At 40.8% G+C, this 57671-nt stretch carries 57 protein-coding genes and 2 pseudogenes (2 of these 59 cut by a window edge); 22 read left to right on the top strand and 37 right to left on the bottom strand.

The annotated features are described in order from the left end of the window. Positions 1–609, bottom strand: partial view of a phosphoribosylglycinamide formyltransferase gene (gene purN, locus FTT76_RS01730; protein ID WP_180008955.1) — the 5' portion only. It extends 21 nt beyond the left edge of the window; only the first 609 of its 630 coding nucleotides appear in the window; the start codon lies at positions 607–609; its stop codon lies beyond the left edge, outside the window. Between the two features lie 9 nt (positions 610–618). Next, on the bottom strand, positions 619–1689 hold the full coding sequence (purM, locus tag FTT76_RS01735) for a phosphoribosylformylglycinamidine cyclo-ligase (protein WP_078190382.1): 1071 nt from the start codon (positions 1687–1689) through the stop codon (positions 619–621). Between the two features lie 134 nt (positions 1690–1823). On the opposite strand from purM, the gene cxpE reads away from it, so the two are divergent. The 4 genes from cxpE (at position 1824) to FTT76_RS01755 (ending at position 8133) form a co-directional block, all read left to right on the top strand. Beyond that, positions 1824–3041, top strand: coding sequence for a chloramphenicol efflux transporter CxpE (gene cxpE / locus FTT76_RS01740; RefSeq protein WP_180008957.1), 1218 nt, complete (start codon positions 1824–1826; stop codon positions 3039–3041). Positions 3042–3059: 18 nt separating this feature from the next. Beyond that, the gene (gene hda, locus FTT76_RS01745; protein ID WP_078190380.1) at positions 3060–3764 is read left to right on the top strand and encodes a DnaA regulatory inactivator Hda; all 705 of its coding nucleotides are present in this window, start codon (positions 3060–3062) and stop codon (positions 3762–3764) included. A gap of 118 nt (positions 3765–3882) precedes the next feature. Further along, positions 3883–5694 carry a rhombotarget A gene (rbtA, locus tag FTT76_RS01750; RefSeq protein WP_180008959.1) on the top strand — a complete coding sequence of 604 codons (1812 nt, stop codon included), beginning with the start codon at positions 3883–3885 and terminating at the stop codon, positions 5692–5694. Positions 5695–5718: 24 nt separating this feature from the next. Then, positions 5719–8133 carry a CSLREA domain-containing protein gene (locus FTT76_RS01755; RefSeq protein WP_180008965.1) on the top strand — a complete coding sequence of 805 codons (2415 nt, stop codon included), beginning with the start codon at positions 5719–5721 and terminating at the stop codon, positions 8131–8133. Positions 8134–8221: 88 nt separating this feature from the next. Here the strand turns inward: FTT76_RS01755 and FTT76_RS01760 are convergent, their stop codons facing one another. From FTT76_RS01760 to FTT76_RS01780, 5 genes are all read right to left on the bottom strand, one after another. Beyond that, on the bottom strand, positions 8222–8626 hold the full coding sequence (locus FTT76_RS01760) for a DUF3106 domain-containing protein (protein WP_078190378.1): 405 nt from the start codon (positions 8624–8626) through the stop codon (positions 8222–8224). Further along, on the bottom strand, positions 8616–8936 hold the full coding sequence (locus FTT76_RS01765) for a hypothetical protein (protein WP_078190377.1): 321 nt from the start codon (positions 8934–8936) through the stop codon (positions 8616–8618). The genes FTT76_RS01760 and FTT76_RS01765 overlap by 11 nt, the downstream gene beginning before the upstream one ends. Then, positions 8933–9547, bottom strand: a complete 615-nt coding sequence (locus FTT76_RS01770) for an RNA polymerase sigma factor (protein ID WP_111883945.1) — start codon at positions 9545–9547, stop codon at positions 8933–8935. The genes FTT76_RS01765 and FTT76_RS01770 overlap by 4 nt, the downstream gene beginning before the upstream one ends. Before the next feature lie 160 nt (positions 9548–9707). Continuing rightward, on the bottom strand, positions 9708–10484 hold the full coding sequence (locus FTT76_RS01775; RefSeq protein ID WP_078190375.1) for an RNA methyltransferase: 777 nt from the start codon (positions 10482–10484) through the stop codon (positions 9708–9710). A gap of 52 nt (positions 10485–10536) precedes the next feature. Next, the gene (locus tag FTT76_RS01780; protein ID WP_078192041.1) at positions 10537–11511 is read right to left on the bottom strand and encodes a class 1 fructose-bisphosphatase; all 975 of its coding nucleotides are present in this window, start codon (positions 11509–11511) and stop codon (positions 10537–10539) included. 184 nt (positions 11512–11695) lie between these two features. On the opposite strand from FTT76_RS01780, the gene FTT76_RS01785 reads away from it, so the two are divergent. After that, positions 11696–11893, top strand: a complete 198-nt coding sequence (locus tag FTT76_RS01785) for an NF038105 family protein (RefSeq protein WP_078190373.1) — start codon at positions 11696–11698, stop codon at positions 11891–11893. 264 nt (positions 11894–12157) lie between these two features. On the opposite strand, the gene pal is transcribed toward FTT76_RS01785, so the two are convergent. The 12 genes and pseudogenes from pal to FTT76_RS01845 all read right to left on the bottom strand — a co-directional run bounded on the left by pal (position 12158) and on the right by FTT76_RS01845 (position 22704). Beyond that, positions 12158–12727, bottom strand: a complete 570-nt coding sequence (gene pal, locus FTT76_RS01790; protein ID WP_078190372.1) for a peptidoglycan-associated lipoprotein Pal — start codon at positions 12725–12727, stop codon at positions 12158–12160. Between the two features lie 68 nt (positions 12728–12795). Beyond that, positions 12796–14079 carry a Tol-Pal system beta propeller repeat protein TolB gene (gene tolB / locus FTT76_RS01795; RefSeq protein WP_171319182.1) on the bottom strand — a complete coding sequence of 428 codons (1284 nt, stop codon included), beginning with the start codon at positions 14077–14079 and terminating at the stop codon, positions 12796–12798. A 192-nt stretch (positions 14080–14271) separates the two neighbouring features. Beyond that, a complete protein-coding gene (locus tag FTT76_RS01800; protein WP_257224210.1) occupies positions 14272–14793 on the bottom strand; it encodes a TonB C-terminal domain-containing protein in 522 nt (173 codons plus the stop codon). 79 nt (positions 14794–14872) lie between these two features. Continuing rightward, positions 14873–15178 (bottom strand): annotated as a pseudogene (locus tag FTT76_RS01805) (cell envelope integrity protein TolA); the annotation flags it as partial. A gap of 278 nt (positions 15179–15456) precedes the next feature. Beyond that, positions 15457–16851, bottom strand: a complete 1395-nt coding sequence (gene tolA / locus FTT76_RS01810; RefSeq protein WP_180189963.1) for a cell envelope integrity protein TolA — start codon at positions 16849–16851, stop codon at positions 15457–15459. Between the two features lie 3 nt (positions 16852–16854). Then, positions 16855–17304: a protein TolR gene (gene tolR, locus FTT76_RS01815; protein ID WP_180007609.1), complete on the bottom strand. Its 450-nt coding sequence runs from the start codon at positions 17302–17304 to the stop codon at positions 16855–16857. Next, positions 17304–18002: a protein TolQ gene (tolQ, locus tag FTT76_RS01820; RefSeq protein ID WP_180007610.1), complete on the bottom strand. Its 699-nt coding sequence runs from the start codon at positions 18000–18002 to the stop codon at positions 17304–17306. Before tolQ ends, tolR begins: the two co-directional genes overlap by 1 nt. A 27-nt stretch (positions 18003–18029) precedes the next feature. Continuing rightward, positions 18030–18437 (bottom strand): tol-pal system-associated acyl-CoA thioesterase, encoded by a 408-nt coding sequence (gene ybgC / locus FTT76_RS01825; RefSeq protein ID WP_067765246.1) that lies wholly within the window; start codon positions 18435–18437, stop codon positions 18030–18032. Positions 18438–18653: 216 nt separating this feature from the next. After that, entirely contained in the window at positions 18654–19301 is a 648-nt protein-coding gene (locus FTT76_RS01830) for a hypothetical protein (RefSeq protein WP_180007611.1), read from the bottom strand. Positions 19302–19398: 97 nt separating this feature from the next. Further along, positions 19399–20406 (bottom strand): Holliday junction branch migration DNA helicase RuvB, encoded by a 1008-nt coding sequence (ruvB, locus tag FTT76_RS01835; RefSeq protein ID WP_168378058.1) that lies wholly within the window; start codon positions 20404–20406, stop codon positions 19399–19401. Positions 20407–20650: 244 nt separating this feature from the next. Next, positions 20651–21253 (bottom strand): Holliday junction branch migration protein RuvA, encoded by a 603-nt coding sequence (gene ruvA, locus FTT76_RS01840; protein ID WP_180007612.1) that lies wholly within the window; start codon positions 21251–21253, stop codon positions 20651–20653. 110 nt (positions 21254–21363) lie between these two features. Further along, positions 21364–22704, bottom strand: a complete 1341-nt coding sequence (locus FTT76_RS01845; protein ID WP_180007613.1) for a deoxyguanosinetriphosphate triphosphohydrolase — start codon at positions 22702–22704, stop codon at positions 21364–21366. A 355-nt stretch (positions 22705–23059) separates the two neighbouring features. Between FTT76_RS01845 and FTT76_RS01850 the strand changes: the two genes are divergently transcribed. The 4 genes from FTT76_RS01850 (at position 23060) to FTT76_RS01860 (ending at position 29167) form a co-directional block, all read left to right on the top strand. Further along, positions 23060–23950, top strand: a complete 891-nt coding sequence (locus FTT76_RS01850; protein WP_180007614.1) for a M20/M25/M40 family metallo-hydrolase — start codon at positions 23060–23062, stop codon at positions 23948–23950. A gap of 388 nt (positions 23951–24338) precedes the next feature. Then, a complete protein-coding gene (gene purL, locus FTT76_RS01855; RefSeq protein WP_180007615.1) occupies positions 24339–28175 on the top strand; it encodes a phosphoribosylformylglycinamidine synthase in 3837 nt (1278 codons plus the stop codon). Between the two features lie 329 nt (positions 28176–28504). After that, positions 28505–28633 carry a KGW motif small protein gene (locus tag FTT76_RS17575; RefSeq protein ID WP_257220672.1) on the top strand — a complete coding sequence of 43 codons (129 nt, stop codon included), beginning with the start codon at positions 28505–28507 and terminating at the stop codon, positions 28631–28633. 78 nt (positions 28634–28711) lie between these two features. Next, complete coding sequence (locus FTT76_RS01860; RefSeq protein WP_180007616.1) at positions 28712–29167, top strand: hypothetical protein; 456 nt, start codon at positions 28712–28714, stop codon at positions 29165–29167. Between the two features lie 39 nt (positions 29168–29206). Here the strand turns inward: FTT76_RS01860 and FTT76_RS01865 are convergent. After that, positions 29207–30806: pseudogene (locus FTT76_RS01865) on the bottom strand (FAD-dependent monooxygenase). Between the two features lie 156 nt (positions 30807–30962). Between FTT76_RS01865 and FTT76_RS01870 the strand changes: the two are divergent. Together FTT76_RS01870 and FTT76_RS01875 are read left to right on the top strand one after the other, a co-directional pair. Further along, positions 30963–31844, top strand: a complete 882-nt coding sequence (locus FTT76_RS01870) for a LysR family transcriptional regulator (RefSeq protein WP_180007617.1) — start codon at positions 30963–30965, stop codon at positions 31842–31844. A gap of 15 nt (positions 31845–31859) precedes the next feature. Then, the gene (locus tag FTT76_RS01875; RefSeq protein WP_180007618.1) at positions 31860–32177 is read left to right on the top strand and encodes a YqfO family protein; all 318 of its coding nucleotides are present in this window, start codon (positions 31860–31862) and stop codon (positions 32175–32177) included. 175 nt (positions 32178–32352) lie between these two features. On the opposite strand, the gene FTT76_RS01880 is transcribed toward FTT76_RS01875, so the two are convergent. Both FTT76_RS01880 and FTT76_RS01885 read right to left on the bottom strand, forming a co-directional pair. Further along, positions 32353–33057, bottom strand: coding sequence for a nitroreductase family protein (locus FTT76_RS01880; protein ID WP_257235013.1), 705 nt, complete (start codon positions 33055–33057; stop codon positions 32353–32355). A gap of 164 nt (positions 33058–33221) precedes the next feature. Further along, positions 33222–34022: an enoyl-CoA hydratase-related protein gene (locus FTT76_RS01885; protein ID WP_078190356.1), complete on the bottom strand. Its 801-nt coding sequence runs from the start codon at positions 34020–34022 to the stop codon at positions 33222–33224. Positions 34023–34128: 106 nt separating this feature from the next. On the opposite strand from FTT76_RS01885, the gene FTT76_RS01890 reads away from it, so the two are divergent. Both FTT76_RS01890 and FTT76_RS01895 read left to right on the top strand, forming a co-directional pair. Next, entirely contained in the window at positions 34129–34698 is a 570-nt protein-coding gene (locus FTT76_RS01890) for a nicotinate-nicotinamide nucleotide adenylyltransferase (protein ID WP_180007619.1), read from the top strand. A gap of 87 nt (positions 34699–34785) precedes the next feature. Beyond that, positions 34786–35352, top strand: coding sequence for a YceI family protein (locus FTT76_RS01895; protein ID WP_180007620.1), 567 nt, complete (start codon positions 34786–34788; stop codon positions 35350–35352). Between the two features lie 17 nt (positions 35353–35369). Here the strand turns inward: FTT76_RS01895 and FTT76_RS01900 are convergent, their stop codons facing one another. After that, a complete protein-coding gene (locus FTT76_RS01900) occupies positions 35370–36257 on the bottom strand; it encodes a LysR family transcriptional regulator ArgP (RefSeq protein ID WP_180007621.1) in 888 nt (295 codons plus the stop codon). Positions 36258–36395: 138 nt separating this feature from the next. Between FTT76_RS01900 and FTT76_RS01905 the strand changes: the two genes are divergently transcribed. Next, positions 36396–36995 (top strand): LysE/ArgO family amino acid transporter, encoded by a 600-nt coding sequence (locus FTT76_RS01905; RefSeq protein ID WP_180007622.1) that lies wholly within the window; start codon positions 36396–36398, stop codon positions 36993–36995. A 60-nt stretch (positions 36996–37055) separates the two neighbouring features. On the opposite strand, the gene FTT76_RS01910 is transcribed toward FTT76_RS01905, so the two are convergent. From FTT76_RS01910 to dapD, 5 genes are all read right to left on the bottom strand, one after another. After that, positions 37056–37514: a peroxiredoxin gene (locus FTT76_RS01910; protein WP_180007697.1), complete on the bottom strand. Its 459-nt coding sequence runs from the start codon at positions 37512–37514 to the stop codon at positions 37056–37058. A gap of 135 nt (positions 37515–37649) precedes the next feature. Further along, positions 37650–38057: a hypothetical protein gene (locus FTT76_RS01915; protein WP_078190350.1), complete on the bottom strand. Its 408-nt coding sequence runs from the start codon at positions 38055–38057 to the stop codon at positions 37650–37652. 13 nt (positions 38058–38070) lie between these two features. Beyond that, entirely contained in the window at positions 38071–38742 is a 672-nt protein-coding gene (gene queC / locus FTT76_RS01920) for a 7-cyano-7-deazaguanine synthase QueC (RefSeq protein WP_078190349.1), read from the bottom strand. A 29-nt stretch (positions 38743–38771) separates the two neighbouring features. Beyond that, the gene (gene queE / locus FTT76_RS01925) at positions 38772–39482 is read right to left on the bottom strand and encodes a 7-carboxy-7-deazaguanine synthase QueE (RefSeq protein WP_180007623.1); all 711 of its coding nucleotides are present in this window, start codon (positions 39480–39482) and stop codon (positions 38772–38774) included. A 113-nt stretch (positions 39483–39595) separates the two neighbouring features. Next, positions 39596–40417 (bottom strand): 2,3,4,5-tetrahydropyridine-2,6-dicarboxylate N-succinyltransferase, encoded by an 822-nt coding sequence (gene dapD / locus FTT76_RS01930; protein WP_168378043.1) that lies wholly within the window; start codon positions 40415–40417, stop codon positions 39596–39598. Between the two features lie 376 nt (positions 40418–40793). On the opposite strand from dapD, the gene carO reads away from it, so the two are divergent. Beyond that, complete coding sequence (gene carO, locus FTT76_RS01935) at positions 40794–41504, top strand: ornithine uptake porin CarO (protein WP_180007624.1); 711 nt, start codon at positions 40794–40796, stop codon at positions 41502–41504. Between the two features lie 57 nt (positions 41505–41561). On the opposite strand, the gene FTT76_RS01940 is transcribed toward carO, so the two are convergent. From FTT76_RS01940 to FTT76_RS01975, 8 genes are all read right to left on the bottom strand, one after another. Further along, positions 41562–42776 carry an OmpP1/FadL family transporter gene (locus FTT76_RS01940; protein ID WP_180007625.1) on the bottom strand — a complete coding sequence of 405 codons (1215 nt, stop codon included), beginning with the start codon at positions 42774–42776 and terminating at the stop codon, positions 41562–41564. A gap of 162 nt (positions 42777–42938) precedes the next feature. Then, positions 42939–43862, bottom strand: coding sequence for a CysB family HTH-type transcriptional regulator (locus FTT76_RS01945; protein ID WP_078190345.1), 924 nt, complete (start codon positions 43860–43862; stop codon positions 42939–42941). A gap of 55 nt (positions 43863–43917) precedes the next feature. Then, positions 43918–44979 carry a sulfate/molybdate ABC transporter ATP-binding protein gene (locus FTT76_RS01950; RefSeq protein WP_180007626.1) on the bottom strand — a complete coding sequence of 354 codons (1062 nt, stop codon included), beginning with the start codon at positions 44977–44979 and terminating at the stop codon, positions 43918–43920. A gap of 11 nt (positions 44980–44990) precedes the next feature. Next, positions 44991–45878 (bottom strand): sulfate ABC transporter permease subunit CysW, encoded by an 888-nt coding sequence (gene cysW / locus FTT76_RS01955; protein WP_078192018.1) that lies wholly within the window; start codon positions 45876–45878, stop codon positions 44991–44993. Next, a complete protein-coding gene (gene cysT / locus FTT76_RS01960) occupies positions 45875–46708 on the bottom strand; it encodes a sulfate ABC transporter permease subunit CysT (RefSeq protein ID WP_180007627.1) in 834 nt (277 codons plus the stop codon). The genes cysW and cysT overlap by 4 nt, the downstream gene beginning before the upstream one ends. An 85-nt stretch (positions 46709–46793) precedes the next feature. Beyond that, complete coding sequence (locus FTT76_RS01965; RefSeq protein WP_180007628.1) at positions 46794–47399, bottom strand: alpha/beta hydrolase; 606 nt, start codon at positions 47397–47399, stop codon at positions 46794–46796. Positions 47400–47432: 33 nt separating this feature from the next. Then, positions 47433–48446, bottom strand: a complete 1014-nt coding sequence (locus tag FTT76_RS01970) for a sulfate ABC transporter substrate-binding protein (protein WP_180007629.1) — start codon at positions 48444–48446, stop codon at positions 47433–47435. Between the two features lie 176 nt (positions 48447–48622). Then, positions 48623–49630 (bottom strand): sulfate ABC transporter substrate-binding protein, encoded by a 1008-nt coding sequence (locus tag FTT76_RS01975; RefSeq protein WP_180007630.1) that lies wholly within the window; start codon positions 49628–49630, stop codon positions 48623–48625. 161 nt (positions 49631–49791) lie between these two features. Here FTT76_RS01975 and pabC point away from each other — a divergent pair, with 161 nt between their 5' ends. The 4 genes from pabC to FTT76_RS01995 all read left to right on the top strand — a co-directional run bounded on the left by pabC (position 49792) and on the right by FTT76_RS01995 (position 52759). After that, entirely contained in the window at positions 49792–50601 is an 810-nt protein-coding gene (pabC, locus tag FTT76_RS01980) for an aminodeoxychorismate lyase (protein WP_180007631.1), read from the top strand. Position 50602: 1 nt separating this feature from the next. After that, a complete protein-coding gene (gene mltG, locus FTT76_RS01985; RefSeq protein WP_180007632.1) occupies positions 50603–51655 on the top strand; it encodes an endolytic transglycosylase MltG in 1053 nt (350 codons plus the stop codon). Positions 51656–51664: 9 nt separating this feature from the next. Further along, on the top strand, positions 51665–52270 hold the full coding sequence (gene tmk / locus FTT76_RS01990; RefSeq protein ID WP_180007633.1) for a dTMP kinase: 606 nt from the start codon (positions 51665–51667) through the stop codon (positions 52268–52270). 69 nt (positions 52271–52339) lie between these two features. Then, positions 52340–52759, top strand: coding sequence for a PaaI family thioesterase (locus FTT76_RS01995; RefSeq protein ID WP_180007634.1), 420 nt, complete (start codon positions 52340–52342; stop codon positions 52757–52759). 80 nt (positions 52760–52839) lie between these two features. Here the strand turns inward: FTT76_RS01995 and nadB are convergent, their stop codons facing one another. Next, entirely contained in the window at positions 52840–54486 is a 1647-nt protein-coding gene (gene nadB, locus FTT76_RS02000) for an L-aspartate oxidase (RefSeq protein ID WP_180007635.1), read from the bottom strand. A gap of 228 nt (positions 54487–54714) precedes the next feature. Between nadB and FTT76_RS02005 the strand changes: the two genes are divergently transcribed. The 3 genes from FTT76_RS02005 to lepA all read left to right on the top strand — a co-directional run. Next, positions 54715–56097, top strand: coding sequence for a Do family serine endopeptidase (locus FTT76_RS02005; protein WP_168378034.1), 1383 nt, complete (start codon positions 54715–54717; stop codon positions 56095–56097). 120 nt (positions 56098–56217) lie between these two features. Beyond that, positions 56218–56667: a thioesterase family protein gene (locus FTT76_RS02010; protein WP_078190331.1), complete on the top strand. Its 450-nt coding sequence runs from the start codon at positions 56218–56220 to the stop codon at positions 56665–56667. Between the two features lie 195 nt (positions 56668–56862). After that, a protein-coding gene (gene lepA, locus FTT76_RS02015) for a translation elongation factor 4 (RefSeq protein WP_168378033.1) crosses the window boundary here: on the top strand, positions 56863–57671 show its start. Its footprint extends 1009 nt past the window's final position; 809 of the gene's 1818 nt are visible here — the first part of the coding sequence; the start codon lies at positions 56863–56865; its stop codon lies off the right edge, out of view.

A 57671-nucleotide genomic window follows, 5' to 3' on the forward strand; every position in this document is an offset into this window, starting at 1 on the left:
AGGTTGTTGCAAAGGCTCGCCACGATATAAAACACCGTTTTCAGTGTGTTGAATGGTGCCATTACAAATCCATTCTGCCACTTGAGGGTAAATCACATGCTCAAGCACGTGAACCCGATCTGCCAGACTTTCAGCATGATCATGCACATTGACTTTAAGTACGCCTTGAGCAAGCGCTTGACCAGCATCCAGCTCTGCAGTCACATAGTGAACTGTACAGCCATGGAAGACATCACCGGTGTTTAAAACACGTTGATGAGTATGCATGCCTTTATAATTTGGCAGCAGAGAAGGGTGGATGTTAATCATTTTTCCTTCCCATGCTTTGACAAATTTTGCGCTTAAAATGCGCATAAAGCCTGCTAAAATGACCAAATCAACATCCCAGTCGAGCAGTTGTTGATGCATCACATCATCAAAAGCTTCACGACTTGGATATTGTTTATGTTCAATGACTGCAGTTGCAATCTTTGCTTTTTCTGCACGTTGCAGTGCAAAAGCGTCAGGTCTATTGGAAATCACCCCAACGATTTGACCTGATAGATTGGCATCGATCAGGGCTTGCAGGTTAGATCCGCTGCCTGAAACAAGTACAGCAATTTTAATCATGAACGTTGCTTATGCGAAAACTACACGGATTTTTTCGTCAGCGCCTTCAACAGATTCAGCATTATCTGCAATGTGACCCATTGTGAATGCTTTTTCGCCAAGGCTATTGAGTAATTCAACAGTTTTGTCAGCATCGGCTGCATCAACCACGAGAACCATACCTACGCCACAGTTAAATGTGCGGTACATTTCAAATTGTTCAACACCACCTTCTTTTTGAAGTAGTTTGAATAATTCTGGCCATTCCCAAGATGCTTCATTGACTACCGCTTGAGCACCATTTGGCAGTACGCGAGGTAAGTTACCCGGTAAACCGCCGCCTGTGATGTGCGCCATAGCGTGTACATCCACTTCTTTCAATAACTGAAGAATTGGTTTTACATAAATACGTGTTGGTTCCATTGCTGTATCTGCAAGTGGACGACCATCAACGATTTGAGTAAGGTCAACGTTTTTCACATCTAAAATTTTACGAAGAAGTGAGTAACCGTTTGAGTGTGCGCCAGAAGATGCAACACCAACTAAAACGTCACCCGCTTTAACTTTAGAGCCATCAATAATTTTGCTTTGCTCAACTACACCTACGCAGAAACCTGCAAGGTCATAGTCTTCGCCTTCATACATACCTGGCATTTCAGCAGTTTCACCGCCAACCAATGCACAGCCTGCAAGTTCACAACCCGCACCGATACCAGTTACAACATTTGCTGCAACGTCAACGTTGAGGTGGCCAGTTGCATAGTAGTCAAGGAAGAACAGTGGTTCAGCACCACATACAAGAAGATCGTTTACGCACATTGCAACCAAGTCTTGACCAATTGTGTCATGACGGTTCAAATTCAATGCTAAACGTAATTTTGTACCAACACCATCTGTGCCAGATACGAGAACAGGTTCTTCATAACCTTTAGGAATTTTACAAAGAGCGCCGAAGCCGCCTAGGCCGCCCATTACTTCAGGACGTGCAGTACGTTTCGCGACAGATTTGATACGATCGACTAACGCGTCGCCCGCTTCAATGTCGACACCTGCATCTTTGTAGCTTAAACCAGTGTTTGGGGTAGAAGTTGAGTTGCTCATAATGAAGTCTCCGCATTCGCGCGGGGATTATAACCTGAATATGCAAAACTCTTATGCTATTTCGCACTAAAATGTTATCTTTATTAAAATATTTTCCTTTCTATAACGATTACATTGAAAAAAGGTGACTTTATATGGGTGATCGCACCTTGCGCCGAATATTTATTCTTGCTGGGATAGCATTGATCATATGGGTTTTATACTTATTAAAGCCTGTAGTTGTTCCTTTTATCGGCGCATTTCTAATTGCATATTTATTTAGCCCTTTAGTCGATAAATTACATAATATTGGCTTGCCGCGCTGGTTATCTATCAGTTTGGTCTTTATTGGAATTGGTGTCGCTATATTCCTTTCAATGTGGTTCCTCGTACCACTGGTATGGGAACAGTTGATGTATGCGAAAAACAATATTCCAAGCAATATTCATTGGGTCAACTATACATTCCTGCCGTGGTTATCAGAGACATTTAATCTTGTACCGATGGAAATTGATACAGAGCAAATGTCAGCAGCGATCATGGAGTATATTCAAACCAACTATAGTGCAGACAGTATCCAAGCCATGTTGTTAAAAGTGGCTCAATCAGGTCTGAACTTCATACAAATTGGTGGCACGATTGTCTTAATTCCAATCATTGCCTTCTATTTCTTATTAGATTGGGAGCGTATGTTAGAAAACATGCGTCGCCTTATTCCACGCAAATACGAAAAAAGCACATTAACCATCGTAGGCGAATGTCATGAAGTTCTAGGCGCATTTGTAAAAGGCCAGTTCTTGGTGATGTTCTTGTTGGGCGTTGTATATGCGGTTGGACTTCAATTGGTGGGTATTGAGGTCGGCATCATCATCGGGATGATTGCAGGTTTAGCCAGCATTATTCCGTACTTGGGTTTTGCAGTCGGTATTATTTCGGCAGTTGTGGCATGTCTATTCCAATTCGGTTTGGATTGGGTACATTTGGCCTTAGTGCTGGTTGTCTTCATGGTGGGACAGGCGATAGAAGGCTATATCCTACAGCCGTTCTTACTGGGCGACAAAATTGGTTTGTCTCCAGTAGCCGTAGTTTTTGCGGTGCTTGCAGGCGCACAATTGGCAGGACTGCTCGGAATGCTCATTGCATTACCTGTCGCAGCGATTATTGTGGTGTTATTACGTCATGCGCGTGAAAATTATGAGAAAAGTAATTTATACCGAAATGATGTACTCGTGGTGAATGATGCTGAAATTGGCACATTAAGCGTAGAAACCAATCAAATTGCTGTCGATATTGAGCTCAAAAATCAGTCTGCAAATTCGCTGCAAGATCCTGAAATTTCGAGTAACATTGAACGATCAGAACATAAAGATTGATAAGGCCAAAATATAGATATGCGTCAATTGCAGTTAGATATAGAACCCCAGCTCGATGCCCGAATTAGTGATTTTTCTGGGCCGAGTTGGGGACATGTAATCGATGGTGTACGTCAATTACATGCAGGATTAATGAATCGTTTCTATATCTATGGTGGAGCTGGCACAGGAAAAAGCCATTTACTGTCTGCAATATGTGACTCCTATTTAGAAATTGGCAAATCAGCAATTCAAGTTTCATTGCTTGAATTGCTAGATGCTCCCACTGAAGCGATTACTTCGCTCGATCGCTATGACTTGGTGGCTTTAGACGATATTGAAGCGATTAGCGGAGTTCCACATTGGCAAAAAGCTGTTTTTCACCTGATTAATTATAATAACGAAGAAGGTGGTCAATTGGTCTTTTCATCTCGGCTGGCGCCCATTGAACTCAAACTTGAACTGCCAGATTTACAGTCTCGATTAACTCAGGCTGTCAGTGTAAAAGTACCAAATGGTAGTTTATACGCAGACCGACAAGCACTCGTAAACTCTGTTTTGGCGCGACGTGGCATCCATATGGATCAACAAATTGTAGATTATTTGTTGGCACATGGGCCGCATCAGGCATCCATTTTACTTAGATCTTTAGAACAACTGATTCAGATGTTAAAAGGTGAAAAAGTCAAATTGAGTCATGCCAATTTAAGACAGATTTTTGCCCTAATTGATGAATATCGGTAAGCAATAAAAATTCTTGAGTAATTACTCAAGCTGTGACAAAGTACATAAAAATATTTTAATGTTGCAAGGATTGTGCAACTTAAGAATAAAAAGATAAAAAATATTTAAGGAGATGGATATGCTCAAACAGAGCATAGGCATTGGCATGCTTCTCATGGCAGGTCATGCATTTAGCGCAGAAATTACCGTTACAACCACTGAAGATGTTGTAAAGGATGACAAGGAATGTTCACTTCGTGAAGCCATAGAATATATCAATAATGGTATGCCAGAAGCCGGATATAATGGTTGCGGGGGGAAAGACGCCTATGCCTCAATTTCTCTGAAAAAAAATGAAGTTTATAAACTCACTAAAAAAATTGATATTAAAGCAGAACTGAATCTGAAAACGGCGTATGACAGTAACGTCAATGAAGATGTCGTACTCGGTCTTAATAATGCCGTCATTGAAATGACCGGTAAGGATCAAATTTTTAATATTAATGACGGCGAAAAAGAACTAATTGCGATCAATTTTAAAGAAATTTCATTTAAAGGATGTAAGCAAGATCAGTGCGCTGATAAAGGCGGCATCCTTTTTAATAATGAAAAACTCACACTTGAAAATGTAAAGTTTGAAGATGGTAATGCACGACTTGGTGGTGCAATCTACAATGTTGGATTCTCAGAAGATGGCGCAGCTGTAGCAAGCCGTCTGTATATGCGAACCACGATTTTTCAAAACAACAAAGCGGTAGATGGTGGTGCAATTTACTCAGAAGCGCCGGCTTATGAAATCTATACATCTTTGTTCAAAAATAATGAAAGCACTTCTGGTCGAGCGATTGTTTACAATCAAAATGGGCTCGCAGACATCAGCAAGTTAGTGTTCAGTAACCCTCAAAATATCATTGCCAATAGTACCTTTTTCAAAAACAAAGGTTTTGCTATCAACTTACGTGATGGCTTAGCACTCAATAATATTACAGTACTGAAGAACAGTGGTGGTATTGAACTAAATAGTACCTCTGAACATGCTTATTTAGCCAATAGTGTGGTGATTGGTAATGCACTCAGCGGTACAGCTCAAGATTGTAAAGTCGTGAACTCAGGTACAGACCAATCTGTTTTTTATAACAACTTAGTGGCTGCGAGTTGTCCTGTTGGGCCTGCTGCAAATTTAAATGATGTGTGGTCTGGGACAAGTTTAATCGCGGGTGAAGATGAAGGTAGCTGTAAAACCTTAACAGAAGATCGTAATGCACTTTTCTGTCCATTTACCACAGCAAACAACGCATTTATTGGTTATTTACGTCCTCGTATTTTATTAGATTACGAAACGATTTTCTCAAGCCCGATATTAAATAAGGGGAAGACCACAGCAGATGGCAATGAGCATCATGTGTATTGTGAGTCTTCTGATCAGCGTGGAAAAAATCGTAATTTGGATGATGTTTGGTGTGATCGTGGGGCTATCGAAATTGTGGTTCCTGTGAGCATGCCTCGCTTAGGTAAAGACATACGTACAGGTGAAGTGGCGAAGTTTAATATCTTAGATGCTTTAGGTGACAGTGATTTAATTCCAAAAGAAGAATGTACAAAAGTGATGGGTATGGCAAATCCAACAGGTGAGCCATGGCAAGATGGTTGTCCAATAGTTGTACAAAGCACCGAATCAAAAGGTAAATTTACACTGAATTTGAATGGTGATTTTGAATACACGCCAAATGGAAATTGGCATGGCGCAGATATTTTTGAATTGCGTGTGGTGACGTCTTCAACCCGTTTTAATACTTCGGCAAAAAATTATTTAGCTGCAGAAGTGCGTATTTTCCAAGAACCAAACAATGAAATGGAAAGTAAAACCGTTAAAACTTCGGGTGGTGCTCTAGGCTGGGCGAGTATTTTTGCGCTGCTTGGCTTAGTTGGATTTCGTCGCTTTAAAAAATAGTCTGGATAGAATTAAGGACAGCACATGAAAAATTATAAAAAAGGATTGCTGGCGGTCATGGTCCTTGCGGCTATGTCATCTATGGCAGCAACAAGTAACATCATCAAAGTTACGACCTTTGATGATGAAAATGGTGAAAATCTCAATCAATGTTCTTTACGTGAAGCGATTGAAACTGCACGTAAAAACAAATCTTTTGGTGGATGTAATGTCGGTAATCCAAATAATGGGCAGACCGATTATATTCAACTTGAAGCAGGTGAATATCTTCTGACTAAAGGTGAGTTAGTTCCGGTCAATCAGATCGTGATTGAAGGGAAAAGTCGCTTTAACTATGATTCAAAAAATTTACTGACGCAGAAATTTCCTGCCTATGAAGATATTAGAACGACGATTAATGCCCAAGGCAAATCTCGTATTTTTAATACTTCACGTTCAGAAGCCAACTTTATCGTCAATAATGTTCGCCTTACTGGCGGGATGGCAGAAGATCGAGGTGGTGCCTTGTATTTAGGGGGAGCATTTACCTTAAATAATGGTGCAATTGAAAACTCTCAAGCCAAAGTTGCTGGCGGTGCAATCTACTCCGTTGCGCATAATATGTCGAAAAAAACATTATTGGTGAGCAGTTTAGTTCAGGGCAACATCGCACCTAAAGGTAGTGTTGTTGCTATGGACTGTATCGGGAACTTGGGGGATACCCAGCCTGAAATTGTGTTCCAGCAAAGCAGTATTATTCAAAATGGTTCATCGACGAGCAATAGTGTGATGGACTTCTGTGGAAATGCCAAGGTTGAACTGACAGCAAATACGATTGCAAAAAACCAAGCAAATCCAAGTACGGGTAGTATTATCCGTGCCATTTCTCAGGGAACGGATCGTTTAAGTGCTTTTTCTAGCTTCGTTTTAACCAGTAATACAATAGTCGAGAACAATGCGGCTAGTACCTATTATTATGATAACAATGGTACAAAGGCTTGGTATTTCAATGTATTGGCCTACAATACTGGTGGAAAATCTTGTCGTTATCTGAATAATGCAGTACCTGATAATGGTCAAAAATTTGTGGCAAGTAATAATGCATTTGAACTGGCAGCCGCACAGTGTGATTTACCAGAAAGTGTGCTGAATAGTACGGAAAGCTTTCTGCAAAACCATGATGTAAGTAGTTATGCTATGGGGACTTTATTAAGCGCCCTACAAACAAAATCTGCTTATAATTTGTATTTACCTTTGTATTACCCGAAAGCAATCGGCAGTGGTTTTGACTTGATCAATCTGGGCTTAGACGGCTGTAGTGATGCGGATCAACGGGGCATTTTGCGGATCACAGATGGTACTTTACAGTTATCACCTACGCAAAGAAACACATGTGATATTGGCTCGGTTGAGTTAATGAATTTAACCGCAGCAGATATGGCAGATATTACCAATGAGTCTTTAACAGCTCTGCAAGATAAGTATCAAAATACAATTGATGCTTTGAAAAAGGATATCGATGATCCTGATTATGCAGAATACAAAGTTGCCAATCAGGATGATTTAACAAAGTACGAAGCGGTATTAAGTGCATTAAAAAATAACCTCAAATATCGTGCAGTTTATTTTGATCCGTTCCCGGCATCATTACCTCAAGAAGAGTCTGTGAATGGTAGTGCTGAAACACGACAAATTGCCTTAAATGCTGACAACTATACCGTGACGACTTCACCAATCGGCATCGGTAGTGAAATTACGGTGTCTAGTACAGGCGAAGCAAGTATCGTAGGTAATCCACCGCATGACCTGCACTGTGATTGGGATGCGGAAATAAAACAAATCGTTATTTATCGCACCAGTGGGGCAACAACAGCACCTACCGAATACGGTTTTTGTAAATATACGCTAAAACAAAAGACAGGGAGTCAGGCGGAATCCTCTGGTGTAGTACGTGTGGCCTTTAAAAATATGACCCCAGTGGCCAAAGCTGCCCAATATACGATTAGTCCGTCAAATAATTTGTCTGTTACAGTCAATAATTTATTAGAAAACGCTAATGATGATGGTGATGGTCCAGTTGCATCTATGCCAGCGGGTAAATCGGTATGGCATAAAAATGAAGAAGGCCAAATTATTCCAATTCGTTTTACGAAAATCCCAGCAGGTTTAAACTTTGAAGCTGAGTATAGTGGTAGCTGTCCAGCAAGTTATTTAAAGGAAACCTGCTACGGTGGCAAAATCACCTTCTCTGTAAAAAATGGCTTTAGTCAGTTTGACTATCCTGTTGAATATAGCGTTATCGATAGTGACGGCATTGCATCAAGTAATGCAATTCTGACTCTTAAGAATACCGCGAAAAATACCAACTCTTCTTCTAGCGGCGGTGGCTCAATGGGAGTATTTGGACTGTTGGCATTGATTGGTTTGGGTGTGTATCGTCAGCGTAGGTTGAGCAAGTAAGACAATAAAAAAAGCCTCGATAAGAGGCTTATTTTATGGCTTAACCAATGTAATTGATTTGATTTTTACAACATGCTGTTATTTTTGATTAGTGAACGACAGCGATAGGCTGTAAATATTTATTGATATACTCATCGCGAATAGCAGGTCTTTCATCAGGACTAGCTTTTTGCATACGTGTCGCGAGTTCTTTACGTTCTAAAGTACTCATTTTTTGCCAAGTTTCGCGCATACGTTGCTTTTCACTATCTGGAAGTTGAGTGAACCAATCCATGCGCTGTTGCAAGCTGACACGTTGATCTGCAGGAATCTCTTTGAGTGCCTGATACTTTTTAATTAAAGCCTGTTGTTCTGCTTCAGATAGCGAATCCCAAGTTTCATTGACTTGAGTATCTGCATCTTTTGAAAATATCCAAAAGCGATCAAAGCCAGCAAAACTGGTTTGCAAAAAACTAAAAGCACAGAATGCAATTGCTAATTTTTTAGCTGCCATGTGGAACTTTGTCCTCACCCAGAACCATCAACATTTCAAGATCTTCTACCATTTGAGGGGAGAGCTTAGGGGTTGAAATCACCTGATTTTGTGGTTTGTCATCCAGTACAGTCGCATTCGGTAAAATGACGAAACCTGCAATTGCTGCTGCAAGTGCAAAGCCAGACATTTTCCAGAAACCATAACGAGAAGTTTCGCGCTGATGAATATCTTCAAGCACGTTATTCATGACAGTTGCTTTGTCTTTATGGTGCTGTGCGAGTCCATCAAGTTTGGAAGTTACTTGCTTTAAGAAATCATCTTGTTTCATTCGGATGATCCTCCCATATGTGGATTCAAATGTGCCAAAGCGGTACGTAAACCTTGAATGGCACGGTGGTAATGTGTTTTCACACTGCCTTCGGAACAATTCATAATTTCTGCAGTTGTATGCGTATCAAAGCCTTCCCAAGCTCGCAACATAAATGCTTGTTGCTGGCGGACTGGAAGTTCTGCGATAGCATCTTGTATTTCCTCTGCAGTGACAGCCTGATCCAGAAAGTCGAAAGGGTTTGGTGTAGATTCATCTACCACATCCTGTATCTCGACATCGTCGTCATCTAGGCTGACTTTTCTAAATAAGGAAAACGGCTGCGAACGACGTGCTTCTTTTCGACGCCAGTCTTGCAGCTTGTTATTTAAAATGGTGTAAAACAGGGGATACCATTCCTCTGTGGATTTTTCAGCATAAGCTTTATGTAAGGAAATAAAGGCTTCTTGCACCAAGTCCATGGCAATGCCATGTTGACCGTGCGTTGCACTTTCCATCATTACTAAAGCACGCCCCGTCACTTCATTCATGAAGTTTTTCAGGCGAGACTCAGCCGTGCTTTTTAAAACACTGCTGTCTTGCGTCTCGGACTTTTTGGGTGCTAAATCCATAGAGATGGAAAATCCTGTCATCGGATACCCACCATTATTTCCATATTCATATACAAATAACGATGGAAATAACGGTAAGGTTGACAAAAAGAATTATTATTTTTTCTAGTGTAGTCTATTTTTTTCAGGCTTAAGCGCTAAATACAATAAAATAACGATTTTACTGACGCTGACGTACCATTTCAAAAAAACAGATCGAGCCAGCAATGGCTACGTTTAATGATTCTTGACCACCCGGTTGAGGAATCGCAACGGCTTCTGCATGTTGTAATGCATATTCAGAAACACCTTGACCTTCATTGCCTAAAATCCACACACATTGTTGGCGCAAATTTTTGCTATACAGGTTTTCAGACTGATGAGAGCTTGTTGCATACACTGGAATTTTGAATTTCGTCAAAATATCTTCAAGGGCAATATTTTCAAAGGTATTTAATGAAAAATGTGCGCCCATGCCTGCGCGTAATACACGCGGTGACCAGAGTGATGCAGAGCCTTTGGTACAAACGACTTGCTCAATACCCGCCGCGGCAGCAGAACGGAGTAGGGTACCTACATTACCAGGGTCTTGAATGTTGTCTAAAATTAAGGTGTCTTCACTGAAGTTAAGCGCTTCACTTGAACTTGGTAAATCCACAATCGCTAAGCAAGCAATAGATGTTCCAAGTGTACTGATATCTTTGTATAAAGATTCACTTAGAATGAACACCGCACCTTGATATTGTTCCGCAATGCGATCGAAATCAGCATGGTTAATTGCTTGTTCAGTGGTGAAAATCGATTTGATTGGACGTTTTGAGTCTAACCATGACAACACCAAGTGTGTGCCTTCCAAAACAGTTTGACCTTGTTTTTTACGGTAGGCATTTTGTTCGATTAAGCCACGGAGGTGCTTAATTTTCGGGTTGTCTTTTGATTCGAGATAAATCAGAGCCATGAGGGAGATATCCACGAAAGTCAGCAAAAATACTGACTTTCGTTATTAGAAATTAATTATGGTATGAAGTAACTAGGTCAACTTCGTTTTTAGAACCAATAATCACAGGAACACGTTGATGAAGTTCTGTTGGTTGGATGTCTAGAATGCGGACACGGCCTGTTGTAGAAGCACCGCCAGCTTGTTCCATCAACATACTCATTGGGTTTGCTTCGTACATTAAACGTAGACGGCCTGCTTTTTTCGGATCTTTGAAGTCGTATGGATACATGAAGATACCGCTACGGCAAAGAATACGATGAATATCACCCACCATGCATGCGACCCAACGCATATTGAAGTCTTTTTCACGCGGGCCAGTTTTACCTGCAAGAAGTTCGTCGATATAACGTTTTACAGGTTCTTCCCAGTGACGTTGGTTCGATGCATTAATTGCATACTCTTTAGTGTCTGCTGCAACCGCAATCGCATCTTTAGTTAATAAGAATTCTTTGCTTTCTGGATCAAAAGTAAAGAAGACTACGCCAGCACCGACAGTTAGAGCCATCATTGTTGATGGGCCATACAGTACATAACCTGCAGCCGCTTGGTTAACACCCGCTTGCATGAAATCTTCAGCTTGCGTTACGGCATTTTTTGCAGGAAGAATTGAGAAAATTGTGCCAACACACATGTTGATATCGATGTTGCTTGAACCATCTAATGGGTCGAACAAAACAAGATAATCGCCATTTTCTTGAGCTGGCGTGAATTCATCTAATTCTTCAGATGCCAAACCACCGACATGTGGATGAACTTTTAATGCATCGATGAGGTAATCATTTGAAATGACATCAAGTTTCTTTTGTTCTTCACCTTGAACGTTTTCGTGTTGCGCGCTACCCAATACACCAGCCAAAGCACCTTTTTGTAAAAGAAGGTCGATGTCTTTGCATGTATTACCAATTGTTTCAATAACTTGTGCTAATGCAGGAGTAAGATTACCACTTTGTTGTTGTAGAAATTGGGAAAGGGTGAGATTTGACATAACCGGAAAACTCCAAATATTAATTTATCAAAAATGATAAAAATGTGATTGTGCAACATTTTAGATGAGAACGAAGGAAAAGAAAAATTAAACTAGACTATTTGTCGTGATTTTACCCTTGCAAGTCCTGAATAACATGCTATGTTGAATCTAATGTATAAATCGAAAGACAGGGAGCACAACAATGACCACACAAAAATTTGATGCGACTCCGACTGCAACTGAGGGATTGAATTTAGACGATATTTCTGCGGATACCGTAAAAGCTGCTTGGAGCAGTTACGAAGCAAAAGCAGAGTATAAAAAGTTCAATAAACATGATCTCATTGAGTCGATGCAAACAGAAAAAGAAAATGCTGAACATCCAGAAGCAGAAGCGTAATGATTTGGATTGTTACGGTGATTTTCTAGTTGGTAAAGCTAAGGATCTCGTTTTAAAAGTCGTTCATTTGCATTTTAATTGATTATTTTTTATGTTCTAAAGCCGCTAATCGAATTTATCCTGAGTTAAAGGGCTAAATTGAGCTAAAGCAAAGAACATTGCAATAGAACGGTGCAAATGAAACGATATAAATTAAATGATACGGGTTAAATAAAAAAGCACTCATTAATGAGTGCTTTTTTTTAGCTCAGACTTTTTCAAGTCTTATTTAAGTAGCGGAGGAACAGCTTCGTAGTTAATTTCTACGCGGCGGTTTTCTTTCCATGCATTTTCATCATGACCCGCATTGATTGGCATTTCTTTACCATAGCTGACTGCTTCAAGCTGGTTAGGGCTTACACCTGTTGTAATCAGGAAGCTTTCAACAGCTTTGGCACGACGTTCACCAAGTGCCATGTTATATTCACGAGTACCACGTTCATCGGTGTGACCTGTTAAAGCCACGCGTGAGTTTGCATTAGCAACTAGGAACTGAGCGTGAGCTTGAAGGGTTTGTAAGTCTTCATTGCTAAGCTCTGTACTGTCGTAGTCAAAGTGTACAACGCGCTTCGCTAAAAATGCTTTATTCGCTTCAGTTACACCTTTCGATGATGCACCCGCAAGGTTTTGTGCATTGAGTGCTGCATCTTCACTTAAACCTGAAGTGTTTACAGTGGTTGAGCCATTTGGGTTTTGTCCTGCTTGTACATCTGCTGCAGGTTTACGGCTGGCACAACCAGTCATTACTAATGCTGTAGCTAAAACAGGTAATGCAATCAGTTTCATCGCGTTCATATTGATCTCCATGACGGTTATTTATAATGTTTCATTAAAAAGTTATTGTTGAAAAAATCATGCAGTGTTTATTTCGGTGCCCAAGCTGGTTCACGAACTTCACCTTGTTCACTTGGTAAGTTCATGCGGAAACGACCATCTAAAGACATGATCGAGAGCAAACCACGGTTTGCTTCACGTGTTGCATACACGACCATTTGACCATTTGGTGAGAAGCTTGGGGATTCATCTAAACTAGTTGGCGTTAAAATATTGGTTACACCAGAACCAATGTCTTGAACCGCAACTTTATAGTTACTACCGCTAGGACGATGTACCAAAGCTAATTTTTTACCGTCCGCACTTAACGTACCACGTGCATTGAAAGCGCCACGGAAAGTCAAGCGTTTGACACTTTCAGCACTTAAGTTGTAGGTGTAAATTTGTGGAGAGCCACCACGGTCAGAGGTAAAAATAAATGATTTACCGTCAGGTGCATAACGTGCTTCTGTATCAATCGCTGTGTCATTGGTCATGCGTTTTAATTGGCGAGTCTGTAAATCCATTTGATAGATTTCAGGATTGCCATGCATCGATGCGGTAAATAACATTGATTTACCATCAGGTGAGAAGCTTGGTGCACCATTCAGGCCACGGAAACTTGCTACTTTTTCACGGTTACCACTTGCTAAATCTTGGATGTAAATCGCAGGGCGTTTGGTTTCAAATGAAACATAGGCTAGCTTTTTCGCATCAGGCGTCCATGCAGGGGACAAGATTGGATCACGTGAAGTCAAAATGGTACGGGGTTGTTCACCATCCGTATCTGCAATTTGTAGGGTATAGCGCTGATCTGGTGTTGCTGCATTACGCAATACATAGGCAATACGGCCGCTGAAGTCACCTGGAATGCCAGTTAAAGCTTGATAGATTGCATCACTGATCATATGCGCTGCTTGACGATAACGTGAAGCAGGTACAGTGAGTAGTTCATTTAACAGGTATTGTTTTTTTTCAACATCATACAGTTGGTAGTGAATTTCATAAGAGCCATCAGCCGTTGTTTTTGATGTGCCTGTCACGACATAGGGTACGCCCGCAGCTTTCCATGCTTCTGCATTAGGTGAATTTATTGTTGCAGTTGCAGGTAAGTTTTTAGAGGCACTGGTAAATTTACCTGAGCGGTTCAAGTCATTTTCAACCACTGGATAAATATTTGAGTCATTACTAAAAGGCACGATCGCAATTTTAGGTGCTTCTTCAGGAGCTTTAGTGATTTCGAGGTGAAGCTGCGCATGCGTTTGAGTCACTAAAACTGGGCTCAAAGCAGTGAATACGGCTAAGCAAAGAAGATGTTTACGCGTCATTTCCATCATTCGCTAATTACTCTAAAAATGTGAGTTATTGTCTGTATTTGGTTGTGTCACATAATGGCATGATTTTGGGATATTGAAAGCACAACATTATGATTAATCTGTTATTCGTCTGTGAATTCGTGTCTAAATGTTTGCCTATTTTGATGATGCTTAATTATAAAAATATAAGGTTCTGCTGAACTGATGTCCTTATTTAGATAGAAAGGGCATAGAGATAATGCGAGATTCAAGTCGAGCATCTTGATTTTCTGGTAAATCAAAAGGGGCTGAGCTAAGGATGGCTTTTTCAATACTCTTTTTAAATGCACGATTTGGCGCACCAAGAATCACTATCGATTGAATTGAACCAAATGATGTCAGTGTAATTTGAGCATTGGCTTTTTGCCCAGTTGATTCTGCTGGCGCTTGCCAGTTGCTAAGGATAGTTTGCTGTATTATTTTCTTTGTATTAGATGCAATTTTTTTTGCTTCAGCTTTTTTAGCCGCATCTGCTTCAGCTTGCCGTTTCGCTTCAGCAATTTTATGTTCTAGTTGAAGCTTATCTTGTTCAGAATATGACTTCGTCTTAGCCGCTGTTGCGTTCGAGGAACGCTCTGCTATTTTCTCAGGTTGAATCTTGTCAGCCGTTTGAATGCTGGTAGGGGTTGCAAAGGTTAATGATGAGCCTGCGATTACAGAAAATAGAAACGAAAATTTAAAGAAATGCATCATTTTAGCTTAATCCAATTGGAAGATTAGAGATTTTGATCAATAGAAAAATCCCCGCAATCAATGCAAGGATTTATCAAACTTAATTTGAAGATCTAAATGTAGAGGTAAAACTTTGTGCTTCACGTCTAGCATCTGGGTCGCTAGGCATCGGATATGGTGCAGCAGCACGAACTGCAGCCTCAATACTGGCTTTCATATCAGGATCACTGGAGCTTACGATGACTGCTTGGACAGCACCTGTTTTAGATAAAATCACGCGAGCAATGGCCGTTTTACCGCTAGAGCCAGGTGGTGTATCCCAAGCACGTTTGATTTTATGTTCAAAATCACGTTTAGCTGTTGAAGCGATTTTCTTGGCTTCCGCTTTTTTCTTTGCATCTTCTTCATTTAGAGCATGTGAAATGGGTTTAAGAGGCTTTTTTACGTCCTGGACTGATTTCTCAGGTTGAGTTGTTTTAGCATGATCCATCAGCAAAGCATTAAATTGTTCAGGTGGAATATGGTCAGGCGTTGCCGAAGAGGGGATATAAATTGACCGACTTTGAGCAATTGTTTGGCTGCAAATAAGTAAGAGTGTAGAAAATAAAAAAAGTGGTTTCATCTTTTATGATTCTTTATAGAAGTAAATGAAAAATCCCCACAAGGTTTGCAGGGATTTAAAAATTAACGTGATGACTTGAAGGTGGACGTAAACCTTTGAGCTTCACGTTTTGCATCTGGGTCACTCGGCATTGGGTATGGTGCAGCAGCTCGAACAGCAGCCTCAATACTGGCTTTCATATCAGGGTCACTAGAGTTCACAATCACTGACTGAACTGAACCACTTTCCGTAAGGGTAACGCGAGCAGTTGCCGATTTACCCGCAGAGTCAAAAGGTGTATCCCATGCACGGCGGATTTTGTTTTCAAAATCACGTTTAGCAGTTGAGGCAATTTTCTTCGCTTCAGCCTTTTTCTGTGCGGCTTCTTCAGCTGCTTTTTTAGCTGATGAAGCTTTGGCTTCTTCGGCTGCACGTTCGCGTGCTTCGGCATCGGCTTTTGCCTTTGCATCTGCCTTGGCTTTTGCATCGGCATCTGCTTTACGTTTTGCAACTTCTGCATTGGCCTTGGCTTTCGCATCAGCATCTGCTTTACGTTTTGCAGCTTCCGCATTGGCCTTAGCTTTGGCATCAGCATCTGCTTTACGTTTTGCAGCTTCCGCATTGACTTTAGCTTTTGCATCGGCATCTGCTTTACGTTTTGCAGCTTCTGCATTGGCCTTAGCTTTGGCATCAGCATCTGCTTTACGTTTTGCAGCTTCTGCATTGGCCTTGGCTTTCGCATCAGCATCTGCTTTACGTTTTGCAGCTTCCGCATTGGCTTTAGCTTTCGCGTCTGCATCTGCTTTACGTTTTGCAGCATCCGCATTGGCCTTGGCTTTTGCATCTGCATTGGCTTTTGCCGTTGCTGCAGCTTTGGCTTTGTCAGCTTCTGCTTTTCTTAAAGCATCGGCACGGATTTTTTCAGCCTTGGCTTTGGCATCAGCATCTGCTTTACGTTTTGCTGCTTCAGCATTGGCTTTCGCCGTAGCATCTGCTTTTGCCTTAGCCGCATCCGCTTTAGCTTCTTGTTGTGCTTTTAGTTTTGCAGCTTCAGCCGCTTTAGCTTGTTCTTGAGCACGCTTTGCATTGTCCGCAGCTTTTTGTTCAGCAAGCTGCTGTGCTTTTGCCGCAGCGAGTGCCTGTTGAGCAGCAACCTGTGGATCTGCCTTAGGTGGTTCTGCTGGTTTAGGTGGTGCAGCCGTTGGAATCTCGGGTGCTGGTTCAACGCTAGGTTCTGCTGTTTGCGTGATTTGTTCAGCTACATTTTCATGCGCGGTTTCATCAAACTCTGTGACTTCACGAGTTACAGGTTTCAAATCTTCCGGTTTTACCAAAACAGTGGTTATTTTTTTAGGGGGCTCAGGTGGTTTACTCATGCCAAGATAAAGTAAGCCAACCACAGCGACGATATGAACACCTAGTGTGAAACCAATCGCAACGGCTTTTTGTTTAAAAGGCGGCTTGTTGAAATCTTTCATAAATTATTTTAATGGCTCAGTCAGTAAACCTACTTGTGTTAAACCTGCATCTTGAAGGGCAGACATGAGTTTCATGACTTCACCATAAGGACGAGATTCACTGCCGTTAATCAGGACACTCATTTGCTTTTTCTGTTCGTTCGCTTCATTTTGTGAAGCAGTTAAAACAGATTTTAGTTCATCAAGTGTGAGTACATCATTCTGATGATTTTTATCTTCGAGTTTGATCGTTCCATCCGCCTCAAGTGTAACAATCGCAGGGCGATCTTCCGCTTGCATAGGCGTGCCATTTGCCTGTGGTAAATCGACTTTGACACCTGTGGTGATCATAGGTGCCGTGACCATGAAAATCACCAAAAGAACTAACATGACATCAATATAAGGTACGACGTTCATGTCACTTTTAAATGGTTTTTTGATGCGCTCAAAGCGTCCAGAACGTTGAATAGCCATTAGTCATTGTCCTGAGTTGAACCTACAGACTGGCGTTGTAATAACGCAACCATTTCTTCGGCAAAAAGCGCACGATCATTATAAACGGCTTCACCTTTGGCTGTGAAATGGTTAAATGCAAGTACAGCAGGAATTGCCGCAAAAAGACCAATGGCCGTTGCAATCAATGCTTCTGCAATACCCGGAGCAACCGTAGCAAGGGTGACTTGGTCAATATCTGCCAAACCAATAAAAGCGTTCATAATGCCCCAAACGGTACCGAATAAACCAACATAGGGTGCAACCGATCCAATACTCGCAAGCGCGCCTAAACCATTTTCTAAATGTCCTTGGTCACGGCTTAAACCCACACGAAGAATACGTTCTGTACCTTCAATGGATTGTTCTGCGCTGGCATTACGCTTTTTAAGTTTGAAAAACTCGCCTAAACCTTGATAGAAGACATCTTCAAGGCCAACACGTTTCGAGTTGAGCTGAGCATTGTTGTATAAAGTGTTGAGTTCGGCGCCAGACCAAAAGATTTTTTGGAAATGTTCATCATCGGCCTGCGCTTTTTTATAACTCATGTGTAACTTGGCAATCAGATACCAACTGAATAACGAAGCTAAGAGCAGCAGGAGCATTACCAGTTGTACGACAGGACTTGCTTGTAAGATGAGGTCTGAAACTTTGAGTGTTGATTCTAGTTGAGTTGCCATAGTTACTACATGTGCCAAATAATTTTTTTAATCTTGTTCCAATTCTTTCAGAATCAGTTCACGTATTTCATCAGGAAGGCGACGGGGTCTCATCTCTGCACTGATACATGCCAATTCTACCTCACCTGATGCCAGCATAATATCACCACGATAAATATTTTGTTGCAACACAAATGACGTAGCCTTACACGAAACTACACTTGCTGTAACAGTAATTAGGTCATCCATTAATATAGGACGTGAATATTTCACATTAATTTTATGAACGACAAAGTTGTAATCTTTTTGATGCCAATAATGGTCTACACCTGAAGCGCGCAGCCATTCTGTGCGGGTACGTTCCATAAAGCGAATATGATTTGCGTGGTAAACAATGCCACCTGCATCTGTATCTTCAATATATACACGAATGTTGAATTCGAATTTATTCGCCATGAGAGTGTTCCGTCTTTATAAAATCTGAAAAATATTGGTCTGCACTTCAGCAAAGAATTAGAGCATTTAAAAATGGCGATAATTCAATGATTCGTCAAGTGCTTCAATGACGGGCAGTTTAGCACCGTGAGTCATCAGTCCAATGGCACAAGGTTTCAACTCACGTAAATCTTTAACTTTCGTAGTTGTAATTATTGGTTAAAAAAGAGACTGCTTTTAATTTATTTGTTCATCTAATTTAAATTTTGCATCGACAAAATCCTGTAGATGAGCTGCTAAATATCCCGCAATATGAAAGTGAGTTTCTTCCATTTTCTTTTTCTGTTGCTTTGGGAGTAATGCCTTTAAAGATTCATACATATACGTTAAGCAGCAAAAGCCAAGGCCAATAACTAACATAAGTAAAAGTTTATTAGCTAGATCTATCCAGAAAAACACATAAACGAGTATGACTAAAGCAAAGAATGAGAGGCTGAAATAAAATGTATTAATTTTTGCTGGCTTAAAGTTTTCCTTGACCAAAGCTTGTACGTCGTCGTGATAGTACGTCCCAATAAAAATGAGGGCAGAAGTATAGTTGAAGCTCAGGTTTTTTATATGATATGCAGAAGGCGATTGTTTAATAGTTAAGATATTATCTTCACTTACTTCTATGGTTTCTTTGCTAAGAATGTTTTCACATTCGACAGTGATAAAATAATTGTATTCGGTGTGGAATAAGCTTTCAAAATCACTCATTTGTTTAGGGCTAAATGAACTGATGGGTTGTTCTCTGGGAATGTTTTCAATGGCACTGTCTAATGGAAGGTTTTGAATGTATTCGCTATTAATTTTGTTAATTATTCTATTCTCAAGATTTATCATTTTAGTTTGCTGTTTGTAGTGGATTGAATTTATTTAAAAATTTAAATAAACATTCAGGGAGAATTTAACTCCCCGAAGTCGTTCAGTGAATAATCGTCTATTTATCTTTCGGCTCTGGTGGTGTCATACCAAACTGTAAATAAGCCATATTGGTGGCAATACGTCCACGCGCAGTACGCATGACATAGCCTTGCTGAATGAGGTAGGGCTCGATTACATCTTCTAGCGTCCCTGAGTCTTCTGCCATAGCAGCAGCTAGAGCTTCTACACCTGCAGGGCCACCATCAAAACGCTCTAGTAGCATTGATAAATAACGGCGGTCTAGCGTATCTAAACCATCTTTATCGACATTTAGCATGTCCAAAGCACGTTGAGCCATCTCTTGGGTTACTTCACCTGTGCCTTTGACTTGCGCATAATCACGGACCCGGCGTAATAAACGGTTTGCAATACGAGGTGTCCCACGAGCACGGCGTGCAACTTCTTGAGCACCTTCGGCGGTCATGGGCACATCCATCAAGTTGGCAGAACGAGTCACAATATGCGTTAAGTCTTTGACAGAATAGAACTCTAAACGTTGTACGATACCGAAACGGTCACGTAAAGGAGAGGTCAGTAGGCCTGCACGAGTCGTCGCTGCAACAAGAGTGAAGGGTGGTAAATCCAGTTTGATCGAACGGGCAGCAGGGCCTTCACCAATCATGATGTCGAGTTGGTAATCCTCCATCGCTGGATAGAGAATTTCCTCGATGACCGGTGAAAGACGATGGATCTCATCAATAAATAAAACATCACCTTCTTCGAGGTTGGTTAGCATTGCAGCCAAATCGCCTGCACGCTCAAGGACGGGGCCTGATGTTGATTTTAAGTTGCCGCCCATTTCACGGGCAATAATATTGGCCAGTGTGGTTTTTCCTAAACCCGGTGGGCCAAAAATTAAGGTGTGATCGAGTGCTTCTTCACGGCCACGCGCAGCACCGATAAAGATTTCCATTTGTTCACGGACGACAGGTTGCCCGATGTAGTCATCAAGGGAAGTTGGGCGAATGGCGCGGTCGAAGTGGTCTTCGGGTTTTTCTGAACCACTGATAAGACGGTCTTGCATAATTATTTAACTAATCTCTATATCGTTGTAGAAGAATCACAGCCTCAAAAAGCGATTGAATTTTAAATGCCATTGTATAGGCGATTCTCACTTTTGACTGGGCAAAAGTGACAAAACCCATTTGTTAAACTGATGCTACGTCCTTGTAGCACAGTTTAACGGCGACATCCTTGTCGCCTGCGTGATTCACATACTGTCTATAGCTCTAAAAGGCAAAGGATACAGTGCTCATTAGAAACTAAAATTATTTATTCATCGACTTTAATGCAGCACGGATAATGTCGCTGGCTTCAGTATAATCAGCTTTGACGGCATTAATTAGTTTTTGTGCTTCAGCAGGTTTATAACCTAAAGACTGTAAGGCCGCTTCAGCTTCGGCTACGGCAGAGTTGCCCGTAAATTGAATTTGTTCAACAGTTGAATTGGTTGGTGCCGTGCCTGAAGCCATTGCTTTAAAGCGATCACGTAACTCAATCATGAGGCGTTCAGCGGTCTTTTTGCCTACACCCGGAACTTTGACTAAAGTGTTTACATCTTCATGTTCAACCGTGTGAATCAGCATTTCAACACTTAATGTTGATAAAATGCCCAGTGCCATTTTAGGGCCTACGCCGTTAACTTTTAACAGTGTGCGGAAGATCAGTTTTTCTTGAGCATTGCTAAATCCATACAGCAGTTGTGCATCTTCACGTACAGCCAGATGTGTCCACAAGGTAATTTTTTGACCTTTCTGTAGTTGGCAAAATGTTGAAAGTGGGGTGTCAATTTCATAGCCCACACCATTTACATTGAGTAATACCGTTGGTGCTTCCAATGCCAGCACTTCGCCAATTAAACATCCGATCATGTCATTTATTCACTTTATTTCAGTTTAGTCTGAGCTATTTGCTCAATTTCAATTTGTTGCGAGATTAGCGTGAAGGCCAGCGAATTACTAGCCTTCACATTTTTTCAGCTTTAAAAGAAACCAACTTTATTGCCTTGAAGTTCCTGTGCAAGGTTATAAGCCTGATGGTCTGAAAATTTAGAGATAATATCCAATACTTGCATGATGTTTTCATAATGCAACGGCCCAAAATGTGCCCCCGAACGGTGGAGAATGGACATCAGTCGCTGTTCTTTAAAACTCAAGGTTTTATTTGGCGTAGTTAGAGGAATAAATGCATCTAAAATATTTTGTAGACTTTGATGCGCAATAATCTCTAAGCCGGCTTTTTGTGGATGTTCAAAAATTTTATCGCGAGCTAATTCTTTTGCTCGGTTAATTCCACGCTCAATATCTTCACTGCAATATTGCAATAAACTGCCTTTGAGTTGACCTGACAAAATATCATGATGATGACGGGCAAAGGCAGTCGTGACTTCTTCGACTAGACGTTTCATCACACGACCTCGTAATGCGGCAATTTTTTGTTGCCAAGTGGTATCAGTCATAGCCAATTCGGCAGGTATGCCATAGTCACCGACCAAATCAAGGAAAATGGGCTCAACTTCGTTATAGTTCAACATGTTGAGGATAATGCCATCTTCAAGGTCAATTAAGGCATAACAAATATCATCTGCGGCTTCAAGCAAATAAGTCAAAGGATGACGACAGTAGTGATATTCGCCCAGTTGAATTAAACCCAATTGTTCTGCAATTTGCTGCAAGATTTCTTTTTCTGCTTGATAACAACCAAACTTTGCTCGTTGGCTTGCAGGTTTATTGCCTTGCGATGCAATAGTTTTGGATAGCCACGGGTATTTTAAATATGCACCTAAAGTTGCATAGGTTAAACGCATACCACCATCATTCGGGTGATAGTCAATTTTAGTCAGTAAACGTAAGCCTTGTGCATTACCTTCAAACTGACGCACATCGGCTTCTTCTTCAGGGCTTAAGTCCTGTAAAAAGTTGGTATGCGATGCGTCATCAAACCATTCTCGAATGGCATATTCGCCTGCATGGCCAAAAGGTGGATTACCAATATCGTGTGCCAAGCACGCAGCTTGAATAATTGCACCGACATCGGCAGGTGAAATCCACATCGGGAGTTCATCTTTAATTTTTTCAGCCGCCAGCATCCCCAATGAACGTCCAATACAAGACACTTCTAAAGAGTGCGTCAGGCGAGTATGAATGCCATCGTGTTGGGTGAGGGGATGGACTTGGGTCTTGCGATTAAGCTGTCGAAAACTCTGCGAAAATATAATGCGGTCATAGTCTTTATGAAAAGGGCTACGTGCCTGTTCAGAACTGTGTTTATTGCTACCAATACGAACTGTAGAAAGAAGTTCAAGCCAACGCATTTGAGTCATTTATCATTATTCATTTATTACTTGAATTGAATAATGCCAAACTTAGTTGAAAATCACTAGTCTGGGGCGACACAACTTGTCTTAAAAGATGTATGAGTGATTTGCCTTAATGAAATGCAAAACAAAACAGAAATTTAAAAATGGGCTGTTAGTATAGATGGGCAAATTTTACCTTTTATCCCATTTTTTAATTTTCAATGAGAATAATTTAAATGTATAGAAAGCAATTTCTTCCTACTTTGACTGCACTAAGTTTGGGCGTGACATTTTTTTGTCAGGTTGTACAAGTTTCAATACAGAAAAAAATATAACGAAAGTGCAGCCAAACCAAAATGTTGCTGCATCAGAAAATAGCATGATGCATCATTTAGAAACATTTGAAGAAATTGCGGAACAAAATGGTGGCAATCGTGCAGTAGGTACAGCAGGTGGATTGGCTTCTGCACAATATATTCTTGAACAAGCCAAGAAAGCAGGCTTGCACGCGCAAATGTTGCCATTTGAAAATCGAGAAAAGACCGTTGGGCAAAATATTGTGATTGAGATTGAAGGGCAATTCAAAGATACCGCTGTGATTGTCGGCGCGCACTATGATTCGGTGAAAATGGGGCCTGGGATTAATGATAATGCTTCAGGCGTTGCAGTATTGTTAGCATTATTACAAGACTATGCGAAGCAAAAGGTAAAACCTAAACACACACTATATCTTGCCTTTTGGGATTCGGAAGAGGTTGGTATTGCAGGTTCACAAGCTTTTGTGAAATCACTCAGTGAGAAACAGCTTCAAGGCATTCAAGCCTATATCAATGTTGATATGGTGGGAACAAAGAATCCGAATATCATGATTGCCGATGGTGACCATTCATCAATTGCAGAAATGGAGGCACAGTTTAAAGCCAATGGACTTATACAAAGTGATTATCAGCCAATCTTAGACAGCATGAGTCAATTACCTAAGCACCCGCAGGATGCTGCATTAGAACAAAGTATGCGTCAATATTTTAAAACCAATAATATGCAGATTAAAGATGATGTAACGACTTTAACAGCAAGCGATACTTTGCCATTTTTAGGGAAAGTTCCCGTTACTTCACTAATTTTATTTAATGAGCAAATGAAAGGTGATGAACTCGAATTTGCACCGTGCTATCACAAGGCTTGCGATACGATTGATGGTGTAGATGTAAACTCACTGAACTTAGCCCTCAATGTAATTCAACATCTATTGTCAGATTTGAATAAATAAAATGTTTCAATTTCAAATGTGAAATGATTTTAGTCTTTTATGAATTTCAGGTTTAAATCTCACACATTTAGACCTGAAAATCATTTTCAAATATGGTTTTAAAGCTTGATTAAAAAGTGAGTTGTTGTTGAAAAATAAAACATTTTTATAGTTTGAATATTATTCTTAGGATGAAATGAAAAAATCAGATAATTTTGTGTTAATCTGTGCGACTAAATTCAATTTTATTATTTAAAAATAAAAGCATTATTGCCTAAACTTCCCGATATAAGCACTACAATTTCACTTTCACATCTAGCTGATTTAACTAATACACAGTAGAATATGCGCTCTCTCAAGTCACATTGTGGCATGGTCTTTTCGATCATCCCGTGGAGCCAAAATCAGCATGTTTATCGTTGCCGGTGCACCTGCACATTCTTCATTTAAGAAAACTCAACTATTATCACGTTTAACGTCAATTAGTTCTGTTCAATCAATTGAAAGTCAATGGGTTTACCTTTTTGACCAAGCGCTCAACGAGCAACAACAGCAATCCGCTTTACAGCTTCTCAACGATGGTCAATCTTTTGAATTGCACCAAGCAGCAAGTGACGAAGTCCAAATTTTAGTGACGCCACGTGTTGGAACCATCTCTCCGTGGTCGTCTAAGGCAACAGACATTTTTGCCAACTGTAATACACCGGTTCATCGCCTTGAACGCGGTGTTTTGTTTACTTTGAAGGGTGTAAATGCTGTTTCTGATGAAGTAAAACTAGCATTACATGATCGCATGACTGAAAGCGTTTTCAATGCTATTGAAGATGCTGCGGCACTTTTCTCTGAAACTGAACCAAAGCCTTTAAACTCAATTGATATTTTGGGTCAAGGTAAAGAAGCGTTGGTGAAAGCTAACTCTGAATTTGGTTTTGCGCTTTCTGATGAAGAAATCGATTATTTAACCGATGCATTCACAAAAATGGGTCGCAACCCGCATGACATCGAATTGATGATGTTTGCTCAAGCAAACTCTGAACACTGCCGTCATAAAATCTTTGGTTCAGAATGGACAATTGATGGTGAAGTTCAACCATTGTCATTGTTCCAAATGATTAAAAACACCTATAAAGAATCACCTACAGATGTATTGTCGGCATATAAAGACAACGCTTCTGTAATTGTTGGTTTTGACACACAGCGTTTTTATCCAAAACTAGATGCTGAAACAGGTCACCATGTTTATAAGTATAAGAGCCAAGCCGCTCACATCTTGATGAAAGTGGAAACACATAATCATCCGACAGCGATTGCACCATTTGCTGGTGCAGCAACAGGTTCGGGCGGTGAAATCCGTGACGAAGGCGCAACAGGTCGTGGTGGTAAGCCAAAAGCAGGTTTAACAGGTTTTACCGTATCTAACTTGAACATTCCAGGCTTTGAACAGCCATGGGAAGAAAACTACGGCAAACCATCTCGTATGGCATCTCCACTTCAAATTATGATTGAAGGCCCATTGGGTGGTGCAGCGTTTAACAATGAATTTGGTCGTCCTGCGTTAAATGGTTACTTCCGTACATTTGAACAAAATGTCAATGGCGATGTAAAAGGCTTCCATAAGCCAATTATGATTGCCGGTGGTTACGGTAACATCCGTCCTGACCATGTAGAAAAAGATGCGATTCAACCAGGCGATTTACTGATCGTACTAGGTGGTCCTGCAATGCTGATTGGTTTAGGCGGCGGAGCAGCGTCTTCTGTAGACAGCGGTAAGTTGGGTGAAAACCTAGACTTCGCATCTGTACAGCGTGAAAACCCAGAAATGGAACGCCGTTGCCAAGAAGTCATCGATGCTTGCTGGCGCATGGAAGATCATAACCCAATCGTGTCTGTACATGACGTAGGCGCAGGCGGTATCTCAAATGCAATGCCTGAACTTGTGAACGATCACGAGTTAGGTGCGGTACTTGATCTGCGTAAAATTCCATCGCTTGAAAAAGGCATGTCTCCGATGGAGATCTGGTCGAATGAAGCGCAAGAACGTTATGTTTTGGCGATCCGTCCATCATCTTTAGAACTCTTTGAATCACTGTGTGCACGTGAGCGTTGTCCGTTTGCGGTATTGGGTGAAGCGACTGAAGCGCGCCATTTAACCGTTGAAGATCCATTGTTTGAAAACAAAGCTGTGGATATGCCAATGCAAGTGATGCTTGGCGGTACACCACGCATGAGCCGTTCATACGAAACGATTGAACGTAAAGGCGATGACTTCACTGCTGAAACTGTAACAGATTTGAAAGATGCGATTTACCGCGTTCTTAAGAATCCAACTGTTGCATCTAAATCGTTCCTCATCACCATTGGTGACCGTTCGATTACAGGTATGGTTGCACGTGATCAGTTCGTCGGTAAGTGGCAAGTGCCTGTAGCGGATGCTGCAGTAACAACGACTAGCCTTGTTGGTTATACAGGTGAAGCGATGGCAATGGGTGAGCGTCCACCAGTTGCGTTGTTGAATCCTGCTGCTTCTGCACGTTTATCTGTAGCAGAATCAATTTCAAACATCATGTCTGCAAAAATCGACCAGATCAGCGACATTAAATTGTCTGCAAACTGGATGGCTGCTGCAGGTCAACAAGGTGAAGACCAAGCGCTATTCGAAGGCGTTAAAGCCATCGGTATGGAAATGTGTCCTGCACTAGGTATCGCAATTCCAGTAGGTAAAGACTCATTGTCTATGCGTACCACTTGGAATGACGAAGGCGAAGACAAATCTGTCACTTCACCAATGTCAGGCGTGATCACAGCATTTGCACCTGTGACGGATGTTCGCAAAACATTGACACCTGAATTGAAAAATATCGAGTCTGTACTTGTACGTATCGATCTTTCTAAAGGTCAATTCCGTTTAGGCGGTTCAATCCTTGCTCAGGTTTATAAAGCAATTGGTTCTGTAACTCCTGATGTAGACAGCTTCGATGACTTCAAAGCATTCTTTGCATTGGTTCAAGACTGGAACAACCGTGGTCTTATCAAGGCTTACCATGACATCGGTGATGGCGGTCTATTGGCAACTGTTGCAGAAATGATGTTCGCTTCACGCCTAGGTGCAGCGCTTGAAGATCAATCTACTGCAAGCTTGTTTGCAGAAGAAATTGGTGCAGTGCTTCAAATCAGCAAAGCGGATTGGACTGCATTAGAAGCTGAAGTTGCAGCGTCTAGCCTTAAAGATGCAATTGCAGTTGTAGGTACTGTAAATGATACAGATACTTTAATTGTAAATGGTTTGAGCTTAGACCGTGCTGAATTACAGCAAGCATGGACAGAAGTGTCACATCAAATTCAACGTTTACGTGACAACGTAGAAACAGCGGATCAAGAATATGCGTTGATTGCTGACAAATCACATGCAGGTTTAATTGCAAAACCAACATTTGATTTGAACGAGCCAATCGAAGCGCCGTACATCAATGAACGCCGTCCAAACATGGTGATTCTGCGTGAACAAGGTGTAAATGGTCATGTAGAAATGGCTGCTGCATTCGACAAAGTTGGTTTCAACACTGTAGACGTACACATGAGCGACTTGCTTGCTGGCCGTATCAGTCTTGATGACTTTGAAGGTTTGGTAGCGTGTGGCGGTTTCTCTTACGGTGACGTATTGGGCGCAGGCGGCGGTTGGGCTAAATCAGTATTGTTCAATCCTAAACTTCGTGACCAATTTGAGAAATTCTTCAACCGTAATGAAACTTTCTCTCTAGGTATTTGTAACGGCTGTCAAATGCTGTCTCAGCTTGCACCACTCATTCCGGGTGCAGAAGCTTGGCCTCGTTTCCACCGCAATACATCTGAGATGTTTGAAGCGCGTGCAGTTAACGTTCGCGTTGAAAAATCTAATTCTGTATTGTTAGATGGTATGGAAGGTTCGATTCTTCCTATCGCCGTGGCACATGGTGAAGGCCGTGTAGTTGCTAGCGCGGAAAACATTGCGGCATTGAATGCAGGTGATCAAGTGATCTTGCGTTATGTAGATAGCCAAGGTAACCCAACGCAGCATTACCCAATGAACCCGAATGGTTCGCCAGAAGCGATTTCAGGTGTAACGTCTAAAGACGGCCGTGCAACGATTATGATGCCGCACCCTGAGCGTAACTTCCGTGCAATTCAGCATTCTTGGAAACCAGAAGACTGGGATCAAGATGGTGCTTGGTTACGTATGTTCCGTAATGCACGTAAATTTATTGGTTAATCTTAGATAGATGAATCCTAGAAAAGAGCCGCCTTAGGGTGGCTTTTTTTATGGTTAAAATTTACCAAAAGATATATTAATTATTGTGAATGCTTGTTTTTACACATATAATCGCTTTCGTTTTTTAAACCACCTGCGGGTGGTTTTTTGTTGGTTTTAAATTTTTATTTCTCCCACTGAACTTGGTTTAGATTTTGCTTTTATATTTGTGGAAACATGCTAGTGTGTAATTTATGCACAATAACTATGCAAGATTAAAGACTAGCAAGATAAAAGAAAGATGGATAAGTAAACGAGTTCAGTATCAACACTCATGATGAGGTGATGACATGATTAAAATAGTAGAATACTCGGCAGTGGATAAGTCTGCGCTGCGTAAAAAGGGTTGGAAGCTTTTTGGTGCAGTGGTGTGTTTGCAGTTGGTGTTTTTATTTTTGGGTTATGCGTTGCAGATGTAATATTTGAACAATTGAAACCGCCGTGAGGCGGTTTTTTATGTAAACTAATGCATAATTAAAAAACTGCAAAAATTAATAATGAGCTTTAAACAATTTGTATTATTAAAAGATATAAAAATATTTTTACTTTTAGGCTTTATGTTTCCGTCAACATTGTTAAGTGGGTGCTTTCCTATTTTAAAAACGAAGCATCCGAAAATTAATATAACTGTTATCAATGAGCAAAATGAAAAGTTGGACGATGCAGAAGTATTTTTAAATCTTACAACATGGCAAGGCAAGTCTTTTACTGAATCTACATTAAAAAAAACACAGGACGGAATTGCTACATTTTCTGCAGAGAAAAGTTTGCAATTTATTCATATATTTCCAGCAAAATATAGTTGGTCGATTTGCGTTTATAAAAATGGATATAGTCAAAATAGTTTTGTGCCAAAAAGTTCAAATAATCGAACACAAAATTTAGTATTGTTGTTAGATAAAGCTGAATTAGGTGTAGAAAAAAAACAACATTGTTGGAAAGAAAAATCCTAAAATATTGAATTAATAAAACCACCCGAAGGTGGTTTTTGATTAAATAGCCAATTGGATCTGCTTTAACACCGCCTTCAACGTATTTTCATAATCAAAAGCAGCATTAGTACTGTCTTGGTATCGCCAAGCGACATAACCATCTGGACGAACTAAGACAGCGCCTGATTCATGAATTTCAGATTTCGCATTCCATGTACCATAAACGTCACGGTATTCACGAGAACCAACTTGAATAACATCCAAATAAGGCAAATCCAAAGCTTCTGTAGCTTGCTTCCAGCCTTTGCCAAACAAGCCCGTAATTAAGGTAAAACGCCCTTTGCCTGTGATGTCTAAGGTTGAAATTTTTTGGCCTTTGGTATTAATCAACCATGTATGCGGTACTTTAGCACCTGGACGTGTGGTCGCTTGTAAGTACAGTTGTTGATCTTTTTCAAATACTTCAGGTTCAGATTCAACCATCACTGCATTGGACGTATAACGTTGATTTAGCTCTACACCTTGCGCGTTAAACTCCAAGTTTTTAATTTCTAAAGCATGGAACAGTTTTTGACGGATTTCTGCAGCTTGTTCATCTTCTGCAAAAATACGTTGCATCATTTGAGCTTGAGTTGTGATGCCTTGGTCAAAGCCAAATACCTCTTTGAGATGCTTATAGTCAAAGCGAGATTGATTGGCACGCGCCACGATTTGCTTGCCGACAGGCGCACGCTCAGTGGTATAAGATTCAAGTAGAGCAGGAGCAGCCCAACCTTTGATGGCATACGCCAATTTCCAACCGAGGTTAAAGGCATCTTGCATACAGGTATTTGAACCTAAGCCACTTGATGGTGGATGACGATGCACCGCATCACCGCCGCAGAATACACGACCTTTCGAGTATTCAGTTGCCCATGTTTGGTTCACATACCAATAAGACAGTTTTTGAATCTCGACATTTTCAATTTCAGCACCGACAAAGGCATTTAAACGACCACGCAATTGCTCTTCGGTGACTTGTGGTTCACCTTTGGAAATATCAAAGCCCCAACCCATAATCCATTCATTCCACGGTGTAATGGCACGGAGTAAGCCCATGCCCAGATCACCAAAGCTGGCTTCAGGATTGGCAATCCATTGCAAAATGGCAGGGCGGTGTTGCACATATTTGGAAAGATCAGCTTTAAACGTGACATAGACTGTACCTGCGCGAGACATCACCCCTTCAAGTGGTAAATCAAGCTGTTCAAGGACTTTGGATTTTGCCCCATCCATACCGACCAAATATTTGGCACGTAAGCTGAATTCAGTATTTGTAATACGATTTAAAAAGGTTGCTGTTACACCATGCTCATCTTGCACATGGGACAAATATTCAGTATTAAAATTATAAATTGCACCACGTTCAGCCGCATTTTTTACCAACAAAGCTTCCATTTTCGGCTGAATGAGATCGACCAATGGACAAGGACTGCCTTTAATATAATCGCCATGACGTTCATCGCCCGTTCCCCAAGCACTCATGCGGACTATTAGCTAACCAATTAAATTGGGTAAAAAGCTGAACCTGTATGCCGTAATTTGCCAAGGCCAAACCTAAAGTAGAACCTGCAGGCCCTGTGCCAATAATCAGAACATCGGTATCGAATTGCTGTGTCATACAAAACTCCATGTGTATGTGAAGCGCAAACTTGGAATAGTCCGCAGTCTAGGCAAATGGTTTTCCGAGTAGAATGGATATTCATATAAACTATAGATCTATTGGTATTTTGACTGCATGACACAGGTGATGTAGTGAGTGTGTGGAGTGAAGTGAATGGAATTACGACATTTACGTTATTTTGTGACGGTGGCGAAAGAACAGAGTTTCACTAAGGCAGCGGAAAAACTATTTACAGCACAACCATCACTCAGTCAGCAAATTAAAGATTTAGAGCAGGAGGTTGGGGTGCAATTATTTGAACGTTCTGCTCGTAAAGTCTTACTGACCGACGAAGGGCAGGCTTTTCTCAAATATGCCGAGCAAGCAATTCAAAATGCCAAACAAGCTGTAGCTGCAGCTCGCCACGTGGCGCAAGCTAAAAATAACCAAATACATATTGGCTTTTTAAATGTCGCAGAATTGAAAATTATGCCGAGTATTTTGGCGCAATTAAAACAACATATCCCAGATTTAAAAATTCATTTACATAGCTTGACGTGTACAGAGCAAATCCAAAAACTCAAAAATACTGAATTGGATATTAGTTTTACTCGTTATCACTTAAGTCATGACGACTTCACCAATATTCAGGTTTTAAGTGAGCAGATCTATCTAGTCGGTGCAGCGCATCTGCATCCATCAGATCGAATCTTAAAACTTCAAGAGTTAAAAAATCACACCATTATTATGTGTGAACAAAATGCTTCTCCTGTTTTTTACGATACCTTAAATGCCTTGATTCCTTTTGATCAGCAACAACATGATCACATGCTGTGGGTGACCAATGTCATGCAGCATTTAAATTTGATTAATATGGGCATGGGCCTGAGTTTTGTGCCCGAATATTTACTCAAATTTTTAAATGATTCGGTCAAAGTCATTCAAACAGATGTGGAATTACCGAAACTAGGTTTATATGCAACCTATCCGAATGCATCGAATAATGTGGCATTAAAAATGATTTGCAGTGCTTTAAATAATGTGACTGCACAATAGCGTCTGGAATAACCAATGTTAAAACTGATTTATTATGTACCTGAGTCTCACCTAGAGTCGACTAAACTGGCTGTTTTTGAAGCTGGAGCAGGAGGTATCGGAAACTATGAACACTGTGCTTGGCAAGTGTTAGGGACGGGGCAATTTAAACCTGTAAAAGGCGCAAATCCTTTTATTGGTGAGTTGAATCAGCTTGAATCTATCCCTGAATGGCGAGTGGAAACCATCGTGCCTGAAGATAAAGCGAGTGAAGTCGCAAGGGCTTTAAAAGCAAGTCATCCTTATGAAGAGCCAGCATTTGAGTTTATTCAAATGGTGGATGTGAGTTTTTAATTCACAATAAAAGTCCCCTCTCCTTTTAAAGGAGAGGGTTAGGGAGAGGATTTATCAGATTATGCCCCCTCATCCTCTTGCGGAACATGCTCCTCATCCCGAAGAGAGAAGGGACTTACCGATTATTTAAAGTTATGCAGCTAATTGTGGTTGTGACCATTCATTTGAAAGCAATTTATATCTTCTGAATAAACAGCTCACGGTCAAAACGATACTGCGGGAAGAACACACCATCTTTAGCACGTTCACCTGCACCAATCACCATCACTGGGTATTGCTGGGCATTTAATCCTAAAATCTTCTTCACCAAAGGTTCATCAAAACCTTCCATCATACAACTGTCAAAACCATAGGCACGTAAAGCCAAAACTAAGTTTTCACAAGCCAATGCTGTGGTTTTGCTCGCCCAAAGTTTTGCATCTGCTTCATTAAAAGCTGTTACAGGCAATTGTTTATCCAGTGTACGTGCAACTTTGAAAGCAACTTTCTTAAAGTTACCTAGGGCGTTGAAGTAACCAGTTTTATAGTTATAAGGAATAAACTTGTAATACTTCTGTACCGCTGCAGGTGCTTCAGGAAATGGAAATTCCGAAATATTCCGTTTTGCCATTTCATCTACACGGTCGGTACGCGCGACACAGACAATCAATTCAGCAGCAGTTTTTGCAGCTAGTTGCCCTAAGCAAGCTTTCACCAATTGTTTTTTCTTTGCAGGGTTCTGAACGACATAGAATGTCCACGGTTGTAAATTCGATGAATTCGGTGCAAGCAAGGCGAGGTCTAAGCATTCATCTAAAACGTCGTTTGGAATGGCCTTGTCGGTAAACTTACGTACAGAACGACGGCTTTGTACAACTTTTTTAAAATTCTCGATATCGATGCCTTAAGGCGCAGGCTCGTAGTAGCGTTTCTTTTCAGGTTTAGTTTCAGTTTGTGATACTGCAGTCATGTGGAAACATCCAGTTTTTTAATTTAGAAAATAGATTGGGGCTGAGATGAAAAAAACCACCCAAATATGAGTGGTTTTTTAGTTCCATTAAAACATTAATTGAACTGAGAGAAGTCAGGTTTGCGTTTTTGCATAAAGGCGGCAACAGCTTCCATCATTTCTGGAGAGCCTACTCGATCCATGAAAATTTCAGCTTCATGGTCAATCCATGCCACGATTTCATCTACATTATGTTTCATTAATGCTTTTGATTGAACCAAAGATGCTAGTGGAAGTGCAGATAACTGTGCTGCTTTTTTCGCAGCTGTCGCATAAGCATCTTCTTCAATGCTATTGACCAAATTTGCTGAAAGCGCTGTCGCACTGTCAAACTTCTGAGCAGTTAACAGTAATTCCGCCGCTTTATGGTAGCCGGCTTGTTGAACCAATAGCTTGCTCGATGCACCTTCAGGCGATAGACCAAGGCTCACAAACGGAATTTGGAATAGGGCAGTATTGTCGCTGTAGACAAGATCGCAATGAAGCAGAATCGTAACACCAATCCCAATGGCAACGCCGCGAACCGCAGCAATCAGCGGCTTAGAAAATTGAGCAGCAGATTTTAATAAAATGAACGGTGCGCCTTCTGAAGCTGGAGCTTGTCCTTTTTGAGCAGCAGATTTCATAAAATCTTGCATGTCATTGCCCGCACTGAAGTCCGCATCTTGACCACGGAGTACAATTACACGCACTGAAGTATCCTGATCAGCTTCATCTAATGCTTTTGCAATCCACAGATATAATTCTGTATACAGCGCGTTCTTCGCCTGAGGTCGGTTAATGGCTAAGGTCAGTACGCCATTGTCCAAATTCGCATTCAAATGTTCATGGGGTTGTTGAATACAGCTCAGTGTCATCGTACTATCCTTGCGTAAAAGTTTCGTTTTGATTTTATGCTCGACATTATGTCGCATATTTCAGCCTGTGGCACAACTGCTCAGTTCATAAAAAGTTTGATTTGATATGAAATATACATTTGATTATTTGGTTTTCATTGGGCGTTTTCAGCCGTTCCATTTAGCGCATTTGCAAACCATTAAAATAGCTTTGCAACAGAGTCATTATGTGCTTTTGGCGCTTGGTTCGGCGCAAAATGAACGTAATATCAAAAATCCATTTTTAGCGTCAGAACGTGAGCAGATGATCCTGTCAAATTTTTCAGAGCAAGATCAGAAGCGAATCAAGTTTGTGCATGTGATAGATGTATATAACGATGAAAAATGGCAAAAGTTAGTCAAATCTTTGGTGAATGATTTAGTTGAAACGAATGCAAAAGTCGGTTTGATTGGACATTTTAAAGATGATTCTTCTTATTATTTAAAATTCTTCCCCGAATGGGAAATGGTTGAGCTGGATAGTCTAGAAGGGGCGATCTCTGCGACACCGGTACGCGAGGCGTATTATCGTGGTGAAATTCAGCATTATGCTTTTCCTCAAGGTACCGTCGAATTTTTGCAAAAATTTCAACAGACAGACATTTATAAACAACTTCAACACAAATTTATGACTCAGGATAAAACAAATCTGCTATAAAAAAACGCTAAAATTTCTAGCACTACAATGGAGCAAAAAAATAAACGTTGTAGTGATTTTAGGCTGTGTTTTATTCAGGAGAAAAACATGAATTTGCGTCACGGAACGTTAGCAAAATATATGGGAGCCTTCGCTTTATGCTGCGTATTGCCCCTACATGCTGCTGAATGGACGCTAACCCCTAATAGTCAGGTCACTTTTGGTATTAAATCTGTGGGGCTGTCGATTGTTGAAGGGCGCTTTAATAAGGTTCAGTCGAACCTTAAGTTTGATCCTGAAATTCCACATAAAGGTTCAGCTCATTTGGTGTTAGATGTAGATAGCATCAGTTTTAGTAACCCAAGCTTAAAGGGATTAATCTTGGGAAGTGAATATTTTGATGCCGCTGAATTTAAGCAAGTGAAGTTTGTCAGTAAACAAATCGAACCCGTGGCTTATGCGAAATATATGATTCGAGGGGATCTGACCATTCGTGGTATCACTAAACCTGTGATCTTCGATACTACACTTACCCCTAGTCCGCAAAATCCAAAAGTGTTGGATGTTCAATCTTTAGCAACCATTAAGCGTAGTGATTTTGGTATGCGTAAAGCACTCGGTGGAGTTGGTGAGCAAGTACTGATTCAGCTCAAAGGCCAATGGCGGCTTGAATAACCGCAGTCTTACAGGGTTTAACACATATGATCTTTGGCATGTTGCAGCACAACAGCAGTCAATTTTTGTAATTGAACAGATTGTTGGTTCCAATGATGCCAATACAAAGCTAGATCAATACTGAGTTCTGTTGAAAGCTCTATCAATTTTCCCGCTGCTAATAAGTCTTTACTTTGATAGTCGGGTAACCATCCATAGCCCAAGCCCATCGTAATGGCATCAAAAAATGCCGTTGAAGAGGGAATGAAATGATGTGGATATTGTGAAGGGTTGAGTCCGAAATTCTTCTGAATCGATTGTGTATGTAAGTCATCTTTCTCATTAAAAATCAGTGCAGGCGCAGCCCTTAACGCATTTCGCGTCACACCTTGACCGAACCATCTTTGGATAAAATCAGGGGTTGCTACAAAGCGATAATGCATTTCTCCCAGATATTCTGCGACGCAGCCCTTCATGGCTTCTGATTCTGTTGTGACACAGGCATTGACCAAACCGGCTTCTAATAAATGATGTGTTTGTGACTGATTATCGACCTGAAAATGAATCACGATTTTTTCTTCAATTAAGAGATCTTTGAGTAGCGGAAGCAACCATGTCGCAAGTGAGTCAGCATTGGTCGCAATATTGACTTGATAGAAAGCATTCGCCGTTTGTCCTGTTAGATTTTGCAGAAAATTATGTTCTAGTAATTTGCTGTGTTGTAAATAATGTAATAATGATTGGCCCGCGAGTGTTGGGCGGCAGGGTCGTTCACGTACAATGAGTACATGACCTAATTTCTTTTCTAAGGTTTGCAGCCTGAGCGTGACCGCAGATGCCGTAATGTTTAAACGCAGTGCCGCTTGTTCAAAGCTTCCTGTTTCAGCAACTGCAAGAAAAGCTTCGCTATGTTTGCTTTGTAACATGAGTCACCTATGAGCATTAGAAATTTCACAAACTAAGAAAAACTTAGTTATATTGATATTTATTTATAAATACTTATTTTTAGCAATTAGCTTGGATAATAGCAACATTCATTTAAAGCTTTGAAAGTGTAGTTAAAAATGTTGCACAGTTATATGCAAGGGCTCGCAATTGGATTTAGCCTAATTATCGCGATTGGTGCGCAAAATGCGTTTATTCTCAAGCAGGGGTTAAAAAAGCAGTATGTCTTTTGGCTCTGCGCTATTTGTGCTGCTTCTGATTCGATACTCATCTTACTAGGTGTGCTCGGATTCTCCCAATTGGTTGAAAGTCATCCGGAAATTGTCAATGGAGCTAAATATTTGGGCGCAACTTTTTTAGCAGTTTATGGAGCACAGCATTTTCTGCAAGCCTTCAAAACTTCGAGCAGTTTAGCGCCCAGTGAGAAGAATGAAACCAAACTATTGAAGTTGGTACTAATCTGCTTGGCTTTAACATGGTTAAATCCACATGTATATCTTGATACGGTTGTGCTGATTGGGTCTATTTCCACGAAGTTTGAATCGACCGCAGTATATTTTGCGATTGGGGCAATTACAGCTTCATGGGTATTTTTCTTTGTCCTCGGTTTTGGTGCGCGCTATTTATTACCGCTTTTCCAAAGTGCAAAGGCATGGAAAGTTTTAGACTTTATTATTGGCGTTGTGATGTGGGGAATTGCAGCCTCATTATTGCTCTAGTTAGAAGCTTCTTATTAAGTTTGAGCCCATTCCTAAAGGAGCGGGCTCAAATCATTACTGTTATGCTGCTTGTAGTGCTTTTAAATCTTCTAAGACTTGTTCTGCATGGCCTGCAGCTTTGACTTTGCGATATTCTTTTACCAGCTTGCCATGATGGAAAATAAAGGTTGAACGTTCGATGCCCATAACCTTTTTGCCATACATATTTTTTTCTTTAATCACGTCAAAATGCTGACATAGCACTTCTTCTTTATCACTGATTAAATCAATGCTTAGATTTTGCTTTTCAGTGAAGTTTTGATGGGCTTTAACCGAGTCACGAGAAATGCCGTAGATTGGGGTATTAAGCGCATCAAACTGATCTTTTAAGCATGAAAACCCAATGGCTTGCGTCGTACATCCTGGTGTTGAATCTTTAGGATAGAAGTAGACGATCAGCCAGTCATTGTTGACTTCTGCAAGGTTGACTTCACCTGAGGTGGTTGGGAAGGTTTGATTTGGTAAGCTAATTTCAGTCATGAAGATTTCCTTTTTCATGTCTTATCCCTAAACGGGCTTAAACAAAGTATGTGAAATATGACCATCATACAGAATTTACTTTGAACTTAAAGCAATAAAAAAGCCTGCAATTGCAGGCTTTTTTGAGACGAAAAATTATTTTTTCGCTTGAGCTGATTTCATTGCTTCTTCAGTTAAAGTTTTTAATTTACCTGTTAACTGAGGACCGAAACATGCTTGAAGGTCTTTATTTTGTTTTTGAACAAAAGCGAGTGTTGCAGGGCTTTTCTTCTGGTTGATTGTGCTTTGGATTTCCCATTTTTGAGCATTGGTTAAACGACCATCTGCTTCAACAGCACAAGTACAGTATTTGCTAACTTCAGCGGCAGTTAGTTTTTTACCTTTGCCAGTTTCTTCTTTACAAACATTAATTAACGAAGATTTTACGTTAGTGCTCTTATATGCTTGTTGAAGCTTGTCGTTGTCAGCGTGTGCAACTGAAGCAAACAATGCAGCTGCAGAGAAAGCAGCAGAAAGAATAATGTTTGATTTTAAATTTTTCATAAACCCTACCTTGTTATTTCGGTATGTAACGTGTCGGATCTTCAACACCTGCGTCAACGAAACCTTGTTTACGAAGACGGCAGCTATCGCATTTACCGCAAGCACGACCTTGGTCATCTGCTTGATAGCAAGACACCGTTTGACTGTAGTCTACGCCATGTTCTATACCTAAGCGAATGATATTTGCTTTGGATAAATGTAACAGAGGTGTTTCAAATTTAAGTGGTTTTCCTTCAACGCCAACCTTTGTTGCAAGGCGAGCCATGTTGGCAAATGCTTCGATAAACTCTGGACGACAGTCTGGATAGCCTGAGTAATCAACTGCATTAATACCAATGACAATCGCTTCTGCACCAAAAACTTCCGCCGCAGCTAAAGCATATGACAAGAAAATCGTGTTACGCGCTGGTACATAAGTTACAGGAATACCGGCTTGTTCATGATCAGGAACTTCAATGCTATGGTCAGTTAACGCAGAGCCGCCTAAGTTACCTAAGTCGATATTAATGACACGATGTTCTACACCAGCCTGCTTGGTTAACTCACGAGCAGCATCTAGTTCTGTCGTAGAACGTTGACCATACATAAAACTTAAGGCGATACACTCATAACGTGCTTGAGCCCAAGCTAAACAAGTGGTTGAGTCTAAGCCGCCAGACAATAAAACTATGGCACGAGGGCGCATATGCATTACTCCAAATAATTCTTTAAAACTTAACGACCAGTTTCATCGTTCCAAAGCAACTTATGTAATTGCAATTGGAAGCGAACAGGGAGATGGTCTTCTAAAATCCATTGTGCTAAATCACGTGCAAGCTGAGGCAAACGAACAGCACCTTTTTCAACGGCAAAGGCCGGAGAGAACCAAATGGTGCTGACTTTTTCGTTTAGCTTATAGTGCTCAACTTGCTGTTTTGACCATTCATAGTCTTCACGATTACAAATCACAAATTTGATTTGATCATGTGGCGTTAAATGGTCGAAGTTGCTAAGCAAGTTTCGTGCAACTTCACCCGACGTCGGGGTTTTTAAATCCATAACTTTTGAAACACGTGGGTCAACTTTAGACACATCTAAAGCACCACTGGTTTCTAAAGAGACTTCGCAGCCTAAATCGGCCAGACGAGTCATGAGGGGAAGGGCGTTCGGTTGAGCAAGTGGCTCACCACCCGTCACGCAAATATAAGGAGTTTTAAAATCTAAAGTGGTTTGAATAATTTCTTCTAATGATTGGCGTTCACCGCCTTCAAACGAATAGGTTGTATCACAATAAGTGCAACGTAAGGGACAGCCCGTCAAGCGGATAAAGACCGTAGGCAAACCTGCGGTATTGGCTTCACCTTGCAATGAATAAAAAATCTCCGTAATACGTAAACCCGCAGACGGATCAGAAACAGGAATAGCGGAAGATCGAAGGGTACTCATAACAAAATTAACCAGATATAAAAAAACAAAAAATCTCTACGATCATTGCTAACCGTAGAGACGAGGAGCGATAGAGGCTCCACGGAACACGAATGCTCCGCTGAAATAAAGACTTAGTCTTCGCGTAATAATTCGTTCAAGCTTGTTTTTGCACGAGTTTTCGCGTCAACTTTTTTCACGATTACTGCAGCGTATAGGCTGTATTTACCACATTTAGACGGCAAGCTACCAGAAACCACAACAGAACCAGCAGGAACACGGCCATAATGGATTTCGCCAGTTTCACGGTCATAAATCTTAGTCGATTGACCAATGAATACGCCCATTGAAATCACAGAACCTTCTTCTACGATCACACCTTCAACGATTTCAGAACGCGCGCCGATAAAGCAGTTATCTTCAATGATTGTTGGGTTTGCTTGAAGTGGTTCAAGAACGCCACCAATACCAACGCCACCAGATAAGTGTACGTTTTTACCAATTTGAGCACATGAACCAACAGTTGCCCATGTATCAACCATCGTACCTTCGTCAACATATGCACCGATGTTCACATAAGAAGGCATCAATACAACATTTTTTGCTTGGAAAGAACCTTTACGTGCTACAGCAGGCGGTACTACACGTACACCAGCAGCTTTAAATTGTTCTTCAGTCCAGTCAGAGAACTTAGTATCAACTTTGTCATAGAAGCGTAAGTCACCAGCTTCCATTGGTTTGTTGTCGTTCAATTTGAATGAAAGCAAAACGGCTTTTTTCACCCATTGATGAACAATCCATTCACCATCAATTTTTTCAGCAACACGTAATGTACCGTTATCTAGTCCAGCGATCACTTCTTCTACTGCTGCACGTACTTCAGCAGGACAGTCAGCTGCAGTGAAATTAGCACGGTCTTCAAACGCTTGTTCAATGATTGTTGAAAGCTGAGACATGTTCTTCCATCCAGAAAAAAATTTTCCAAGATTTTACACTAAATCGAGTCAAAAATAGATGGTAAATCGTCCTAGGATCGGAATTAATTATTAAGCAAGCGCTAAAAGCAAAAAACTAAAGGTGATGGATGTAGCATTTTTATAAAGTTTGTATATAAATTACGCGAAATATACAGAAATTGTCCCAATCATCTTTATCCTTTTTAAAAAAATGAAGAAAAAACTCTTTATTAATCAATGTTAAAATATAAATGTATCAAAAGTTAACAAAAAATCAGTAAATTTGCATAAAAGTTGAGCTGTGTTTCCTTTTAACATGTGCCATATAACAAGATTGAACGAAATCTGAAAAACAGTTTATTTTGAGGAGAAACACATGAAATCATTACGTTTATTAACAGTAGCTGCTCTACTTACTGCTGCAGGTACTGCAATGGCAGATACCTCTGTAGTTCATGATGGCTATGCATTTGATCAAAACCAACTTATCCCAACTGGCGCTCGTCTAGAAGTGGGTACAACGGGTTATGGTGGTGCCTTACTTTGGACTGCGAACCCATACGTCGGCCTTGCTTTAGGTTATAACGGTGGTGATATTTCATGGTCAGATGACTTATCTGTAGATGGCGTAAAATACGACATGGATATGGATAACAAAGTTGGTTACTTAAATGCAGAAGTACGTCCTTGGGGTGCAAGTGCTAATCCATGGGCTCAAGGTCTTTATGTCGCTGCGGGTGTAGGTTATATCGATACTGAATATGGTTTGAAATCTACAGCGAAAAGCGGTGAAATCGAAATTGATGGTAAAGATACTTCTTTCGAACGTCTAAACGGTAAAGTGTCTTATGATAACGATATCGCACCATACCTAGGTCTTGGTTTTGCACCAAAATTGAATAAAAACTGGGGTGTTTTTGGTGAAGTAGGTGCTTATTACACTGGTAACCCAACTGCAAAATTAACAGCTGTTGGTGGTACTCCTGCTGACCGCGAATTACTTGCTGACCATGAACGTAACATCGAACAAGATGACAAATATGAATGGCTTCCAGTGGGTAAAGTAGGTGTGAGCTACCATTGGTAAGTTCTTACTGAAACAAAAAAAAACGAGCTTCGGCTCGTTTTTTTTTTTTGAAAGCGTTTAAAATCTGTGACCAAATTTCAGACCATAGATCATGGCATCATTGTCTGAGACACTTGCAAGACCTGAAATATGAGATGTTTCAGTATTTGATGGTTTTGAGAGTTTCAGATAATACAAGCCAGTTGCTAGAAAATTGTTCGGGTTAAATTTATGCATCATACCTAAACCTAAACCTCGATAGCCATCACTTGGGTTTAAGGTAGACGCCGCATTTCCTGTCCCGTTGTCCCAAATAAATTCTGCAGCAGCGAGCCAACTCGGATTCAATTGATGTGCAATCCCCAACTTTCCTGACCATTGATCTTTCTGATATTCCACCAATTGGATATCAGCTAAATCACGGTATTGTGGATCGAGTGCTGCGTATTGAAGCACGGCATTAAACTGCGGTGGCTGAATGTTGAAATCTTTCCAATTAATCCACCGAACTGTGCCATATACAACATTGTATGGGCTAATGGCTGTTTGAAATTCAAAATTGACGCTTTGTGGCGTTTGAATGGAGGTATGGGTGTCTGGTACTAATTGAAAAGGACCATTTGAATATAAAGTTGATTCAAAGGTCTTATTTTCATGTTTGATTGTTGAACGATAGGTTAGGCTAGTTTTAATAGCATATTCAGGGATTTGATAACTGAATCCGAGCAGCCAACCAAGCGCTTCATCTTGTTTAAAATCGGCATGGTAGCCATTGAGAGCAGCATATTGTTGCCCAGAAATTTTTAAATCACCTTTAAATGTTTGTAGGCTTAAACCGCTATAAATATTCCAATTATTATTGGGTTGATAGCCTACCAGTCCAGTTAGGTTATGCGTTCTAAAGTTAATATCGGCGCTTTCAATATCGATATTTGAGCTATCTGGTAAGCGAGGACTATATTGATAACTGATATCAGTATGAAAAGGTTGCTCATAAATTAGTCCCGCAGAAATATTTTCATGTGGTTGAATTTTGAGTGCCAATTTCCCAGAAAATTGTTGATGGGCGAGATTCCCTGTAGAAAAATCAGTTACGCCTAGTTCACTAATTGAAGCTTGGTTCTGTACTTTGCCGTCAATTTGAGCATCAACATAAGCGAAACTGACTTCAGTATAATTTCCGGGTTCAAGAAAGGCCGAGATCGATTGATCTGAGTTTTCTATCCCTGCTGCATACATGATTTGTATGGGACAGACGATACCGACTGCCACTGCGACGAATTGATTTTTCATAAAGTCCTGGCTTATGGGTCGGAAGTAATGAGGTTTTAATTTTTATTGTGTTGAACGTATTTTAAGCACAATTAAAAATAAAGCCAAGAAAACTTAGATAAAATATGTGTTTACCAAAAAAAGAGGACAGCAGGTGTCCTCTTTAATTCGTTAATTGGTCTATCAGTCTTCTGGGTAAGCGACTTTTTTCAACGCTTTGATGTCAGCATCTGGTGAACATAAAGAAATAAACTCATAGCCATAACCGCGTAGTAAATGTCCTTTGCGAACAGCAATCCAAGTGGTATTAACACCAAAAATATCGGTAGGAATCTGTTTTAGGCGGTAGTCACGTTCTGGGTCATATGCTACATCGTTGACAATACCCACCCCCATATTGAGTTCAACATAGGTTTTAATAACGTCTGCATCAAGTGCAGACATTACGATATCAACATCAAAGCCTGAATCTTCAAAGGCTTTATCAATTTTTGAACGACCTGTAAAACCACCGTGATAGGTAATAATTGGATAGTTCGACAAATCTTCAATAGTGATATTTGATTTTTGGGTTAGTGGATGCTCTTTAGGCGTGATGATGCTGTGTTGCCAGTTGTAGTAAGGCACGCTTGCCAGGTTATCTTCATTGGTTAATGATTCGGTTGCGATCCCGATATCCGCTTCACCTTGAAGGAGCATTTCTGTAATTTCAACAGGGCTTGCTTGTTGCAAAATTAGATGAACTTTTGGAAATTCTTTTTTAAATTGGTTCACAATCGGCGGCAAGACATAACGTGCTTGCGTATGTGTGGTCGCAATCGTCAATGTCCCTTCATCTACTTTGTTAAAGTCATCTGCCAGACGTTTAATATTGTCAGCATCCACGAGCATGCGTTCAACGATACCCAATAATGACTGGCCTGGTTCGGTTAAACCGAGTAGACGTTTACCTTTACGAATAAACAGCTGTACACCAAGTTCATCTTCTAAATCTTTGATGTGTTTACTCACGCCAGACTGCGAGGTGTAAAGTGCAGCAGACGCTTCTGTTAAATTAAAATTCTGACGTACTGTTTCTCGAATAATTCTTAATTGTTGGAAATTCATAATTTTATTTTACCTTAAAAGCAAGTGGGGCTTATGACGGCCCCCACTTTTTGTTTTATGCAACTTGGTTTTCAAATAAATGCAAGTTCGTTGCACTTAACCATACCGTTTGATTTGGGCGGAATTGATGCGCTTTCGCTTCATCTGCCGTTAATGAAATTTCGATCAGATTGCCTTGGCGGTCATGCAGTTCAGCAATGACTTTACCTGCAATCCAAAGCTCACGTACAAAAGTCGCTTGGATGGCATTTTCTTGCGGCTGTGCATGAATACGCAGTTCATCCGGACGAGCAAAGGCAATGACATTGCCTTGCGGTGCATTGGCATTTTGTGGCAACAAAATTCGGTCTTCACCAATTTGAAAAAGGCCATTGCTATTTTGACCTTCAAAACGGTTGGCTTGACCTAAAAAGTCAAATACAAACGGTGTTGCAGGTTTTTCATAAACTTCACGCGGCGAGCCAATCTGTTCTACGTTGCCTTTATTCATCACAATGATTTGATCGGCCACTTCAAGCGCTTCTTCTTGGTCATGGGTCACGAAAATAGAGGTGATGTGGAGTTCGTCATGCAAGGTACGTAACCAGCGGCGTAATTCTTTACGAACTTTGGCATCCAATGCACCAAAAGGTTCATCCAGTAATAACACACGCGGTTCAACCGCTAAAGCACGCGCTAAGGCAATACGTTGACGTTGACCACCTGAAAGCTGAGCTGGGTAACGGTCAGCCAAGAAACCAAGCTGAACAAGATCAAGCAAACGAGTAACCCGCTTTTTGATCTCGGCTTCAGATGGGCGTGTTGCACGTGGGCGTACACGTAAACCAAAAGCAATGTTGTCAAATACGGTCATATGACGGAACAGTGCATAATGTTGGAATACAAAACCAACTTCACGTTCACGGACATGAACTTTGGTGGCATCTTCACCTTCTAGAATGACTTGACCGCCATCGGCAGATTCAAGTCCTGCAATGATACGGAGCAGGGTGGTTTTGCCACAGCCTGATGGGCCAAGCAGCGCAACGAGCTGGCCATCAGGGAAATCTAAAGAGATATTTTTAAGTGCATGGAATGCACCAAAGTGTTTTTCAATATTTTTTACTTGAATACTCATGAGGTCATTCCTTAAGAAACTTGTGAATCTTCTTTACGCTTGTCTTGTCGTTCCTGACGTAGTTCAACCCATGTTTTTAAAATCAGGGTCACAATCGCCAAGAGCGCTAATAGTGAAGACACAGCAAAAGCAGCACTAAAGGTATATTCGTTATAAAGGATTTCTACGTGTAGCGGTAAGGTGTTGGTTTCGCCGCGAATGTGACCTGAAACCACAGAAACAGCACCAAACTCACCCATTGCACGTGCATTACATAGAATCACGCCGTAGATTAAGCCCCATTTGATATTTGGAAGTGTCACTTTCCAGAAAGTCTGCCAGCCTGAAGCACCCAATACGATAGCTGCTTCTTCTTCCTCTGTCCCTTGAGCTTCCATTAATGGAATCAACTCACGTGCCACAAAAGGAACGGTAATAAACACAGTAGCAAGGACAATGGCTGGAACGGCATATAAAATTTTGATGTCGTTATCCATCAGCCAGCCGCCTAACCAACCTTGAGTACCAAAAATCAATACCAACATTAAGCCAGCAATAACTGGAGAGACTGAAAATGGCATATCAATAATCGTGGTTAAAATAGATTTACCACGGAAATTAAACTTGGCAACAGACCATGCCGCAGCTACACCAAAGACGACGTTCAACGGTACGGCAATCACAGCTGTCAGTAGCGTAAGTTTTACTGCTGATAATGTATCTGGATGTACCAGTGCTTGGAAGTAAACGCCAACACCTTGTTTAAAGGCTTCAACGAAAACCAAAACCAATGGCAGAATCAGGCAGCTTAAGAAGAAAATTAAAGCAATGATGATCAGGGTATAACGAACCCATGTCGGTTCACGCGTTGCATCACGCGACTGTAATTTTTCCGCAAGCGCATTACTGTTCGTATTCATCGTGCAGTTCTCCCTGTACGGCGACTTGCCCATGCTTGAACCAAGTTAATTAAGAATAAAATGGCAAAAGAAATCACCAGCATCACAACCGCAATCGTGGTCGCACCTGCATAATCATATTCTTCAAGGCGAGAGATAATCATCAATGGGGCAATTTCAGTCTTGAAGGGTTGGTTACCTGCGATAAAAATCACCGATCCATATTCACCCACACCGCGTGCAAAGGCCAAAGCAAAACCTGTTAACAGCGCAGGAAATAGAATAGGTAAGATCACTTTGGTCACGATCTGAAAGCGATTTGCACCCAATGCTGAAGCTGCTTCTTCGAGTTCAGTTTCTAGGTCGCTCAGTACAGGCTGTACAGTACGAACCACAAACGGAATACCAATAAAGATGAGGGCCAAGGTAATACCGATTGGGGTATATGCGACTTTAATGCCAATAGGTTCAAGGTACTGACCGATCCAACCAGTCGGTGCATATAACGAAGTCAGTGCAATACCAGCAACGGCAGTTGGCAATGCAAAAGGCAAATCAACCAATGCATCGATAATACGTTTACCCGGGAAGGTATAACGAACCAAACACCATGCTAAGAGCAAACCAAAAACCACATTGACTAACGCAGCAATAATGGCGGCACTAAAACTCAGTTGTAACGATTTTAAAATACGTTCTGAGCTTAAAATCTCCCATAGTCCATCCCAACCGATACCTAAAGATTTAATAAATACGGCCGAAAGGGGAATGAGCACAATTAAGGATAAATACGCTAGGGTAAAGCCTAGAGAAAGACCAAATCCTGGCAGCACTCGGGATCGCTGCGACATGATGACTCCTCAAAATGAGAAAAGCTGACTTAAAAGGTCAGCAAAATTGAATAAATGATTTTGCGACAAGCTTAATGCTCAGTACTTAAAAAGCAAATTGAAATAAATACTTGTTTTCATCAGTAAAGCTGATATGTTTCATGTGGTTTTCTGAAATTAAGTAATTGAAAATTTCAGGAAACGGTCCAAAACCTGATGCAACATTAATGTGACCAACAGCACCCATATTCACAGGGTAAAGCTTCCAAGCATCAGCAAGTTGTTTTGCATCTTCAAAGCCAAGCCAAGGATCATTTTCACTAATCAACATCGTTGTCGGCACACGAATACTTAATTGATGAAAAAATGCTTTGTAATCCGTCGTACTGTCGCGTGCAAAGCCGTTTTCTCCAAAGCGTGCTGGATTGGCTGGCGCAACCAAAACTAAATTTTTGATTTTTTTATTAAGTTCTGGATACAAGGCCAATGCTGCCACCGTGGTTAAACAACCAAAGCTATGCGCCACAATTTGAATTTCACCCTGTAAAGGTCGTACGGTTTGAACGAATTGTTTAATCCAGTCTTTGAGTACAGGATGATTCCAGTCTTTTTGCTGAACACGAGAGCTAGACATGAGCTGACGTTGTAACCAAGATTGCCAATGTGCGTGTTCACTACCGCCTACACCCGGGACAATTACTGTATGTGTCATGTCAAGTTCTCCTGATTCAGTCAATGAATGGTCTTATTTTCCATTGTTGGCTTTGACGATTTGGTCAAACACGCCGCCATTTTCAAAGTGTGCTTTTTGGACTTTATCCCAACCACCAAATTCTTTATCAATGGTTACGAGTTTAAGTGGCTTAAAGACTGACGCGTATTGTGCAAGTGTTGTAGGGTTACGTGGACGGTAAAAGTTCTGAGCTGCGATTTGCTGACCACGTGGTGAATAAAGGAAGTTTAAATAACCTTTGGCTAAATAAAGATTACCTTTTTTCTCTGCGTTTTTTTCTAAAACAGCAACAGGGGGCTCAGCTAAAATTGAAAGTGAAGGGGTCACAATTTCAAATTTACCCGGTTGTTCACGAATCGCTAAATGTGCTTCATTTTCCCAAGCTAGCAATACATCACCAATACCACGTTCAGCAAAGGTCGTAGTCGAACCACGTGCGCCTGAATCGAGCACTTTGGTGTTTTTATAAATTTTACGGACAAATTCTTGAGCTGTTGTATCATTACCACCCGCTTGATGTTTTGCCCAAGCCCACGCAGCTAAATAGTTCCAACGTGCACCGCCTGAGGTTTTCGGGTTTGGGGTGATAATACCCACGCCTGGTTTAACTAGATCGCCCCAATCTTTAATCGCTTTTGGGTTGCCTTTACGTACTAAGAACACAATAGTTGAGGTATATGGCGTTGAGTTTTGCGGAAGTTTCTTTTGCCAATCTGCAGGTAAAAGTTTGGCTTTTTCTGCAATCACATCAATATCCGCTGCAAGTGCTAAAGTCACTACATCGGCATCTAAGCCATCAATGACTGCACGCGCTTGTTTGCCTGAACCACCATGAGATTGTTTAAAATTAATTTTTTGACCTGTACGGCTTTCCCAATATTTGCTGAAGTCTTTATTCACACTTTCATAGAGTTCACGCGTTGGGTCGTAAGATACGTTTAAGAAGTCTTTTGCAGCTGCGCCAAAAGAAACCGTCGAAATGACTGCAGCAAGAACACCCAATTTTAACTTTGCGGAAATACTCATGTGAACCTCAATAATTTTTACTTTATCTGTAACATGGGTGAAGAATAGCGCCAATCTTTATGCATAAAAAATAATTAAAAACGAATTTTATATGAATAAAAAAGATAAAAGGCATGTCCATGAAAAAAAAGCATCGACCTTATGCGAAAGGAAGATGCTTTTCAGTATTTAAAGCATTATTTGGAATTATTGATCTTCACGATTTGATCAAAGACACCACCATTTTCAAAATGTTTTTTCTGCACTTTGCTCCAACCACCAAACTCTTTATCAATCGTGACGAGTTTTAAAGGTTTAAAAACATTTTTATATTTTGCTAAAACTGCCGCATTACGTGGACGATAATAGTTCTGTGCGGCAATAGTTTGACCTGCAGGTGAGTACAGATAATTTAAATACGCTTTGGCTAAATTTTCATTGCCATCTTTCTTAGCATTTTTTTCTACAATCGCAACAGGTGGCTCGGCCAACATAGAAAGTGAAGGGGTCACAATCTCAAACTTACCTGGCTGTTCACGAACTGCCAAATGTGCTTCATTTTCCCAAGCCAATAACACGTCACCAATACCACGTTCAGCGAATGTAGTTGTTGCACCACGAGCACCTGAGTCGAGGACTTTGGTTTGCTTATAAATTTGACGGACAAATTCTTGGGCTTTTGCATCATTACCACCTGCTTGATGTTTTGCCCAAGCCCACGCTGCTAGATAGTTCCAGCGCGCACCACCCGATGTTTTTGGGTTCGGGGTAATAATGTCGACACCAGGTTTAATTAAATCGCCCCAGTCTTTAATGCCTTTCGGGTTGCCTTTATGCACTAAGAACACAATGGTCGATGTATATGGCGTTGAGTTTTGCGGAAATTTCTTTTGCCAGTCTTTTGCAACTAAACCACGTGCAGCAATTTCATCAATATCTGCAGCCAAAGCCAACGTAACTACATCTGCATCTAGACCATCAATAACTGCACGAGCCTGTTTGCCTGAGCCACCATGAGATTGTTTAAAGTTAATGTCTTGGCCTGTGGTTTTTTTCCAGTAAACACTAAAGTCTTTATTGAAGTTGTCATACAATTCACGGGTTGGATCATATGACACATTTAAGAAATCTTTGGCAGATGCACTGAATGCTGTGGCAGAAATGAATGCAGCCAAAACCCCAAGTTTTAATTTCGATAGATTCATGTTGTCCTCAATTTTTATACATGTTTTGTTAGATGAGGCAAGAATATCTGTAGTTTTAATGCAGAAAAAATAATTAAAAAAGAATTTAATATGAACAAAAAAGAAATATATGCTGAGCAATTATTTTTTAAAATAAAGTGATGTAATTGGGATGACGACGTATGCAGTGTTTTAAAAATGCGCAGCAAATAGAACAAGTTAATTTACTTGATCGAGCCTTTCACTATGGCGATGGCTGTTTTAGCACGGCACGTATTCGCCAAGGACAAATAGAACTTTTAGCTTTGCATATTGCACGATTAAAATTGAGCAATGAGCGATTAAAGCTAAATGCAGATTTAAACCTTATTGAAGACACTTTAAAATTGTTACGTAAACAAGATGTCGTCAATGGCACTTTAAAAATTGTGTTGAGTCGTGGTATTGGTCAGCGTGGCTATAGTTTACCTGAGCACCCAGCAGATGTTTGGGTGTTTTATTACCCCAAAACCGTTGCAGATTTTGAGTACGAAACTGTCGAAAGTGGTGTATTACATCAAGCTATTGGGTTAACCATGCCAAGTTTGGTGGGCTTAAAGTCCTTAAATCGATTAGAACAAGTCATGCTCAAAGCAGAGTTGGATCAAACCCCATGGGGCGAAGCTTTAGTGACGGATGTGCAAGGTACAGTTGTCGAAGGTGTGAGCAGTAATTGTTTTATTCGCACAAATGAAGGATGGATTACGCCCGAACTTCGTTATAATGGCGTGCATGGTGTCATGCGTGCAGAAATTTTAAAACGGATGCAGCAGCTTCAGATTCCATGTACTCAACGTCACGTCAATATGGATGAAATTACGCATTTTCAGAGTGTTTTTTTCTGTAATGCCTTAAGTCCCATGAAAATTGCATCAACTCTGAATGGAGTTGAGTTAGATGTTCAAGCTTGTATTGAACTTTTCCGAACACTTCAATTAAGTCAGATTCGTTAATATGTCCACCGTGTCTAAAAAAACAAATAAGAAAAAATCTGCCAAAGCAGGTTTTCCATTTAAAGCATGTTTGGTTGTGCTACTTGGTATCGTTGTACTTGTGGCGATTTTACTGTGGTCGAGTTTGTTTAAAGCCTATCCTGTGGAAGGCAAAAAGCAAATGTTGGCGATTGGTGCAGGGGATACCTATTCAGGATTTATTGACAGACTAGCCAAAGAGAAACAAGTTAATTTTCCTATTATTTTGAAGTTGTACCAAAAGTTCATGATTAATGACACCTTAAAAGCAGGTGTGTATGAAATCCATGAAGGCATGAGCGTACGTGAAGTCATGAAACTGATTTCTAACTCTGAAAATGCGCAAATGAATCGAATTTTAGTGATCGAAGGGACGACATTTAAGCAACTGATAGATGCTTTAAAAAATGACCCTTTGGTGACACATGACATCAGTCATTTACCGTATGCACAAATCTTAAAAGAGCTCGGTATTCCGTATTCACACCCTGAAGGATTATTTGCACCGAATACGTATTTCTTTGCAAAAGGCGAGTCTGATCGAAAAATTTTGAAGGATTTGTATAACCGACAAATCAAAGCCTTAGATCAGGCTTGGAATAATCGAGCTCAAAATTTACCGTACAAAGATAAATATGAAGCCTTGATTATGGCGTCGATTATTGAAAAAGAAACCAGTCTTGATCGTGAGTTGGAGCAAGTATCTGGTGTGTTTGTCCGTCGTTTACAGCAAGGCATGCGTTTACAAACGGACCCTACGGTTATTTATGGCATGGGTGATAAATACCAAGGCAATATCACTCGCCAAGATCTACGTACACCTACAGCATATAATACGTATACGATCAATGGCTTACCGCCTACACCGATTGCTTTGCCGAGTCAAAAAGCAATTGAAGCCGCGATGCATCCAGATGCGTCAAATAACATCTATTTCGTGGCAACAGGTAACGGTGGTCATAAATTTAGCAGTAATTTGTCAGACCATAACCGAGCGGTACAAGAGTATTTATCGGTAATTCGTGCGAAAAATTGAGGAGTGAGCATGTTTATTAGTTTTGAAGGCACGGAAGGTGTGGGTAAAACCACGTTGATTCGTAAACTACATGAGCATTTCCAACACTTAGCAAAAGATGTGGTATTAACCCGTGAGCCGGGTGGTACACCTATGGCAGAGCAAATTCGCTCACTGTTACTTTCGGTGAACCACGAAGAAACCATGAGTAATGATACTGAATTATTGCTGATGTATGCAGCACGTGCACAGCATTTAGAAGCCGTGATTCTACCGGCACTGTCTGCAGATAAAATCGTTTTATGTGACCGTTTTACAGATTCGAGTTTTGCATATCAGTGTGCAGGCCGTGGTTTGGACCGAGAAAAACTGAAAGTTTTAAATGGCGGTTTTGTGGCGCGTATGCCTGATATTACCTTTTGGTTAGATGCTCCTATTGAAACGGGGATGTTACGTGCACGTGAACGTGGCGCTTTAGATCGATTTGAGCAAGAGAAAGCAACTTTCTTTGAGAAAGTGCGTTCAGGTTTTGCTGAAATTCATGAAAATGAACCTGCACGCATGAAGCGCCTCGATGCGACGCAAACACCTGAACAGGTTTTTCAACAGGCATTATTGCATTTGCAACAGATCTAAAATGCCATAGTAATCTTTAGGTATTTGATTTAAAAATCATTCATAGCATAAGTTATGGATGATTTTTTTATGCCGCATCGAAAGCAGGCGATTATTGATTTTTTACAACGTGAATTTGCCCCAAGTTTAAAAAATTGCACGATTCAAGAAGTTGGACAGCAAACCGCGACCTTAATTTGGCATGTCACTGAACAAGATCTAAGACCGGGTAATACGATTTCTGGCCCAACCATGATGACTTTGGCTGACTTTGCGCTATATGTGGCCATCTTGGGGGAGATCGGGATTGTGGGACTTGCGGTCACGACCAATATGAATATTAATTTTTTAAGAAAGCCAGAAGCCAATAAAGACTTAATAGGCGAGTGTCGATTGCTGAAAGTGGGCAAAAGTATAATTTATGGTGAGGTGTTGGTGTATTCAGCAGGTGTGGATGAGCCTGTTGCACATATAACAGGAAGCTATTCTATTCCACCGAAGCGATTATAAAGGCTCAATTGCATTTGCTGATTCAAATAAAAAGCCGAATTTACATTCGGCTTTTTATGGTTTTTAGACATTTTAGATGTTTAAGAAACCAGTTCTGTATTCACCAATGGACATTCCACTTGGAAATTGGGTGGAGTTAGGACTGTTTTTCGTAATTCTGCTGCTTGTTCAGGATAGTCCAAAGTGAAATGCAGTCCACGTGATTCTTTACGTTCCATTGCACAGCGTACAATCATTTCTGAAACCAACACTAAGTTACGTAATTCAATCAGATTTTTACTGACTTGGTAGTCTTGGTAATACTCGGTAATTTCACGATTGAGCATTTCAATACGATGGAGCGCACGTTGAAGCCGTTTGGTTGTTCTGACAATACCCACGTAGTTCCACATGGTTTGGCGAAGTTCATCCCAATTCTGCAAAATCACCACGTCTTCGTCAGGGTTGGTCACTTGCGAGTCATCCCATTCTGGGACATGAGGCGCCTGATAGGATCCCTGATGCTGTGCTGTGATATGTGCTGATGCACTCATGCCATAAACGAAACATTCCAGTAAGGAGTTACTCGCCATACGGTTTGCACCATGTAGACCAGTATAAGAGGTTTCCCCAATGGCATATAGGCCTGGAATATCGGTCTGACTGTTTTCATCAACCACAACGCCGCCACAGGTGTAGTGAGCAGCAGGAACCACAGGAATCATTTCTTTGGTGATATCAATGCCAAGTTCCATTAAGCGTGCATACAATGTAGGAAAATGTTCTTTGACAAATTCTGCAGGTTTATGGGTGATATCAAGCCAAACATGACGTATGCCCAGACGTTTGATTTCATAATCAATAGCGCGCGCTACAATATCGCGTGGTGCTAATTCTGCACGCTCATCAAAGCGCAGCATAAAGCGTTCACCGTCAGGAAGACGTAAATAGGCACCTTCGCCACGCATCGCTTCGGTAATTAAAAAGGAGCGAGCTTGAGGATGGTACAAACAGGTTGGATGGAATTGGTTGAATTCCATATTGGCAACACGACAGCCTGCACGATAAGCCATGGCAATACCATCACCCGTCGCAATGTCGGGATTCGATGTATATAAATAAGCTTTCATTGCACCGCCACAGGCAAGGGCAGTAAATGGTGCTAAAAAGGTATGTACTTTTTCGGTTTTTTCATCTAATGCATAAAGGCCTAGAGCACGGCTTTCAGCTTCAGGATTTAACTTTTTTGCGGTAATTAGATCTATCGCGATATAGTTTTCAAAGATCTGAATATTTGATTTTTCTTGGGCGCGTTCTACCAATGTTGTGGAAATTGCACGTCCAGTTGCATCCGCTGCATGAATTATACGGCGCTGAGAGTGGCCACCTTCTCGGGTCAGATGTAGCTGTTCTTGTTCGTCTAAAGTAAATTGCACCCCTTGATTCAGTAGAAAATCGACAGAGGGCTTACCACCTTCAACGGTTTGTTTTACCGCCGCCATTTCACATAAATGTGCACCTGCAATCATGGTGTCATCGATATGTTGTTCAATGGAATCTGTTTTATCGAGGACGGCTGCCACGCCACCTTGGGCAAAATATGTACTGGCATCCGTCAGCGTCGACTTAGCTAAAACAGCAATATTAAAATGATCTGGTAACGAGAGGGCTAAACTTAAACCTGCACCGCCACTTCCCACAATAATCACATCAAATTGATGTGTCGTGTTTAAATTAGACATGTCCATCAGCTAATTTTAAAAATGTCCGATCATCACAACTGTTTTTGCCTAAAAACGCAATGACTATAAATTAACTAAATAATGAAAAATATTCATGGATCTGTAATATTTAAGGAATGTTTAAGATTGTTTATCCTAAATATTCATCAAACATTTTATTACGAAGCCTAGACTTGCATTGTGATAAAAACTAACGTATTTCAAATGATAAGCACAATTGAGTGAATGCTAACAATGAATAAATCGTATTTACAAAAGGGACTTTATGCAGCTGTGTTTACGGTTGCTAGCGTACAAACGCAGGCAGCAGGTCCTGTTGATTTTTCCAATTTGGTTGAACAGGTCAGCCCAGCTGTCGTAAGCGTGAATGTGGTTAAAAAGCTCAGTCAAGAAGAGCTTTTACAGCAGCAAGTCCCAGAAATATTACGACGCTTTTTTGGTAATCAGGTCGTTATCCCGCAGCAAAAAATGCCGCAAGAAAAGACCGGTTATGGAAGCGCATTCTTTATTAGTAAAGATGGTTATCTATTAACTAATCACCATGTGGTAGAAGATGCATCGAAAGTCACCATCGTATTGAATGACCGCCGTGAAATTGATGCCACCGTTGTGGGTAGTGATGAGCGGACTGATGTGGCTTTGCTAAAGGTGAAAGGTTCAAATTTTCCAGAGCTACGCACAGGTAATGTTGACCGTTTACGTGTAGGTGAGCCAGTGTTGGCTATTGGTTCACCATTTGGTTTTGACTATTCAGCTTCGGCAGGGATTGTCAGTGCGAAAATGCGCAATATGATGGGAGAAACCTCGGTTCCATTTATTCAAACCGATGTGGCATTGAACCCCGGAAACTCAGGCGGCCCTTTATTTAACCAGTCTGGTGAAGTGGTTGGGGTGAACTCTCGTATCTTTAGTGGTACGGGTGGTTATATGGGTTTATCGTTCTCGATTCCTATTGATGTGGCGATGGATGTTGCAGACCAATTAAAGAAAAACGGCAAGGTGACACGTGCTTACTTAGGCGTTATGCTGCAAGATATCGATCGGAATCTTGCTGAATCCTATAACCTTTCAAAACCTGAGGGCTCATTGATTACTCAAGTTGCACCGAATTCACCCGCAGCAAAAGCTGGCTTTAAAGCGGGTGATGTCATTTTGAAATTTAATGGTACACCGATTTCACGTACTGGCGAACTACTGAATTATCTCAATCGTACAGGTCCTAATCAAAGTATTCAGCTTGAAGTATTACGTGATGATAAACGCCAAAACATTTCAGCAACCTTGATCACTGCACCAGATGATACGCCTGCAAAAGCTGAAATTGCACCTGTGAAAAAAGGCCCGGTGATTGGGGTGTCAATTCGTAATTTAACTGCAGATGAATTAAAGCAACTGAGTGTGAAAGGTGGTGTATTAATTCAAGATGTACGAGCTAGTGGTATTGCTGCACAAGCGCGAATTCAGCCGGGTGACGTTGTGACTCAAGTTAATAATAAAGCTGTGAATAATGCAGAAGATTTTGTGAAAGTTATTTCAGAATTGAAAAATGGCAGCATTGCACGTGTTTCTTTGATTCGTCAGGGGCAACGTGCGATTGTGGGCATGCGCATTCAATAATGATTTGCTGAATGAAAACCACTCCAAGCGAGTGGTTTTTTTAACTTTAGTGTTTTTGCAATTTACCCTTAGATAAAAATGAGTAGACTGTGGAGCATATTTTAAAATTTGCAGGACGCTATGAGCGATATCTTTGATTTAAAAATTACAGTTCAAGCTGAACATATCGACACATTAAATCATGTGAATAACGTGGTGTACGTCAGTTGGATGCAAGATGTCGCGACAGCACATATTGAAGCCTTGGGTTTAGGTTTAAAAGAATATATTGAATTGAAGCATGCCATGGTTGCTGTTGAGCATCATGTGCAATATCGCAAAGCAGCAGTTGAAGGTGAGGAGATTATTCTGCGAACGTGGCTCAATGATATCAATGCGTTGTATTCATTTCGTCAGTATGTATTTTATCGACCTAAAGACAAAGCGATATTATTTACAGGCAATACGCAGTGGGCATGTATTGAAATTGCCACAGGTCGTCCAAAACGCATGTCGCCAACCTTTACCCAAGCGTATCAACCTATTGCGGATAGCCTAAATCCGCTGGATTTTAGTGCTTATGATCTTTGAGTTTGATTTTATCGCAAAATTTCAAACCAAGACTAGCCAAGTTCTCCATATAGGATGAATGACTTGCATAAAAGCAATGCATTATTTTCGATACTTTGAAAAATCCATCTGCTATAATCCTCGGCAATTTCTATTCGGCTTTTGCTATGCATAAAGAATTGCATGTATAGCGCTTTTATTTTTCCAAGGTAGCCCATGGCGCAAGCTAAAAAATCTGTTGATATAAAAAACATTCGTAACTTCTCGATCATTGCGCATATCGACCATGGTAAGTCGACCCTTGCCGACCGATTTATTCAAACTTGTGGTGGTTTGCAAGATCGTGAAATGCAGGCGCAGGTTCTAGATTCTATGGAATTGGAACGTGAGCGTGGTATTACGATTAAAGCTGCGTCAGTGACTTTGTATTACACCCATCCTAATGGTGAAGAATACCAACTCAACTTCATTGACACACCGGGGCACGTTGACTTTTCTTATGAAGTTTCACGTTCATTGGCTGCGTGTGAAGGTGCACTATTGGTTGTCGATGCTGCACAAGGGGTAGAAGCACAATCTGTAGCGAATTGCTATACCGCAATTGAACAAGGTTTAGAAGTCCTACCTGTTTTAAATAAAATTGATTTGCCGCAAGCAGAGCCAGAGCGTGTTATTCAAGAAATTGAAGACATTATTGGTATCGAAGCGACTGAAGCACCTACATGTTCAGCTAAAACCGGTCTAGGCATTGAAGGGGTGCTTGAAACACTGGTAAATGTTATTCCTGCACCCGAAGGCGATCGTAATGCACCATTACAAGCCTTAATTGTTGACTCTTGGTTCGACAACTATTTGGGCGTGGTTTCTTTAGTTCGTATTAAAGAAGGTCGTGTGCGTAAAGGCGATAAAATGTTGATGAAATCAACAGGTCAAACGCACATCATTACTTCAGTAGGTATTTTTAATCCTAAACATACAGAAACTGACATGCTCGAAGCAGGTGAAGTTGGTTTCGTGATCGCGGG

It is taken from the genome of Acinetobacter sp. YH01009 (genome assembly GCF_013420765.1).
GTDB lineage: Bacteria > Pseudomonadota > Gammaproteobacteria > Pseudomonadales > Moraxellaceae > Acinetobacter > Acinetobacter amyesii.

Bases quoted from the DNA above. Each gene is read 5' to 3' on its own strand.
- purM (WP_078190382.1), bottom strand. From the start codon at position 1,689: ATGAGCAACTCAACTTCTACCCCAAACACTGGTTTAAGCTACAAAGAT.
- cxpE (WP_180008957.1), top strand. From the start codon at position 1,824: ATGGGTGATCGCACCTTGCGCCGAATATTTATTCTTGCTGGGATAGCA.
- hda (WP_078190380.1), top strand. From the start codon at position 3,060: ATGCGTCAATTGCAGTTAGATATAGAACCCCAGCTCGATGCCCGAATT.
- rbtA (WP_180008959.1), top strand. From the start codon at position 3,883: ATGCTCAAACAGAGCATAGGCATTGGCATGCTTCTCATGGCAGGTCAT.
- FTT76_RS01755 (WP_180008965.1), top strand. From the start codon at position 5,719: ATGAAAAATTATAAAAAAGGATTGCTGGCGGTCATGGTCCTTGCGGCT.
- FTT76_RS01760 (WP_078190378.1), bottom strand. From the start codon at position 8,626: ATGGCAGCTAAAAAATTAGCAATTGCATTCTGTGCTTTTAGTTTTTTG.
- FTT76_RS01765 (WP_078190377.1), bottom strand. From the start codon at position 8,936: ATGAAACAAGATGATTTCTTAAAGCAAGTAACTTCCAAACTTGATGGA.
- FTT76_RS01770 (WP_111883945.1), bottom strand. From the start codon at position 9,547: ATGGATTTAGCACCCAAAAAGTCCGAGACGCAAGACAGCAGTGTTTTA.
- FTT76_RS01775 (WP_078190375.1), bottom strand. From the start codon at position 10,484: ATGGCTCTGATTTATCTCGAATCAAAAGACAACCCGAAAATTAAGCAC.
- FTT76_RS01780 (WP_078192041.1), bottom strand. From the start codon at position 11,511: ATGTCAAATCTCACCCTTTCCCAATTTCTACAACAACAAAGTGGTAAT.
- FTT76_RS01785 (WP_078190373.1), top strand. From the start codon at position 11,696: ATGACCACACAAAAATTTGATGCGACTCCGACTGCAACTGAGGGATTG.
- pal (WP_078190372.1), bottom strand. From the start codon at position 12,727: ATGAACGCGATGAAACTGATTGCATTACCTGTTTTAGCTACAGCATTA.
- tolB (WP_171319182.1), bottom strand. From the start codon at position 14,079: ATGGAAATGACGCGTAAACATCTTCTTTGCTTAGCCGTATTCACTGCT.
- FTT76_RS01800 (WP_257224210.1), bottom strand. From the start codon at position 14,793: ATGATGCATTTCTTTAAATTTTCGTTTCTATTTTCTGTAATCGCAGGC.
- tolA (WP_180189963.1), bottom strand. From the start codon at position 16,851: ATGAAAGATTTCAACAAGCCGCCTTTTAAACAAAAAGCCGTTGCGATT.
- tolR (WP_180007609.1), bottom strand. From the start codon at position 17,304: ATGGCTATTCAACGTTCTGGACGCTTTGAGCGCATCAAAAAACCATTT.
- tolQ (WP_180007610.1), bottom strand. From the start codon at position 18,002: ATGGCAACTCAACTAGAATCAACACTCAAAGTTTCAGACCTCATCTTA.
- ybgC (WP_067765246.1), bottom strand. From the start codon at position 18,437: ATGGCGAATAAATTCGAATTCAACATTCGTGTATATATTGAAGATACA.
- FTT76_RS01830 (WP_180007611.1), bottom strand. From the start codon at position 19,301: ATGATAAATCTTGAGAATAGAATAATTAACAAAATTAATAGCGAATAC.
- ruvB (WP_168378058.1), bottom strand. From the start codon at position 20,406: ATGCAAGACCGTCTTATCAGTGGTTCAGAAAAACCCGAAGACCACTTC.
- ruvA (WP_180007612.1), bottom strand. From the start codon at position 21,253: ATGATCGGATGTTTAATTGGCGAAGTGCTGGCATTGGAAGCACCAACG.
- FTT76_RS01845 (WP_180007613.1), bottom strand. From the start codon at position 22,704: ATGACTCAAATGCGTTGGCTTGAACTTCTTTCTACAGTTCGTATTGGT.
- FTT76_RS01850 (WP_180007614.1), top strand. From the start codon at position 23,060: ATGATGCATCATTTAGAAACATTTGAAGAAATTGCGGAACAAAATGGT.
- purL (WP_180007615.1), top strand. From the start codon at position 24,339: ATGTTTATCGTTGCCGGTGCACCTGCACATTCTTCATTTAAGAAAACT.
- FTT76_RS17575 (WP_257220672.1), top strand. From the start codon at position 28,505: ATGATTAAAATAGTAGAATACTCGGCAGTGGATAAGTCTGCGCTGCGT.
- FTT76_RS01860 (WP_180007616.1), top strand. From the start codon at position 28,712: ATGAGCTTTAAACAATTTGTATTATTAAAAGATATAAAAATATTTTTA.
- FTT76_RS01870 (WP_180007617.1), top strand. From the start codon at position 30,963: ATGGAATTACGACATTTACGTTATTTTGTGACGGTGGCGAAAGAACAG.
- FTT76_RS01875 (WP_180007618.1), top strand. From the start codon at position 31,860: ATGTTAAAACTGATTTATTATGTACCTGAGTCTCACCTAGAGTCGACT.
- FTT76_RS01885 (WP_078190356.1), bottom strand. From the start codon at position 34,022: ATGACACTGAGCTGTATTCAACAACCCCATGAACATTTGAATGCGAAT.
- FTT76_RS01890 (WP_180007619.1), top strand. From the start codon at position 34,129: ATGAAATATACATTTGATTATTTGGTTTTCATTGGGCGTTTTCAGCCG.
- FTT76_RS01895 (WP_180007620.1), top strand. From the start codon at position 34,786: ATGAATTTGCGTCACGGAACGTTAGCAAAATATATGGGAGCCTTCGCT.
- FTT76_RS01900 (WP_180007621.1), bottom strand. From the start codon at position 36,257: ATGTTACAAAGCAAACATAGCGAAGCTTTTCTTGCAGTTGCTGAAACA.
- FTT76_RS01905 (WP_180007622.1), top strand. From the start codon at position 36,396: ATGTTGCACAGTTATATGCAAGGGCTCGCAATTGGATTTAGCCTAATT.
- FTT76_RS01910 (WP_180007697.1), bottom strand. From the start codon at position 37,514: ATGACTGAAATTAGCTTACCAAATCAAACCTTCCCAACCACCTCAGGT.
- FTT76_RS01915 (WP_078190350.1), bottom strand. From the start codon at position 38,057: ATGAAAAATTTAAAATCAAACATTATTCTTTCTGCTGCTTTCTCTGCA.
- queC (WP_078190349.1), bottom strand. From the start codon at position 38,742: ATGCGCCCTCGTGCCATAGTTTTATTGTCTGGCGGCTTAGACTCAACC.
- queE (WP_180007623.1), bottom strand. From the start codon at position 39,482: ATGAGTACCCTTCGATCTTCCGCTATTCCTGTTTCTGATCCGTCTGCG.
- dapD (WP_168378043.1), bottom strand. From the start codon at position 40,417: ATGTCTCAGCTTTCAACAATCATTGAACAAGCGTTTGAAGACCGTGCT.
- carO (WP_180007624.1), top strand. From the start codon at position 40,794: ATGAAATCATTACGTTTATTAACAGTAGCTGCTCTACTTACTGCTGCA.
- FTT76_RS01940 (WP_180007625.1), bottom strand. From the start codon at position 42,776: ATGAAAAATCAATTCGTCGCAGTGGCAGTCGGTATCGTCTGTCCCATA.
- FTT76_RS01945 (WP_078190345.1), bottom strand. From the start codon at position 43,862: ATGAATTTCCAACAATTAAGAATTATTCGAGAAACAGTACGTCAGAAT.
- FTT76_RS01950 (WP_180007626.1), bottom strand. From the start codon at position 44,979: ATGAGTATTCAAGTAAAAAATATTGAAAAACACTTTGGTGCATTCCAT.
- cysW (WP_078192018.1), bottom strand. From the start codon at position 45,878: ATGAATACGAACAGTAATGCGCTTGCGGAAAAATTACAGTCGCGTGAT.
- cysT (WP_180007627.1), bottom strand. From the start codon at position 46,708: ATGTCGCAGCGATCCCGAGTGCTGCCAGGATTTGGTCTTTCTCTAGGC.
- FTT76_RS01965 (WP_180007628.1), bottom strand. From the start codon at position 47,399: ATGACACATACAGTAATTGTCCCGGGTGTAGGCGGTAGTGAACACGCA.
- FTT76_RS01970 (WP_180007629.1), bottom strand. From the start codon at position 48,446: ATGAGTATTTCCGCAAAGTTAAAATTGGGTGTTCTTGCTGCAGTCATT.
- FTT76_RS01975 (WP_180007630.1), bottom strand. From the start codon at position 49,630: ATGAATCTATCGAAATTAAAACTTGGGGTTTTGGCTGCATTCATTTCT.
- pabC (WP_180007631.1), top strand. From the start codon at position 49,792: ATGCAGTGTTTTAAAAATGCGCAGCAAATAGAACAAGTTAATTTACTT.
- mltG (WP_180007632.1), top strand. From the start codon at position 50,603: ATGTCCACCGTGTCTAAAAAAACAAATAAGAAAAAATCTGCCAAAGCA.
- tmk (WP_180007633.1), top strand. From the start codon at position 51,665: ATGTTTATTAGTTTTGAAGGCACGGAAGGTGTGGGTAAAACCACGTTG.
- FTT76_RS01995 (WP_180007634.1), top strand. From the start codon at position 52,340: ATGCCGCATCGAAAGCAGGCGATTATTGATTTTTTACAACGTGAATTT.
- nadB (WP_180007635.1), bottom strand. From the start codon at position 54,486: ATGGACATGTCTAATTTAAACACGACACATCAATTTGATGTGATTATT.
- FTT76_RS02005 (WP_168378034.1), top strand. From the start codon at position 54,715: ATGAATAAATCGTATTTACAAAAGGGACTTTATGCAGCTGTGTTTACG.
- FTT76_RS02010 (WP_078190331.1), top strand. From the start codon at position 56,218: ATGAGCGATATCTTTGATTTAAAAATTACAGTTCAAGCTGAACATATC.